We start from the raw sequence: 57,671 nt of genomic DNA on the forward strand, positions 1-57,671 counted from the left end.
AGCCAATAGGACCAATGGTTCCCGCCGCAACCGCAACAATACAACAAGCATCAATCAGTGCGCCTGTATGTCCTTTTAGTGCGCGCTCGCCAAGCACAGGATAAAGCAAGATACGTGGTTTCAGTGGCAAGCCTTTGTCATAATGAAGATGCATCACGACAATCGAAGTCAAGCTACCAACAATCGCCCAAGCTAAGAAACCCCAGTGCATGAAAGATTGTGACAATGCGTTCACCGCCCCTTGTTGAGCGCTCTCTTGTGCGCCATACAAAGGTGGTGGGCTTACATAGTGTGCGATAGGCTCTGCCGCTGCCCAGAACACGCCGCCACCCGCAAGCAGTGTACAGAAGATGATCGCCATCCAACGGAAGCCATCCATTTCAGGCTTATCTGTTCCACCAAGAACTACCTTGCCTGTTCGCCCTGCCGCCAAGCCAAGACCAATAAGAAAAGTAAGCAAAAGAAGCAGCTGCCAGTACGGACCAAAGACTTTCACTGACCATGCAAAGCCGCTATTTACTAGGCTAGATAAGAGTTCGCCATCATAAAGTGCTAAAGCAACAAACAGTGCGATGAACCCGCCGCTGTACCATAGAGCTGGGTTACTCAGTCCCAGTTTGTCGTTATTTACGTCCTTAGTATTATTCGCTGTATTCGAATCTGACTTCTGTTTGTCCTTCTTCGACGATGCATTCATGCTCGCGGCTTCCAGACCATTCGGTTTCACGCTATTGGTTAAATCAGACATACTCTGACTCCAGAGGTTTCTTTGCAGCTGTCATAACAATGATGACTGCAAGCGGTGTATTTAACACCTGCCCTGTTATTGTTGTCTTGGGCAGGCTAGTCCATGTTTAGGTCTATCTGGTATAAGGTTTCCTTTTGCTTCGTCCTACCCTTTAGCAAGTGGCTCTAGGCCGTCTTGTAAAAAGTTAAACCAGTTTTCACCTAGTATTTTTCCAGCCTCTGCTTCACTGAAGCCGTGGCTTATCAAACCGTTATAAATATTTTCCATGCCAGCACTTCCACAGAACCATGGCAGTGCATCTGGCCATCCTGAGTTGCTCGCAGAGCCTTCTCCATAATCCATCGCTTTAGACCAGCGACCATTACGCATCCACTCCAATACCGATTGAGGTTGGTTCAGGCACAGATCGCTGCCAATGCCTAGGTGCTCAACGCCGACCATATCTGCTGTTTTTGCAACCATTTGGCAAAAGTCTTCAAGGGTACATTGGCTACCGTTTGGTAGATGGAATGGGTACAAACTGAAGCCAATCAAACCACCACGTGCGGTTAGCGCTTTGATCACCTCATTAGATTTGTTTCGCAATGCATCGTGTGCAAAGGTAGGGTTAGCATGGCTAATACAGATTGGACGTGAAGAGAGGTCAATCGCTTCAAGTGTTGAGCGTTCTGCACTGTGCGACATGTCGATGATCATGCCGACCCGGTTCATCTCTTCTATCGCTTGCTTACCAAAGCGAGTAACACCCGTATCGTGCTGCTCATAACAACCTGTCGCTAATAGGCTTTGGTTGTTGTAAGTCAGCTGCATGATCAAAAGCCCTTGCTGACGCATCACTTCGATCAAACCAATCTCATCATCAATTGGAGAGCAGTTTTGTGCGCCCATGAAGATGCCCACTTTGCCTAGCTGTTTGGCTTTTTCGACATCTGCCATTGAGTGGATTGGCATAATAAGGTCGGCGTTTTGCTCAAACCTTAGGTTCCATTCAGCAAAGCGAGTCAGAGTTTCACGAGCATTTTCGTGATAAACAATCGTTGCGTGTACTGCCGTAATGCCGCTGGCTTTCAATGTTTGAAAATATTCGCGATCCCAATTGCAGTACTGTAATCCATCGATAACTATTCGTTGCTGGTACATAACCACTCCTGTTGAATAACTCAAAATCGAACGTTTAATTCAGCCCGAGCCACACTCGGGCTTGATCCTTGTTCAGTGACAAAGGCGTTAGTAAGGACGCTGATACGCAGTTTTAACCACGGTATAGAACTCTTTCGCGTATTGGCCTTGTTCACGAGGACCAAAGCTAGACTCTTTACGTCCACCAAATGGCACGTGGTAATCCGTACCCGCAGTTGGAAGGTTCACCATTACACACCCGGTTTGTGCTTGTTCTTTGAACATTGCGCTAGTGCGTAAGCTTTGAGTGATGATGCCGCCAGTTAAGCCAAAGCGTGTGTCATTGGTCGTCGCGATCGCTTCTTCTAAATCAGCCACGCGAATGACACTAGCCATTGGAGCAAACACCTCTTCTTGGTTCACTTCCCAGCTATTTTGAGTGTTCAAGAAAAGCGTTGGTGACATGTAGTAGCCTTCATGTTCTAGATTCAGGCGCTCACCACCAAACGCAAGCTCTGCACCACTTTGACGAGCTTTCTCAATCCAATCGAAGTTCGCTTCCAGTTGCTTACCGTCAACCACTGGCCCCATGAAGATGCCATCTTGCAGTGCATGCCCTACTTTGAGTTCGCTCATGCGTTTAATTAGCGCTTCAACGTATTGATCGTGGATGCTATCCATTACTACCAAACGAGACGAAGCCGTACACTTCTGACCAGCGCCAGAGAACGAACCAGCAATTGTTGCTTCAACCGCGGTTTGGATATCGGCATCATCAGCAATAACCAACGCATTCTTTGAGCCCATTTCTAACTGGCAACGTACGAAGTTTGGCGCTGTCGCCGCAGCAACTTTACGACCCGTATCAACTGAACCCGTGAAGCTCACGCCATTGACATCTTTGGAATGAATCAGTGCGTCGCCCACGGTTGAGCCGCTACCTAGAACAAGGTTGAATGTACCCGCAGGGATACCTTGACGATGAATGATTTCCGTTAACGCAACAGCACTTGCCGGTGTTAAGTTCGCAGGCTTCCAAATAACGCTATTACCAAACGCCAATGCTGGCGCGATTTTCCAAGCCGCAGTCGCAGTTGGGAAATTCCAAGGAGAGATAATGGCGATAACGCCTACAGCTTCACGAGTCACTTCAACGGAGACTCCTGGACGAACGGAAGCAGCGTTATCACCAATTTGACGAAGTACTTCAGCCGCGAAGTACTGGAAGAATTGACCGGCACGATAGATTTCACCACGGCCTTCAGCAAAAGGTTTACCCTCTTCACGAGAGAGTAGCGTCCCTAGCTCATCACAACGTGCAATCAGCTCGTCACCAATCGCCTGAAGAACCGCTTGCTTGCGCTCAATAGGCGTTTTTTCCCACTCAGGTTGAGCGTGTTTTGCAGCAGAGATAGCCTGCTGTACTTGCTCTGAGCTTGCTTGCGCGAAATCACCTAGGTTTTCTGAAATATCAGAAGGGTTAATGTTAGCAACCGTACTGACGCCCGCCTGCCATTCACCACCAATATAGAGTGCATTTTCCGCTTGAACATTGTTTAGTTGAGTCATCATTCTATCCTTGTCACGTCTCAGCGACTGTTGAGTCTGGTCGCCCTGTATTGATTCGAAATTAAGTTTTGTTCAGTTTACTTGTTCAGCAATCGCGCTTTACGCTTGTTGCGAAGCCGACGCATACACCACAAATTCCACCAGCATCTCTTCTCTTGCGAGCCCTGCTACAACCATTGCTGCGCGGTTTGGATAAGGCGCCTCAAAGTACTCTGCATAAACAGCGTTAACGGTTTTGAGGTATTCGCGGTCAGTCACGTAGATGAGTACCTGCAGAACTGAGTCCAATGACTCACCTGCGCACTCCAATGTGTGTTTTAGATTGTTAAAAGTTTGTCGCGTTTGAGCTTCAATCCCACCTTCAACCACCGCTCCGGTGTCATCAATTGGGATTTGAGCGGTATACAGAGTACCGTTGCTAACAATTGCCCACTCTAATGGCGCTTTAGAGGCGAATAGTTCCGTTTTTACTGGCTGCTTTTTAGTCTGTGCGTTCACGTTTCAATCCAACTTTGTAACAACTTTGTTTCAAGATGGTTAAATATTGCACCTTGACGCCTGATAAATCTAACGGTAAATTTCGTGCATTTGATAAATAAAACTTATCACCATGCGCAAAGTAAGGTGAAATAAGGGATTGAGAGGAATTCAAACGGATGAGTATCAAACTGCAGCAGCTAAAACATTTCGTTTTTGTGGTAGAGGAAGGCGGTTTTAGAGCCGCAGCGAACCGCGCTAACCGGTCTCAAGCAGCACTATCGACTTCAATTAAAGAGTTGGAAAAGATACTTGGTCAGCCGTTGTTTGAAACAGGAAACAAATCAACCCTGACGCCATTTGGAGAAATTTGCTTACCCAAAATCGTTCAATTCTTAAACGTCTATAAAGCACTGGATAATGACTTGAGAGCCGCAGCAGCCGGCCAGCAAGGAAGAGTTAGAATTGCCAGTGTTCCCTCTGTCGCAGCGAAGTTGATCCCGAGTGTTCTGGGTGCCTTTTGTGAGCAGTACCCGAATGTAGAAGTGAGTTTGATTGATGATAACGCGGCAGGTGTAGAAGCAAGGCTGTTATCGGGAGAAGTGGATGTTGCACTAGGCAATAGTTCAAGTCTCGATGAAGATACTATTGACTTCACCCCTTTGATCTCTGATCCCATTGGTGTGGTGTGCTTGAAAGACAACCCCATCGCTAACCAGCCAGAAGGGATAGAGTGGCAAACCTTGCTGCAGCAACCCTTTATAAGAAATGGAACATGCACGCTGCTCGACCCGACTCCTGCTCGAACACTCAGTGAACAAGCACTCTATTCTGTTGAGAACATCACCTCTCTATTCTCTGTATTGGAGCTTGGTATCGGAGTGACAACGCTACCGAAGCTGGCTTTTCCGACTAACGAAACCCGTTTGACCTGGATTCCGTTAATTGACCCGCCGTTAAAGCGTCAAATTGGTATATTCAGGCTCTCAGATAGGACTATCTCACCGCAAGCACAAGCCTTTCATGACCTGTGCGTGCAGTATTTGAAGATTAACCAATAACGGTTCATTGGTTAAGTTGGTTTTTCACTTAAGAAGGTTTACTGGTTAATCACGCTTCAGCCAATCGCCCGAAATCGAGATAGAGTGCTGATCGAAATCTATGGTGCAATCCGAGCCTAATGGTAGCGTGAACATTGGGTGAGTATGGCAGCAATCAAAGCCTGATAAGATCGGCACTTCTTGACCATTTAACACTTCAAGTAGAACATCCAGTGGTGCTCTACCTGTTCCTCTGTCATTAAATAACTCGTGTTTACCAAGAACAATCGCAGACACTCGATCAAAGATGCCACACGCTTTAAGTAGTGAGAAAGAGCGCTCTACCGTTTCAATCCCTAACATGCAATCTTCTACCAACAAGATATCGCCTTGTTTTATTTCAGGCATGTATTCACTGCCCCAAATCGCACCCATGGTATTTAGGTTGCCGCCAATAATACGACCTTTCACCACACCAGAACCCAAATATTGCCATTCGTTCTGATAAACCGGTTTGGCTTTGTCTTGAGTTTCCCACTCTGCACGAAAGTCTGTCCACACGGCAGGCATTTGGTAAGTATGTTGTTGAAGGTCTTGGCATAAGATCTCATGGAAAGACGCGAAGGTTTCCTCAACCAGTGGCGCAAATTCACCGAATGATGCAACCAGCGCAGGACCGTAAAATGTTGGAATGCCTGTTTTGGCGTGAATACCAAGTAGCAAAGCCGTGACATCAGAATAACCGATGATCACCTTTGGGTCGTTTTTCAACGCATCGTAATCTATATAAGGGAGCAGTGCGTTACTGTTGTTGCCACCAATCGTTGACATAATGCAGCGTATGCTTGGATCTCGAATCAGCGCATTTAACTCATTAGCTCGATCTTGAATTGACCCAGAACGGTAGCCATCCGATTTACCCGTCAACTGCCCCGCCACTAACTCAAACCCCTTACTTTCAAGAAACTGTTTTGCTCTTTCAAAACGTTTCGGGGCAAACACCGTCGCCGGAGATGAAGGAGAGAAAAAAGCGATCTTATCGCCTCGCTTAAGGGGTTTTGGTAGCAACATAACGATTTCCTTATTCTTTTTATTTAATAGCCAAACACTAAGCTATTGAAATATAGATAAGATTTCAATATATAAACGAAATTCAGTTTAACGAGTGAAATGTAAACTCAAGGAAACAGATAGAGAGCAGAACGTAAAAACGTCTGAATTGGAGATTAATCACAAGAACAAGGTACCTATAGATTAAGCGCTACGCCTGAAACAGAAGAACTGACATTGACTCATCTTACTTATCTCTTGCTACTTGCCGTTTTCAGCCTCATGTTCAGCCACAAAACGTTTGATGAATTGTCGAATCTCGCGTGCAGCAGAGGTATCCATATCGTCACACAGTGAAATAAAGTTATCTTTTAACTCACTGTTAATTCTAATGATCAACTGGCTATCTTTTGCGTTCGCTTTGTTCTTTTTAGTGGCCATCACTGCACACCTTAGATACTCGATTTGATTATTTCGATTCTAAGACACACAACAGCAGAGAGCCAATGTGAATCGTATATTCACTGTATATACATGATCCGGCTCTACAATTCATTACAACTTGAAAGTCATAAATAACAACGTAGCAGCGCTAAGTCACAGAAATTACTTACTTATCCGTACATGTAGCGCGACATAAAGAAGTTGACGTTTTCAATAACCGCGTCGTACTCATCCTCTGTTTTCTCTACATCCCAGAACAGTAGTTTGTCGTAAGTCGGCATCGGTGAAACCCTTTGAATTGCATTTAAGCTCACCGTGATTAAAAGATCGTAGTGTCCAGCACTAAAATCACCCTCTAACTTTTCAAGATTACCAAAAGTCTGCAAGCTAGCCCTCTCTCCAACTGCAGACGTGGGGATGGAGTAACAGACGATATCAAAGTGCCCATAGCATTTGATATCGAGCTGCTGCGCTGCAAACAGTGCAAGGTCATTGCTGGTATCTCCTAACACAAAGATCCGTTTGCGTTTTAGAGGTGCGGTTGTGCGACCAGATAAGGCAGAGCGTTTTACTCTGCCATCCAGTTTATCGCTGCGTCCAATCGTATTACCCAAAGCGGCCACTGATATAGTCTCTAGTCAAACGGTGTTGTGGATTATGAAACACTTCCTTGGTCTCGTTCACTTCAATCAAATCACCCAAATGAAAATAAGCAGTTCGGTCAGACACGCGCAATGCTTGCTGCATAGAGTGCGTGACAATAACAATGCTGAACTGTTTTTTGAGATCATGTATCAAGGCTTCAATGACTTCAGTCGCAATTGGGTCGAGCGCTGAACAAGGCTCATCCATCAAAATGACTTCTGGGCTAATCGCAATTGTACGCGCAATACACAAACGCTGCTGCTGACCACCAGAGAGCCCCGTTGCTGGCTGATCTAGCCGGTCTTTGACCTCATCCCATAAACCCGCTTTGGTTAGCGACTCCTCTACCACTAAGTCCATGTCCGATTTCTTCTCGACCAAACCGTGTAAACGAGGGCCGTAGACGATGTTGTCGTAGATAGATTTAGGGAATGGATTGGGTCTTTGGAAAACCATGCCTACTTGAGAGCGCAACTCTACGATCTCTTGCTCTTTGCCATAGATATCTTGATTGTCTAAGGTAATGCTGCCATTAATCACACAACCATCAACCGTATCATTCATGCGATTTAGGCACCGAAGAAAGGTGGATTTACCACACCCAGACGGACCAATCATAGATAAGACTTCACGCTCACCGATGTCTAAGCTGACATTTTTGATCGCTTGCTTTTGACCATGATCGTAAAAGACATCCACATTGCGCGCTGACATACGCGCTTGGTCGATGAATGGTAGACCTACCGTCTCTCTCGATTCATCGATACGATGATGAACCGAATTTGCTGCTTGGACTTCAACTTGCAGTTGGCCAGATAAAGTTTGAATATTTTCAGTCATTTGAGAAGCACTCCTACCAACGGCGTTCTAAACGTTTACGCAGTAGTACCGCGCATGAATTCATAAAAGCTAAGAAGAAAAGTAAAACCATGATTGCGCCAGAGGTGTTCTCCGCAAAACCTTTCTCTGGGTTTTCAGCCCACAAATAGATTTGAACAGGCAAGGCACTCGCGGCATCGAATGGTCCGTGTGGAACATCAACAATGAAGGCCACCATACCAATCATAATCAGAGGTGCTGTCTCACCAAGCGCCTGTGCCATGCCTATGATCGTGCCCGTCAACATCCCCGGCATCGCCAAAGGCAAAACGTGGTGTGTCACCGATTGCATCTTAGACGCCCCTACTCCAAGCGCCGCATCCTTGATCGACGGCGGCACGGCTTTTATGGCTGCACGGCTAGAGATGATGATGGTAGGCAGTGTCATAAGTGACAATACTAAGCCCCCGACTATCGGCGCTGATCGAGGCAGTTCCGCAACATTTAAGAAAATCGCCAAACCAAGCAAACCGAATACGATCGATGGCACTGCTGCAAGGTTGTTGATGTTAATCTCGATCATATCGGTGATCTTGTTCTTAGGTGCGAACTCTTCTAAGTAAGTCGCTGCCGCTACCCCAATAGGAAAACTGATACAGAAACAGACAAGCAAGGTGTAAAACGACCCAACCATAGCACCCCAGATACCGGCCAATTCGGCATCACGGCTATCCCCGTTACTGAAGAAGTTTTCGTTAAACACCGTTCTCACTCTGCCTTGGTCATTAAGTTGCTCAAACCAAGCGATTTGATTGTCTTTAAACTTACGGGAATCTTCTGGAATCGATGAATCAACATTCCCCTTGTTGTATTGATTAAACAAGTCACCCGCTAATGCCCAGTAGGTGATTTCGCTGCCTACTAGTGAAGGATTTTCAACCACCAAGTCACGAAGATCGTATTCCGCACCTCTTGAAATGAAGGAGTACAACGCTTTGCGCTCTTTTCGACCATTGACTTCAATCTCTTCTCTAATCGCATTGCGCAGAGCTTTCATATAGTTAGCGCTAAACAGCTCCGTTTTATCGGGCGATTCATTGATGAGCCCTAGCGTGTCATGGTCTAAACTGACCTGCAGTTTTATCTCTGTGGTATAAAAAGCGGTGTATCCCTGAGAGGTAATCGACGCAATCAATATTACGAGGAACAAGATTGCAGAACTGATAGATACAATTCCGTACCAACGAAAGCGCCCTTCTTTGGATTTCCGTTTTGCTAAGCTCGCCTTTACCTTGGCTTTCTTAGTTTTTGATATTTGATTTAAAACACTAGTCATATTGCTCTCGATATTTCTTAACGATGCGTAGTGCGACAAAGTTCAGCACAAGCGTTACCACAAACAGAGACAGTCCCAATGCAAATGCCGCCAGTGTTTTCGGGCTATCGAACTCTTGGTCACCTACTAGTAACGTGACAATTTGGACGGTAATCGTGGTCACCGACTCAAGTGGGTTGGCAGTGAGGTTGGCAGACAAACCTGCAGCCATCACGACGATCATGGTTTCACCAATCGCGCGCGAAACAGCCAATAACAAACCACCCACAATGCCCGGAAGTGCTGCTGGGAGTACCACATTTTTAATGGTTTCAGACTCGGTCGCGCCTAAACTTAAAGAGCCGTCACGTAAGGATTGAGGTACAGCGGTGATTACGTCGTCAGACAAAGAAGAGACAAATGGAATGATCATAATGCCCATGATTAAGCCTGCAGCTAATGCGCTCTCAGACGATGCTGAAGTCAGGCCGACAGCGTGTGCAGTATCACGAATCATTGGTGCGACAACCAACGCAGCGAAGAAGCCATAAACAACCGTTGGAATACCCGCGAGTACCTCAAGAACTGGCTTAACTACGTTTCGTACTTTTGGTGAGGCGTACTCTGCAAGATAAATTGCGCTCATCAATCCGACTGGCGCTGCAATACACATTGCAATAGCAGAAATCATCAACGTGCCAACAAACAGCGGGATAAAACCAAACGCGCCACTCGCACCTTGCTGGTCTTCACGCAAAGCGACTTGTGGCGACCACTCTAAGCCGAAAATAAAATCCGTCACGGGTACAATATTGAAAAAACGAATCGCCTCGAAGAGTACTGAAAGTACAATCCCCAGCGTGGTCAAAATAGCGATGACCGAGCAGATAATTAAAAACACCTGCAGGATGTTTTCGACATAAACACGCGCTTTGACTTTTGGTCGTACTAACTTCAAGCCCACGGCTAAGCCAGCAAATGAAATAGCGATCAATGTAGCAAACCGAAGATTATTGCCCGACTCCGTTATATAGATGTAGTAACGAGAGGCTTCGATTAGCCAACTTTTGTCGGTATCCGTAATCCCGTCTGCCACGTGCTTTATCTGGCTAAACAGTAGCGATGGTTCAGTCCCTCCAGCAAGAACACTGCTTGGTAGGTTGGACATCACCATCGACTCAACGATAGAGGGATAAAAGACGCTCCAAACTGCAAAAATGATCAACGCAGGGATGGCTGATAGCATGGCTGCCAATGTTGCGTAGTAAGAGGGTCTAGAGTGAAGGTATCTTAATCCACCGTTGGAATGAGCCAGTTGCTTAGAACGACTTCTGGTCGCCACATAAGCGAACATTGGGATACCAAACAACAAGATCACAAGCAAAGAATTCATAGGGCCTCTGAAAATGAAAACGGGGTAACCTATTGGCTAGGCACCCCGTGAATTCGACAAGAATTATAGGTTTGGTGTTAGCTCTGTGCCTGCTGCGCGAACCAATTTCCAATCTCTTGCAGATAGAGGAATGAGACCGCGGTCAGCTAGATAGCCTTCATCACCAATAGCTTGTTCAGAAGTAAATGCCGCAACGTACTCTTTTAGACCTGGGATTGTATCTTTGTGAGCTTCTTTCACGTAGAAGTACAGTGAACGAGAGACTGGGTATTCACCAGAGCCAATCGCATCAAATGTTGGCTCTACGCCATTTACGATTGAAGGTTGAACCTTGTCAGCGTTCTCTTCTAGGAAAGAGTAACCAAATACGCCCAGTGCATTCGGGTTAGAAGCCAATTTCTGAACGATTAGGTTGTCGTTCTCGCCCGCTTCAATGTAAGCACCATCTTCACGCACTGAGTGGCATACCGCTTTGTATTTCTTTTTGTCTGTCTTTTTAAGCGCTTTAATTTGTGGGAAAGTTTTACAACCGCCCTCTAGAGCAAGCTCTGCAAAAGCATCACGTGTGCCTGATGTTGGTGGAGGACCAAGCACTTCAATCTTGATGTTTGGAAGTGTTGGGTTCACTTCTTTCCAGGTTTTGTATGGGTTTTCTACAAGATTACCATTTGCGTCCGGCACCATCTTCGCCACGCCCTTGTAAACGTCTTGCAGAGACAATTCAAATTGCTCAGCTTTTTTTGAATTTGCTAGAACGATACCGTCAAAGCCAATTTTAATTTCAACGATATCTTTAACACCATTTTTGGCACACAATTCAACTTCCGAAGCTTTAATTTTACGAGAAGCATTTGTGATATCTGGTGTATTTTCACCGATACCCGCACAAAATAGTTTTAAGCCGCCGCCTGAACCTGTTGATTCAATTTTAGGAACGGAAAAAGAAGATGTACGGCCAAATCGCTCTGCAACAACAGTCGCGAATGGAAATACAGTTGATGAACCAACAATACTAATGTAGTCGCGTGAAGCAGCATTAGCAACGCCACCTGTAGCCATAGTTAGAGCAACTGTTGTTGTAGCAATAAGCGCTTTAATTTTCACATCAACCTCCAAGTTGATAAATGAATTAATGGAGTTAAACACCTGTAATCATTAAGATGCTGAATAATCAGTTCGATTTATGTTTTGAACTCCAACAATTCAAACAGAGGCGTGTGACGATTTTATTGCACAATAATTAATCATAAGTTACACATCTATAATCCATGTCTTATATTCACACAGGAAAATACCCTTCAAAAACACAAAACCATAAGTAATTGATATCTAAGAAAATTGAACAAAAAATATTGCCAATCAGGTTCTAGTCTCACAATAAGAATTTTCATGACTGTACGCGTCCAATTAACGCTAATCAAAATAGTACGCCTTTTTACATCAAAAGAAGCAAAAGCTCGAACATCAAAACATAGCTAGAATAGAAATATTTAGTTCAACCCTACCCATTCATTAAAGTTTCATATATATCAACTAACCTCCTGAAATCAAAAGAGAGTAAGTAATAACCATACGTCTGGTTATATTCGCTCTAACTTCAAACACAAGTTAAATGGAAATAACTGTTGAGGTCTCAATGCACCTATCCATTATTCAACGAATCATCATTGGCTTTGGTATCGTTATTACGTTCGTGGTCGCCATCAGTGTTTTTGCCTATTTCAATCAAAGTAAAATGGCACAACAATTAGAGCTAACATCGGTAAAGATGACTAACCTGCTCGCAGGTTCGAATTTATTGGGTCAAAACTTACAAAATCTCAACCGAGCCGTTCTCGTTCACGCCAATACAGATTCGGTTGCCAATCGAAATAAGCTTGAACAAGAATTTCATGAAGAAAAGCAACGCTATTTAAACAACTATCAAGAGCTGTTTAACGACTTCAATCATTTCCCTGCACTGCAAACGCATATCGCGGAATTAGACACCATTGCTCAGCGTATTTTCATCAATGCCGAGCAACAGATAAAAACGAAGAACCATCGCATGAGTGCGCGTCATAAGACGTCTCAAGAACTCAATCAATTTGATGAGAAATGGAAATTCTTCGAGCAGGACATCAGCGACCTCGCAGCTGTAGCGAAAGCTAACCGACAACGCACCAATAACCGCAACCTCAACTACCTAGTCGCACAAGGAACAGGTGCCGACCGTTATCTACAGAAGATCTACGCCATGGAAGATGTTGAAGACGCAGAGGCTGTAAAGAAAGAGCTCATTGCTCATATTGAAAGGTTTAAAGATAAAGCAAAGCGAGTTCCGATCTCGATGCCAGAAAGTAAAGAGAGCATCAGTTTTTATTTAAACCAACTTATTCGGGCGATTGAACAACCACAAGGAGTGCTTCAGCAGCACCTGACATACATCAAGCTGACCGCCACCAGCGACCGACTTCTACGCCAGTTGGCTGTCGACATGGACAGTGCCATAAGCAGCTTTGAACTTATGGGAAATGACATAGGAATATTGGTAAGCAAAACCGCAGATGAAGCACAGCAAGATTCAAACCGTGCACTTGTTCTTAACGCCTCACTTGCGGTGATTTCTACCCTTATTGCACTCGCGATTTCATCAACGATTGTATTCTCAATTAAGCGCCCACTTCGAAAAATTGTAGAGGCACTCGACAAGCTCACATCTGGCGACCTTACCTATCGTATTGAAACAGGATTTCAATCTGAGTTAGGTGCCATCGCTATGAATATCAATGCGTTAGCAACTCAATTAAGTGACGTCATCACGCAAGTTCAACAATCTGCAGACACATTGAGCGATGTGGCTAACGAAAGCCATATTTTGAGCAACAAGACCAATATTGACGTTGCCAAGCAACAAAAACAGACCGACACGATTCGTCAATCTGTTACAGAGATGAAGCTCGCCATCGATAGCGTTTCTAGCTCAGCAAAAGAGACCAGTGACGAAGTCGATAAGATCACTGTGTTGGCACACAGCAACATGGATAGTATGCAGCAAAATCTAACCTTCGTTAATCAACTGCAAAGCTCGTTAGTCGAAGCGACAAACGTTATCCACCAGCTCTCTAATGAATCTCGTCAAATTGGTGATATCTTGACTGTCATTCAATCGATATCAGAGCAAACCAATCTATTGGCACTCAATGCCGCGATTGAAGCAGCTCGAGCAGGTGAACAAGGACGCGGCTTTGCAGTGGTCGCCGATGAAGTTCGCTCGCTCGCAACCCGAACTCAAAGCTCTGCCAATGACATTGATGGCATGATTAGCAATCTACAATCCCAAGCTGAACGCGCAGTCACTCTGGTTGAAAATAACCTAGAAAAAGCCGCCGCCTCCGTTAATCAAACTAATCTAAGCAATCAATCACTGGATTCTATGGTTAAGAAGCTATCAAGTATTAACGACATGAGTCGTCATATTGCCGAAGAATCGATTAAGCAAAGCACGGTGGCACAAGAAGTGATGAGCAATATCGCCTATGTATCAAAAAAGGCCGTCAGTATTGCCGAGGAAGTGAATGAGTCAGCGCGCAACAGTGAATCTCTCAACGCCTTATCAAGCCGCCAAAGCGAGTTAATTTCTCAATTTGTGATTCGCTAACCTGAATATCAAACGCACCCTACCAACGCATTGTTAACCGTTCAGCATAAAGCGGGCTGTCCCAAAACAGTCCGCTTTAAGCTGCTCTTTTCTACTCTAAAACTTGTCAAAAAACGCAGCTACAGCTTCACATATCTGTCACCTTACGCCTGTAGATTACCCAGCGAAATTTAACTAACCTTCTGATAGAAAAAGATATGTCACAGGCAAAGCACCCTTTGGACCATAAAATCATCACACTACTTCAACAACGCGGAATGATCAAAAGTGAAGCGAAAACTCGCCTAAAAAAACAGGTTTATAAGTTACAGGCTTCGGAAGTGAATCAGATCAACAACTATTCCAACCACTTTGGCTTGAATGCTAAACAGAAGCTGATTGATGAGATATTGGATATCAGACGTGAGGCGATGATTTCAAGCCTCACATCTGAAAAAGGGAGGATCTAACTTAGGTAGCTTTACCCAAAACTTAATTAGAAGAAGTCGATCGAGTTACGACCACTCTTCTCATCACGTTGCGGCTTTGGCTTCTCGTTTTGAGCTTTAGGCTTATTAGCAGACTTGTTCTTCTGCTTGCGAGGTTCAGCAGAAGCACTCAAATTTTGGCTTTGATTAGCACTCTTATTTTTCTGCTTAGAAGAACGTTTAGACTTATTCTGTTGCTTAGGCTCTTCTTTTTTCTTTGGTTTCTCAACCACTTCTTGAACAGGCTGGTCACAACAAACCACGTAGTACTCTTGGTTAAACTCGAAGAAATCACCATCGTACATCTTGCGGCGCTTACGAGTTTCCAGCTCACCATTTACAGCGACATAGCCTTCTGAGATCACGTGCTTCGCCTCACCGCCGCCGCCAACTAGGTTAGCGATCTTAAAGACTTTATATAGCTCGATAGGTTGTGATGACACATCAACGCCAATCGCTTCAATCTCAATCTCTTCGCCTTCTTCGCCATACTGATCCACTTCATCGTAATCAGCGTCTTCGTAGTATTCTTGGTCCATGATGAACTTACCTAACACATGTTCTTTATCGTATGCAGCGCAGTGTAATGGCAAACCAACAAAATAACCATCTTCTATTTACCCATCAACGCGAGGGAAAGAGAGCGCAAAGCAAGCACCATCAAGGTAACTCTCTCCCACAGTGACATGAGCCTGATGACGTTCACACACCTGTTTTACTATGGCGAGGCCAAGTCCGTGCCCTGTCTTACCTTTGTTCCTTGCAGCGTTAGCGCTGTAGAAAGGATCAAACAAAAACGGCCAGTGCTCAGACTCGACACCTTTGCCATCATCATGCACTTCAACTACCACTTCCCCATCGTTGTACCAGAGTTCGATAACAATCTTCGAATCAGCGAACTTGAATGCGTTACGGACGATATTGTCTACAGCACGATTAAACAGCTTGAGATCAACGTGCAATGAAACGGATTCTTTAAGAGGGACTTTGACTAAATCTAGCGTAGTCTCTTTTTCCCATATCGCGCATCGCTCATCCAGCCAGTTATTCATATCGACAGGTTGTAACTGTAGTTCAGAGCCTCCACGCTCCAATCGCGAGTAGTAAAGCAGCTCATCGACCATGTCTTCCATCTCTTCGGTATCAGCAAGAATGCGCGCGATTGCCTTCGACTGCTTATCAGTAGGGTCTAAGTCACTCAATAGCTCCGCTTGCCACTGAATACGAAATATCGGTGTTCTCAGCTCATGGGCAACGGCATTAGTCAGAGATTTATTACTGTTGATTAGATCGCGAATCTTATCTGCCATCACATTAAAACTGCGGTTAAGCGTACCGAGCTTAATGCTATTTTTCTCGGAAGCGCGCTGCATCAATTCACCGTTAGAAAACGCAACGGTAACCAACTCTAAATTTTTTAAGCGGCGCTTGATTCGCCAAACGAGAAACAGACCACTCAATGCAAAGCCAGTGATAGCAAATACCCAAATAAATCGGTTTTCCGTCTTTATCTGTTTCCTTAAGAAAGACTCTTTATTGTCCGATAACTCGTACACCCTTTGGCTACCAGGTAACCGCATCCAAAGGAAATCTTCTTCATGGTAATACACGTTTACATCGGGGTTACTAAACGCTTTCTGAACCATTTTAGGGGCAGCTTCAAACTCGACGATACGCAGGTTCTGACGCGTTTTATCTGCATAGTTTGCCAAAATGGTTTCGGTTTCTATGACTCCCTTTTCGGTCGCAATCGTGCTAATCAGCTCTTGGTACGCTTCTGCTTGATGATCACGTAGGATGTATTCATAGTCGGTGCCTAACTTATAGACGACAAAAGCATACGAATAGATACTGATGAGGAAGATTAGCGTCAGCCCCACCAAGTATTCGAAATAGATTCTTCTCATTAAGAAAAGTCGCCTTTACCAGCGTTCAGGAACAAATAGATAGCCTTTACCACGTACTGTGATGATCTTTTTAGGTGGCATAGTGATGTCGTTAAGTTTCTTGCGAAGAATCACGATTTTATTATCGATAAAGCGATCGACACCATCGTATTCAATCCCTCGAATCTCCTGAGTCAGATAGTTGCGCGATAAGACCTGCTCCGGCGAAGAGGCCAATAACCACAGCAGCTCAAATTCACTCTCGGCAATAGGAATGTCTTGGCCAGCATGAACACATGATTTGGTCGCTTTGTTGAGGGAAAGCTTGCCAAAGTTCAGCTCATTACCATTACCCGTGGTATTTGGCTGTAGATCTTGAGTGCGACGAAGCAGCATACGCACCCTTGCCAACAAGACACGCTGTCGCACAGGCTTGCTAATAAAGTCATCTGCACCCGTTTCTAACGCCGCTACATGGTCAAAATCGTCGTCACTGGCCGTTAAGATCAGAATTTTGCCATTGAATTGGCTTCGTATTTCGCGACAAATCGTCAGTCCATCAACCTCTGGCAACATTAAATCCAAGAGTACAATGTCAGGTTGGATAGTTAAAATTTGCTCGCAGGCAGTAGCCCCATCAGATATGGTGACCACATCAAATGATTGGCTCTCGAAATACTCTTGCAGCATTTCTCTTAGGACTGGATCGTCTTCCACGATCACTAATTTAGGGTTGGTCATAAATCCTTCTTACCGTGTTTCTTGCTACCCTTGTGAACCGCTTCCTTGAGTTTGAATTCAGCACATTCGTCTTACATAGCTGTGATTTTCTAAAATTAATTTGGTTTCATAAAAATGATAGATATATCTATATAACATATAAATAACAGATAATGCAGCTAAAAATTCAATGTAACGCATTAATTTGATGAATAAAAAAGCCGGTTATACTAGAAAGAATAACCGGCTCCAATTAACGACTTAGTTTATTGCTTCCTAGTTACTTTGTGTAACGAGGAAACTGTTCGAAAGCACGGCGATATGTCACATACTCGTTCGAACTCCAAAGTCTTAATTCTTCTGGGTCGTAGCCGTACACTTCTTTGTGAGATGCATTGAGAGAGTTTGTGTTGTTATCAGCAATTTGATCACCAAAGACCTGCGCTACATCAAACATCTTGTCTAACTCATCATCTTCAAACTTGCCAATCGCGCTGTTTTGAACCGTTTCTAGACGATCTTTAGAGTTACACTTACGCTTCATGTGATCTTCATTAGACTCACCATCCACTTTAAAACGCAGACACTTGTTGCCATCTTCTTCATACTCCTCGAACATATCGTTGTACATTCTGAAACTAGCAAAGCCAATCGGCGTGTCTCGAAGCTCAATCAATGCGTCCTTGTCGCCTATCGCAATAATATGAGCTTCATTACGGTCACGTGTGTTTTTGAATACAGATAGTGCATTTCGAACTCGATATGGCAAGCCGTTTAGCTTCTCAACACGGGCTTTTTGCTCTTCTTGGTACAAAGCACGTGACGCAACAGCATTCCCTAACGTGTTACGTGAGTTCAGCGAATAGTTCACCCCTTTCCAAGTAAAATTAATGCCATCAGGGTCAGCGGTTGAACTGTTCGCTAGATTAATCGCGATTGAATCACTTAGACCACCAACAGAGTCACCAAGGCCATATTCATTAGCACGGTTATACTTAGATAAATTCGCTAACAGCGTACCAAAATAAGGAACCACAGTGTCTTGTGTCGCGCCTTCAGTCCAGTATTCAAAGGCATCTTGACCACCCAATACGAAGTAGCGTTTCATTGGCCATAAGTATGAAGGCACCGCTTCAATCGTTTGAGTTAGGCTCGGTTGGTAACGAAGTACAGTTTCAACGTAGTCACCATTACCGTCAACGAAGATCGCTTGACGTGCTCCAGGTCGACCCGCTAGATCAGATAGGTGCGTGTATAACGTGCGGATCTTATCTGACAGATCAATCAGCGCTAAACTCGAGTTTTCTGTTGCAATATATGGAGAGTCGCGACGAACCAACATTTGCGCAGCAAGTAATTTATCTGGCCACACACCCAGCAGATCAACTGAGTTAGACGCAGTTTGGTACGGGTTATTAGCTTTCAGACTTGACCAAATATGACCATCACGCGTCTCAGAGCGCATCACGATCTCGTTAGCTTGGTTCTTCAGTAGCTGAACAAGTTCCTCATCGAAACAGCTCGTTGGAACATCACGATTCAGTGACATACCTGTTTGGTACGTTAGCCAAAGATCAGACAGTTTTGCAAAGCGATAACGATTCGGCACACCCTCAACACCACTTAGCTCTTCCAACTCACACACTTTGTCCGGTGCTGTTAGTACATCTAAGAAGAAGTCAGCGGCTAGATTTGCTGCATTGTACGTGTCACAAATAGGACGTAAACCTGCCGACATATTGTCTAGAGGTACGACATTACCGCTTAAATCTACGCAGTTGTTCCCTGCAATCTCTTCAAACACACTACCTTTGTTATTGGTCGTGTCTGCACCAATGTAACGTGCGAAAACAAAATCAATTTCGCCGACATTTTCTATGATGTCTCGAATTTTCTGGAATTCATACATACGCTGCCAGAAGTATTCGTACTGATGGTACTGAGAGAACCAATCACGACCATTTCGACGGTTCGCCGTTTCGTAACTGTCGTAATAACGCTGAATACGGAACTCTGTAATCTCGGTCAGCGATGTACCTTCGTCAAAACGATCACACGTTAAACTTGTCGTCGTGTGTTCATCAGTACAGAAACGGTAGCTCGCTAACTCAGGGATACCTTCAGTACCTGCGTTAGCACGTAAGTGAGCAATAACACCGGTAGGATATGCATTGTAATCCTCGGTCATCTTACGGTCATACTCTGCCAATGAGTATGTCTTGCGAACCTGAGCACCCGTTTTATCACGCACTGAATCACCAACAAATTCGTTAGTTTCGATCTCACGAGCGTAAGCAAATTTAAGTGCTGCCTTGTCGTACTTACCAAAGACCAACAACTCATCAAAAATTGATGCACCGTAGTCCATAATCGAGCTGTATGCAGCAGGTTTTCCTTGGTGGCCAAGTTTGTTTTTACCTAACTCTTCGGTCGTGTAAAAATGCGTCTTATCGACAGAGCCCATGAAGTTATGGCGTAAACCTAGGTTATGACCTAGCTCATGAATCAAAGTCGACTTAAACATATGCTCAGAGATCGCTTCACTAGCGAATTTCTGCTGCTCTAAGCTCAACTCATTCCATTTTTTCATGGTGTTTTGTTCAGCATCAGCAAAATAACCACCATCAGCGTAATCGATACCAGCGATCAACCCTTTTGCATTGGTACTTAGCCACATCGCGTCTTCACTGTAGACGTTCTGCTCGGAGAAACGCTTTAGCATATCTTGGCGCTTATAAAATGCTTTCAACGCGGCATCTTGATTGGTTACATCGAATTGATGGCTTAGATCAGCCTTCGGTAGCTCGTTAATGAACTTGCCCTGACCCACAAATTCCATTTCACCTTCGGTAATTTGTGGAACGAATTGGTCTGGGCCTCGGTCAGCCGCGATCATGTCGTTAAACACATCTACGTCAGTGCGCGTAGCAATCACAGGTGCTGCGTCACCATCAACTTCGCCAGTATCTGTTGAACTGTCTTCTTTTGGTACATACTTAGCGATCTCTTGACGGTTATAGCGCATCGCCAAGTCATCCCAATAACGACGAGTGGTAGTACGAATAACGCCTAAGTACTGGTTCACATGAGCATGAATAATCTCGCCCGTTAGCGGGTTCGTTGCCGATGGGCCATAACCCAACAAGCCATTATCTACTGGCTCATCAATCAGATTGAAAACGTTGTAACGTAAGTCACCAGATTGAATACCCGCTTTTTCATCGGTATTCACAATCTTGATTGGCGGCACGCCAGTACCTTCAAGTGACGCGTTGACCTCTTTCATCGTATCGATAGTCAGTTGACGATAAACTTCATTACCCTCCTTAAAATAGCTATCGCTCAGGTAATAATCTATCGACTCCAGATTCGGGTTAAAACGATTGATGTAAGCGAAGCGCGAGCCTTGAACATCACTTTCGCCTGTGTGAGTTTTCACCGCTTTGCTGTCATTAAAAAAGCCGTAGTATGCACTGTCTTGGCCCTGATAATAGACTGGTTCGTAGTTTGAGCTCGCTAGCTTATCTAATTTGACTAAAGAGTAGAAAAAGCGGGTCTTGAATGACAACTGTTCTAAGCCGCCAAACTCATACTGATCATCGGGATCAGCTATAAACGTCCGCTCTAACTCAACATTAATCACACCTTCTTCAGGGTTGTATTCGTATGAGATAACACGAGCGTCGGCACTCTCTGTTACATTGCTCGCCGTGTACCAAGTAGTAAGCGCGTCTTCTGCTAGCGACTCCATATTTTCATATTTAGGAACAAAGTGTGTCGCTGCTGTCCAGTCGACATTCTCATCTTGGTTGATCTCTTCTTTGTTGGTACATTCGCCGTAACCATTTTCAGCACAACGATACTGCCTGAATTCACCCGGAATTTTCAGTACCGGTTTACGGTTAATTTCATTGTCCCAACGACTAGGATCCAGAGAATTCACTTTATCGCTATCTAGCGCTTCAACATAAATACCATTGGTTTCGTCAAAACGTAGTTTGACTAATTTTGGGTCGCCTTGGAAGAAACCACGTTGCGTTAATGCATAACGGGGAGCTTCACCTGTCGAAGGCATGTACATCCACAATGATTCGGTATCTAGAGATTGTACGGTCATCTCTTTTGCGGACCTTTCAACTGTGTCATAGGCACGATCCTCGGCCCCACACCCACTGAGTACAGCTGCGATGCTTGCTGCAATTATTGCTTTTCTAAACATAATATCCCTGTATTTATAGTTATATCGTTTGTTATATAACGATGTCTTTTTATTAATTAACTTTCTCGCTAAAACTGATAATTAACCACTGCGTAATAGGTCATCTTTTTTAAATCGATGAGATCGTTAAGCGGGTTTTGCCCTTTATCTGGGTTGTAATAACCCACACTGTTTGTCATACCAACTGACATCGAAATACTCTCTGTCATTTGGTAGCCAATTTCTTCTCCATGTAAAATGGTTGGATCCAGTGAGTTACCGTGATAATTCCAGGACTGCCTTGGCATTAAGAAAATATTGAAATAAAAGTCGTCTGCAAATGCATAATCCACGGAAAATTGGTTGCTCAATCGGTACTCAATCAGTTGATGCCCGCCAGCGGTTTTATATTCATGAAAGTTCTTTCTTAGCAGTACCGTATTGCTCAGCGTTAGACCTTCTAACCACTCATCAAATGCCGCACTCCAACGAAGTTTCACGCGTGTTCCAAACTGCAGGTCGTTTCTTTTAGAAGACTCCGAAGTTGGGAATATTGCCCTAATTTCACCACTTACCGAGGACCCTTCTGTCGGATTAAACAATCCGTTTCGAGCCCACGACAGCGAGGTGTCATTCCAGAACTGGCCGCGAGTACCATAAACATCACCATCTTGTTGGTGATATCCAGATACCACGAGTTGCAATCGAGACTTTTCAGTAACGGCATAGCGCAGAACACCCGTTGCTGAAGCTGAACGATTAGCTAAGTAAGCACTGTCTTCATAACCATTACGTGAATAGTCGGCACTCACATAACCTGACCATGCACTCTTTTCATCGCTCTCGACCCACTCATCCTGCAAATTATTTGCGAGCGCAAGCGAGGGCGTTGCCAACAATAGAATTGGCAATACTTTTGTTTTATTCATACTGTCCTTCTGCTATTTAAATCCGTCTCTCTTTTTAATAGTTATTCGCCGCCTGAGTTGTTTTACTTTTTATTCTTTGCGAAGGGTGCGTAATAGGAATCGCGGATAATAACTCCTTGGTATATTCATTCTTTGGTGATGAATACACCTCTTTTGCGGTTCCCATTTCGACAATTTTCCCTTTTTTCATCACCGCTACGTGGTCTGAAATATGTTTAACCACCGATAAATCGTGTGAGATAAATATGATGGATAGATTCATCTCTTTTTGTATCTTGAGCAGTAAATTCAATATCTGAGCTTGTACTGATACATCCAGCGCCGATACTGACTCATCACAGATAAGCAGTTTTGGTTTCAATGCAATGGCTCTAGCAATACCAATGCGCTGCCTTTGCCCACCAGAAAACTCATGGGGATAGCGATTTACCGCCGTGTGCGGTAAGCCTATCTTGTCCAGTAATTCCAATACCCACTGTTTTCGCTCTGCTGGTGTACCAATACCGTGAATTTTATAAGGCTCTTCAAGGATTCCGCCTACTGTATGTCTCTGATTCAATGACTCTAATGGGTCTTGAAAGACAATCTGCATTTCACGGCGAAGCGGTCTCATCTGCTTTGTGCTCAAAGGCGTGATCTCTTTGCCCTCGAAGAAGATCTTTCCTTCCGTCGGTTCATACAACTTGAGAATGGTACGTCCAAGTGTGCTCTTGCCGCAGCCAGACTCGCCCACTAGGCCTAAGGTTTGACCTTGTTCTAAGCTGAACGAAACACCATCGACTGCTTTAATCACATAGCCTTTTTTGAAAACACCCTTCCCCGTAAGGTAATACTGTTTTAGCCCTTCGATTCTTAGTATCTCTGCCATTACGATGCCCCTTGGTATTCAGGAAAAAGTGACAGATCAATAGGGTCAATCTGTATTGCTTGCTTGGGTTCTGAATCTAAGCCAGGAATCAGGCCAAGCAACCTCTTGGTGTAAGGATGTTTTGGGTAATCGAAAAGCTCAAACACATCCGCTTTCTCTACAATTCGCCCGTCATACATCACCGCAACGTCATCACAGATTTCAGCAACGACACCCAAATCATGGGTAATGAAGATCATCGCCATACCCGTCTCTTCTTGAAGCTCTTTCATCAACTTAAGAATCGAAGCTTGAACGGTCACATCTAGAGCCGTCGTAGGCTCATCACAAATCAATACGTCCGGCTTACAAGCCAACGCCATTGCGATCATCACACGCTGTCGCATACCACCAGACAGGTTGTGTGGATACTCTTGAAACCTAAGCTCAGGCATCGGAATTCTTACTTTTTCCAACAGACCAATCGCATAGTCGACTTTTTCAGCCTTGCTCATCTGGTCGTGGTGTAGATCAAGCACCTCAACGAGCTGATTTCCGACTGTCTGAACTGGGTTCAGTGCGGTCATCGGGTCTTGGAAAATGATCGAGATTCGATTACCGCGCATCTGATAAAGGTCCTTTTCAGCCATCTTTGTCAGATCCGTATCACGATACAAAATCTCTCCTGCGGTCACTTGCCCATATGGTTTAGGCAACAACCCCATGATCGACATTGATGTCACGCTCTTACCGCTACCAGACTCGCCGACTAGACCTAAGGTTCTCCCTGCTTTAACGTCAAATGAGACACCTTTTAAGATCTTGATTGCGCCTTCATCGGTGCTAAATTCCACCTCTAGATCACGAACTTTTAGTACTGTTTGTTGCTTCATTTAATATCGCGTCCTATAGCCTGTAACGATCGTCAATCACAGTGACAGGCTCGAACGTTTCGCCCTCTTTGTAAGCCAACTGAGTTTGTTGTTTTAATTCGGTATCAATCCAGAAGTTACTGGTGCCTAAAATGTTGAACATCGCACCGGTTTTCTTGGTCATTGGGTTATTCGGATACTTAACCCAGCGCCAGTGCGCATCTCGCGTGTAAGGCACCATGTAGCCCGGAACAATCACGTAGGCGTTTGAGATTGATTTTTGTATCTCTTTAGAGAGTTGATGCTTTTTCTCTGCATCAAACTCAGATTTGAATGCCTCAATCTTGCGGTCCAATTCTGGGGAGCTGTAATTCGTGTGATTGTTAGTCTGTACTCGGTTTGCGTTACTAGAGTGGAAGTACTCTTTATAGGCCGGCAGTTCACCGCCACCCATATTCAAGAATGCCAGTTGATGCTTCTTCTCTAGGATGTATTTAAACGCGGCTGAACCATCCACCAAATTCAGATTAAGCTCTAAGCCCGCTAGCTTGGCTTGCTCTTTAAGATACGCAATTCGCGGTGTCCAGATGTTGTAGCCATAAGTGATCTTAAAGCTCAGGCGTTCACCTTTTTTGTTCACTCGAATACCGTCCGGACCAATATTGGTGAAGCCTGCGGCTTCGAAATAGCCGATGGCTAGCTCTGGTTCAAATGCTGGTGCTTTCGCATCTGGCAAGTCGTAATCACCATGACCAAAGCCCATCGCATGAGGCTTGCGTGAGTAGTCACCGCGAAGTACGTTTTTGATCATGCCGTCAAAGTCTGTCGCGAAGGTGATCCCTTTGCGCACGTTGATATCATTTAGTAGCGGCATTGAGGTATTCATCCACAAGCCACCCGCTCCTTGTGGTGTTTGGTTAAAGCCCCAAAACTTTTGAATGTAACCTTTGGTGAAGGGTTCTGAATCTGTCTTTTCATGCCACATTTGTGGAAGAACCATGGCAAAAGTATCTAACTTACCCTTCTCAAAGTGTTTACGCGCAATATCTGAATCGCGAATCACCTTGATACGTAGCTTGTCGACATTAAAACGGTTCTGGTAATACTTATTGCCATATCCCCACCAATCGTCACCGACGTGTTTGAAGGTAATACTGCGACCTTTGTTGATCTTTGAGATGTAATAAGGCGACGTCGTTGGCTCAGCTTTGAAGTTGTATTTACGAACAAAGTTGTCGTCCATACCATCGCCATTTTGGTCGTTGATATTGGCAAAGTAATGTTGCGGCCGCGGCTGTAAACCGTGACTTGGAGTGTTGAGTAACACCATCAGCTCATCATTACTCTTTGGCTCAGAGACAGTGATAGAGATGGTGTAGTCATCGAACTTTTTGACACTTTCAATGCTATTTCTGAAGAAGTCGTTGTACCAAGGATCAATAATGTCCTTAGAACGGTAATACGTCAGCATGAACAAGTAGTCATCAGCCGTTACCGCTTCACCATCAGACCATTTCGCTTTGGGATTCAACTTGAAGTAAGCCGTTTTGTAGTCATCCGAGAACGCCCATTCATCAGCAAGCTGAGGGATCCACTTACCTGTGTTCGGGTGTCGCTGAGCAAGTTTCGGCGTGCCGTCCATGATGTAAAAGCGAATGCCAGAGTTAGCGTCAGGCCCGACAGAACGTAGAGTTTGCGGGAAACTCAACATATAACTACGTAAGGTACCGCCACGTTTAGCTTCTTCCGATGCAAAAACAGGGTCTTGCCAGTTACTTTGCCATTGCAGTTCAGTAGGCAGTGAAGCTGCTTGAGCCAAACCACTGAACAACAGTGAAATAAGTGCAAATCTATACATGATTACTTCCTTGTTTCTATCTATATAGAGTGTATTTTTTCGGGTCAAAGGCGGTACGAATGGCTTCACCAATGAAGGTCACCATCACCAACACAGAAACGATCGCCGTAACCACAGACACCACGATCCAAGGTGAATCCAAGTTCGATTTCCCTTGCTGTAGCAGCTCTCCCCAGCTAGGCGTGGGCGGAACAAGACCAAGGCCAAGATAATCCAATGCAGTCAGCGCGGTAATGTTCGCGGCAATAGTGAAAGGTGCTAACGTCACTATCATCACCATGGTATTGGGCAAGATATGGTGGAAAATAATTCTTGCAGTGGAAGCACCTAAAGCTTTGGCAGCCAACACGTACTCTCGTGCAGACTCCTTATAAGTCATGGTTCTCATGTACCAAGTGATCCCCATCCAACTGAATGCCACGTTGATAAGCACAAACAACATAAAGGTGGGCTGTGCTATTGAGACCAAAATCATAATTACGTAGAGGAATGGCACCATCGACCAAGTTTCAATCAGCCTTTGCACCACTAAGTCGAATTTGCCACCGAAGAACCCCATGGCACAACCTACCGTCACGCCGATGACATAAGCGATGCTCATGGTGAGTAAGGCAAAGCCCATCGCCGTTCGAAAGCCGTAAACCAAACGCGCGAGAATGTCTCGACCAATAACGTCGGTACCTAGGTAATGTTGCGATGCAAAGTCCGGAGCATTAGGTGGAAAGTTGCCTGAGAAGTCCTGCTCAAACGCATTCCAAGGAACCAAAGGCATTAACACAAAATCGCCATTGTTCTCATATTCAAAGTCCTGTTGCAGATCTCGGTAGTTAGTTTCTGCCGCATAATCCAAGCCAAAAGTGCTGCCTGAATACACATCCGAAAAAATCGGGAAGAAGTACTCGCCTTGGTAGCGCACCACAAGCGCCTTGCTATTGATGAGAACTTCCGCACACAGAGACAAAATCAGTAACGTAGATAACAACATAAGTGACCAGTAGCCACGCTTGATCTCTTTAAAGCGCTTGATCTGTTTTCTAGTCAACGGGTTGATAGTGAACATATTTAATCGAGACATGATTACGCTCCAAACTTCACTCGAGGGTCGACAAGCGCAACGCACACATCAGATAAAATATTGCCTAGCAACAGAACCAGTGCATTAATCGCCACAATGCCCATTACCACTGGATAGTCCCTTTCCACAATCGATTCGTAACCAAGCAAACCGATACCATTGATGTCGAAGATCACTTCAATCAAGAAAGAACCGGTCATAAAAAACAGTAAGGAGTTACCAAAGTGGCTAGCTATTGGAATCAAGCTGTTACGTAGAGCATGTTTACGAATGGCTTGTCTAAATGGCAGACCTTTCGCAATTGCAGTTCGAATGTAATCCGATGAAAGGTTCTCCATAAGGTTGTTTTTCATCGTCATCGTTAAGGTGGCGAAATCACCAATCAAGTAGCAGATAAGTGGCAGAACCGCGTGCCAAAGAATATCGGTTACCTGCTCAGAAAGTGTGGTGAAGTCGTCAAAATCATCATCGACAAAACCACCCATAGGAAACCATTCCAAGTGATAGCTAAATAGAGTGATAAGTAATACACCCACCACGTAACCCGGTAGCGCGTATCCAACGAAAATCATAATCGACGAAGCAGAGTCGAAAACACTGCCGTGCTTTAACGCTTTGTAATAGCCAAGTGGGATCGAAATGAAGTAACTAATGAAGAACGTGATACCGCCGTACATTGCGGACACTGGCAATCTTTCAAAGATCATCTCAGTCACTGGCTCGTAGTAACGTGTCGATTCACCCAGGTCGAATTGAACCAAACGCGAGAGCCAATCAAGATAGGCCTTTGTTACAGGTTTGTCCAAACCGTAAAACTTGTTTAGGTCAGCCAACTGTTCTTCTGAAAGTGCGGAGTTTTGGCCCACTACTGCGCTAGCCGAAGCGCCATCACCTTGTGGCTGCATATTTGCTAACATGCGCTCTACCGGACCACCCGGCACAAAGCGGGTTATCGCGAAAATGAGTATTGTGATCCCTAGAAACGTCGGTACTACTAACGCGAAACGCTTCAATAAATATGCAACCATTTTATTTAGCCAAACTCCATTTATAACAACTGAGCATCAATATAATTAATGATAAAAAGTAGTCAAATGGTTACATTCGTGTACATAAGGTTACAAACAGAACAATAAAAATCGGCAAAAAATAAATAAGAATCAAACACTTATAATAGAACAAAAACTCAAACCAAACGTTTGCATTTTATTTTGCTACAAACAAAGAATTTGAGAATTGCGCTGTTATCTACAAAAGTAGCTTATGTATTGATCAACTTAATTTGTTAATGGATGGATTAAGTAATTGAAAGAAATAGAAATGGATAGACGAAAAAGCCCGATATCTGACGAAATCGGGCTAGACAAACAACTGCGATAAGTAAGTTATAATTACGAGCCTACATTAGACAATGAGACCAACTGCTGAGTGTATTCATGTCGCGGGTTAGAAAAAAGCTGTTCTGTTTTACCCTTTTCAATCACCTCTCCTGCCTTCATTACAATCGTGTAGTGGCACAGCGATTTAACGACGTTCAAATCGTGACTGATAAACAGATAGGTCAGTTGATACTTCTCTTGTAACGATTTCAACAGTTCAAGCACTTGCGCCTGAACCGTTCTATCCAATGAAGAAGTCGGTTCATCTAATAAAATGAACTCGGGTTTGAGCACCAAAGCGCGTGCTATCGCAATACGCTGCCTCTGCCCACCAGAGAACTCATTCGGGTAACGATGGCGCGTTTCAGGGTCTAAATCGACCTCCTCCATCACCTCACAAATCCGCTGGTCGAGTTCTGTTTCATCAAGCTCTTGGTGAACTCGTAAACCCTCACCAATCACTTGTGCAACGGACATTCTTGGGTTGAGTGCTGAGAACGGGTCTTGGAATACCACCTGCATTTTACTGCGATATGGCAACATCTCTTGGCGGTTCAGTCCTTGGATTTGGTTACCATCGTATTGAATTGAGCCTTCACTCTCAACCAACTTCAAGATCGCCATACCCGTCGTCGATTTGCCTGAGCCACTCTCTCCGACCAAGCCAATCGAGTGTCCTTGCTTAAGATCAAATTGCATGTCAGTGACCGCTTTGACGTGTGAAATAGTTCGCTTAAACAGACCGCCAGTGATTGGGAACCATACTTTTAGTTGTTCGACATTAAGTAGCGAGCTTGCATTTTCTGCCACAGGCACAGGTAAACCTTTCGGATCAGAATCAATCAGCTTTTTCGTGTACGGATGCTTAGGGGCAGTAAACAACGAAGCACACTCACCCTCTTCAACCAACTCACCATCTTTCATTACCGCAACTCGATCAGCAATCTTACGCACGATGCTCAAATCATGGGTAATAAACAGCATCGCCATACCTAGCTCTTGTTGAAGCTCTATAAGCAGATCTAATATCTGCGCTTGTACAGACACATCCAGTGCGGTCGTCGGTTCATCAGCGATTAACAGCTCTGGCTCATTAATCAAAGCCATGGCAATCATCACTCGTTGGCGCTCGCCGCCTGAGAGTTCGTGCGGATACGCGTTTATCTTCTGTTCTGGGTTACGGATGCCGACCTTAGAAAGCCATTCAACCGCTAGTGCCTGCGCTTTATTGGTTCGCATGCCCCTATGAATTGCTAAGGTTTCCACCAGCTGTTTACCCACTTTGTGTAGAGGGTTCAGCGATACCATGGGCTCTTGGAAGATCATACCAATGCGACCACCTCGGATACCCCTCAACTCTCGTTCAGAGCAACTCAGAATATCGGTACCAGAGAAGTTAATTCGCCCAGTTAAGTAGTGCGAAGAACCTTTTGGCAGCAGCTTCAGCACCGTGTTCGCAGTGACCGACTTCCCAGAGCCGCTCTCGCCTACTAAGGCTAACGTTTCCCCTTTACTAATCGACAAAGAGACGTTGTGCGTGACCTGTTCAATGGCATTTTTACGACCAAAACCCACAGAGAGGTTTTCAATAGTTAGAACGGTATTATTCATTATTACCTCTGCTGATGTGGGTCAAAGGCGTCGCGAACCGCTTCACCAACAAACACTAACAGTGTCAGCATCAGCGACAGCACGACAAACGCAGAAATACCAAGCCACGGCGCTTGAAGGTTAGCTTTACCTTGAGCAAGCAATTCACCCAAGGAAGGCGAACCAGCAGGTAGGCCGAAGCCAAGGAAATCTAAAGACGTCAGCGTAGTCACCGATCCAGATAGAATGAAAGGCATCATGGTTAAAGAAGCAACCATCGCATTGGGTAGCATATGACGTAGCATAATACGTTTATCCTCAACACCCATCGCTTGAGCAGCTCTGACATAATCAAAATTACGACAACGCAAGAACTCCGCTCGTACAATACCAACTAGGCTCATCCAGCTAAATAGCACCATAATGCCCAGCAGCCACCAGAAATTCGGCTCTATGAAACTAGAAAGGATAATCAGTAAGAACAGGGTTGGCATTCCCGACCATACTTCAATAAAGCGCTGACCAAACAGATCGACCCAGCCCCCGTAATAACCTTGGGTTGCCCCCACGGCAACGCCAATGGCACTCGATACTATGGTAAGTACAAATCCAAACAGCACTGAGATTCGAAAACCGTAAATTATCCGAGCTAATACATCACGCCCTTTGTCATCAGTACCTAACCAGTTCACTGAATCAGGCTTTGATGGTACTGCGCCTGAAATTTCAAAGTTAATGGTATCGTAACTGAAACGGATAAGCGGCCAGATCATATAGCCGTTCTCTTCAATCAGTTCGATGACATAAGGGTCTTTATAGTCGGCCTCTGTTTCGAACTCCCCACCAAACTCAGTTTCTGCGTATTCAGCGGCAACCGGAAAGAACCATTGGTTATCGTAAGAGACCAACAGTGGCTTGTCGTTCGCAATGATCTCAGCAAACAGACTCAGCACAAATAGAATGGAGAAAATCCACAGAGAGATAAAACCGCGCTTGTTGGCTTTAAACCTTAACCATCTTGCTTCTGCTAAAGGGTTTTTAAACTTCATTTAGAATTCACCATTAACGCGCTTCAAAATCGATTCGAGGATCCACCCAGGTGTAGGTAAGATCCGAGATAATACTGAGCACAAGCCCCAGTAACGTCATAATGTAGAGCGAGCTAAACACCACAGGGTAGTCTCGTTGAATTGTCGACTCAAAGCCCAACAACCCTATCCCTTCCAGAGAGAACATCACCTCAATCAACATTGAGCCAGTAAAGAAAATACTGATAAAGGCGCTTGGGAAACCCGCAATAATGATCAGCATCGCGTTACGGAAAACGTGTCGGTACAAAATGCTATTTTCATCGAGTCCTTTCGCGCGAGCCGTGACAACATACTGCTTGTTTATTTCGTCAAGGAATGAGTTCTTGGTCAGCATACTCAACGTCGCAAAGCCACCAATCACCATCGCAAAGATTGGCAGAGCCAAATGCCAGAAATAGTCGATGATCTGCTGATACCAATTGAGCTGGTCAAAGTTGCTGGAGACCAATCCACGCAGTGGGAACCAGCTAAAGTAGTTACCACTTGCAAACAGGATGATTAAGATGATTGCGAATAAGAAGCCAGGGACTGCGTAGCCGACTATCACCACTGCACTCGACCAAATATCAAATCTCGAACCGTGATGAATCGCCTTCATGATACCGAGCGGAATCGAGATGACGTAGATGATCAAAGTACTCCAAAGCCCCAGAGAGATTGAGACAGGCAGACGTTCGACAATCAAATCGATCACGTTACCTCCTTTAAATAGGCTTTCACCAAAATTAAAGGTGGCGTAGTTCTTCAACATATCGAAATAGCGGACATGAATCGGCTTGTCGAATCCGAACTGCTTTTTAATCTCTTCAACAACTTCTGGGTCTAGGCCGCGTGAGCCTTTATAACCGCTCGATGAAGCTTGCTCAGAATCACTTAGGTCGACCTCTTGGCCACCACCAGAAAAACGCTCCATGATGCCTGAGTTGTGACCTTCCAGTTGCGCTACTGCTTGCTCTACAGGTCCGCCCGGCGCAATCTGGATAATGAAAAAGTTAATTGTGATGATCGCCCACAGCGTGGGGATCACCAACAACAAACGTCTAAATATATACGCTGCCATGAGAGCCCCTAACGACGTTTTTCAGGCAGTAGTTTCGCTTTGTCTTGCGAGATCCACCACGTATCAACACCAAGGTCATATTTTGGCAAGGTATCAGGGCGCTCAAACTTATCCCACATTGCGACACGGTATTTACCCAAATGCCACTGAGGAATGGTGTAGAAGTTCCATTGCAATACACGGTCTAAAGCACGGCCTAACGTAAGCAACTTTTCAGGGTCTTGCTGACTCTTAGAGATCTGCTCGGTTAGAGAGTCGATAACAGGATCGATCACACCCGCAGTATTGTAAGTAGAATCAATGTAGTTTGAGTTCCACGCAATCATCAGGTTCGGACTTGGGTAAGCATTCGCTGAATATGCGGAAGAAACCATATCGAAATCACGATCACGCAAGCGCTTGATATATTGAGTAGTATCAACGGTTCGGATCTTCATATCGATACCCATTCGCTTCAGATTCTTTTGCAATGGAATCGAGATACGCTCAGTTGTCGGGCTGTAGATCAGCAATTCGAAAGAGAGCGTCTGCCCTGTTTTCTCGTTGGTCATCACTTTGTTTTTCAGCACCCAACCGGCTTCCTTTAGAAGTTTAAATGCCGTTCTCATTTGTGTACGAATACGGCCACTGCCATCGGTAACAGGCGGCTGGAACTCCTCAGTGAAGACACGTGGCGGAATTTGATCTTTAAATTCGGAAAGTACCGCCACTTCTGCATCAGATGGTAAGCCTGTTGCTTCGTACTCGGTGTTCTGGAAATAACTACGCGTTCGATCGTACTGGTTGTAGAACATGTTCTTGTTCATCCACTCAAAATCCATCGCATAGGTTAATGCTTCACGAACCTTGGGGTCTTTAAACACCTCTGATTGAGTGTTAAACACAAAGCCTTGAGCGGATTCTGGGCGTTCGTGAGCGATCTCCTCTTTCACGATGTAACCCTTATCGAAGTTACTGCCAGTGTAGGAGTTTGCCCAAAACTTGGCCGAGTTCTCCATACGAAAATCAAATTCACCCGCTTTGAAAGCCTCTAACATAACTGTGTCATCACGGTAGTAATCATACTGGACACGTTCGAAGTTGTTGCGCCCGACATTGACTGGTAAATCAGCTGCCCAGTAATTCTCATCTAATCCATAGGTGACACTTTGACCCGACTTGTAGTTGATTACTTTATAAGGTCCACTACCCACCGGAGGCTCACTTAACGGCTCAGAGAGTTTTTTATCTTGCCAGTAGTGCTTTGGCAGTACGCGTGTGCTCTGGGCAAAACTAAACAGTTTCTCGCGATTTGGTGTCGCCATTTCGATGCGAACCACTAAGTCAGATACCGCAGTTACCGACTTAATGTCTTTGTAGTACACACGATACTGAGGTACGCCCTCTTCTGAGAACTTTTCAAACGTAAAAGCTACGTCGTGCGCGGTGATAGGCTTACCATCCTGGAAACGTGCTTTCGGGTTGATGTCTATCTCTAGCCATGAAAAATCACTGGCGTAACGTACTTTAGAAGCAATCAGCGGGTAATAGGCGTCAATTTCATCGGCTGGCGAAAACATCAGGGTATCGTAGAGTTCACCGCTATAGCTTGCCGACACACCACGAGAACCAAAACGATTAAAGCTATCAAATGTGCCTATCGCACCATAGGTGATTTTTCCCTGCTTAGGGGCATTAGGATTGACATAATCAAAGTGCTTGAAGTCAGCTGGATACTTCGCTTCACCAAACCCAACCAACTGAGTTGTTTCGATGACTTGAACGCCATCTTCAGAAGCAAATGAAGAAATAGGTAAGAGCGCCATGAGAGGCAGTGCTAGTGTGCGTGAGTAGTGGGTTAAGCGAAAAAATGTTGACCGTTTAATTGGATTAACTCGGCAATCTGTTCCCATTTGACTCTCCCTTCAAATGATTTGATGAATGGTGTGATTAAATACGCCATAAATTGGACACACGATAATAAAAATAAGTATAGAGAAAAATCTAACGCCATGTAATAACTAATAAAACACTTAGCACATCGAATCACGCTTTTCTTAAGTAAAGTCTCAATGCAACGCATCAATCGAAATACGCCGGACTAAGCCGCACGCATCCCATAATGGATGGTTAAAACTGGAACGACGGAGCTACGCTCTTTACTTAAAGCTAGATAACCCTACTGTGAGTTAGTCAACCGCCCTTCTAACAAGTTCAAACTCTCTCCCTCCCTTTCAAACAACTGATTACAAATCATCCATGCTTCGCGATTGAGTCGACTATCGGCACCAATGATGAGATGACGTATACTAAAGCTAGCGCCCACGCTTTATTTCAGCGTCTGACTTTTAGGAATCTGCTTTTGAATACACCAAGTCGCCTAACTATTACGACATTCAATCTTTTCAATTACCTTGAGCCACCCAACGCTTACTACGACTTCGAAAATATCTACAGCTTCGAAGAATGGACAAAAAAACAAGGGTGGATCAAAAGCGCCATCGAAAAAGCCGACAGCGACATCATTGGATTCCAAGAAGTGTTCAGCCCTGCGTCACTCGAAGCCTTAGTCAACGAAATGGGCTACCCTTTCTTTTCTGTGGTGGGTAACCCCAATGTTGAGAGTGATTACCTATTTCGAGATCCCGTGGTTGCGATTGCCTCTCGCTATCCGATCAAACAAACCCAATCAGTGACAATGTCACCTCAATTACTTGAGCAGTTTCAAAAGCCTTTATTACGAGAGTTTAGTTTCAACCGTTTACCGGTACATGCCACGATTGAATTGCCTCACCTCGGACTAACAGATTGTTACGTGGTACATTTTAAATCCCAACGCCCTATTGAAGCAGAAAAACCAGAAAAAGATGCGCAGCGCTCAGCTGCATCACCGATGCATAGTGATACGTTAACTCAGTTTCATCAGCAAGAACTGGGATGGTGGCTGTCGAGTGTACAAAGAGGAATGGAAGTTCAGGTATTGCATGAATACATAACCCGTCAACGTCATCAAACAGAGCGCCCAGTGGTTTTAATGGGCGACTTCAATAAGCCACTCACCAGTGATGAGTTTAAAGGTCTGCTCAATGACTCACTCAATAGAAATGAAGAGAGTCGGAACTGGTTAAAGTACTTTAGATTACGCGACAGCTGGGATCTCTATCATCAGCTTCATCAAGAAGATTTGTTGGTTCAACGTGTGCCTACCCACTATTACGGTGCATCAGGTTCTGTGCTCGATTACATCTTGCTTTCCAATGAGTTCGACTGCCAAAACTCTTCTAGCTTAATGGAGATCACCGACTATCAAGTGCAAGACCAACACCTGATTAATCCAAGCTTCGAAGTCGACCAATTCAGTACTGATCATGGCGTTGTAAGTGTTACCGCCCATATACGAACGTTTTGATAGGTCGAACTACACCTTTAAATGAAAAAGCCGCGATAGATATCGCGGCTAGCCTGTTCCCCAACGAGGCTTAACACCACACAGCGATTAGAAGTGGTAGCTCACCGCTGCGTAAAAAGAATTAATGGTCACAGTATCCGTTTTTTGGCTTGTGCCATTGTTATAACTTTGCACGATATCAAACGTATCTGATTCGTAAGCCACTCTAAACGACAAGTTGTCTAACTGGCGTGGCATGTACTCAATACCTAACCCAAACCTCAGGGCCTCACCTTTATCATCAAAGTTAGGGATATTGCTATCTAGGTCGATATAAGTCAGTCCGATCAGACCAAACGGGCGAATTCCATTGTCAAACGTATAACCAATGTTACCGGCAATCGATAAAGCGGTTGGCTCCATCATCGTCACGTTAGTACCCTTGCCTTTAATTTCACCATAGTTCGCATACTGAAATTCAATAGATGAAATTCGGTTGAACTTAAATCCTGCTATGCCGCGCAGTGTTAAGTCTTCCGCATCTAGGGCATCAGCTGCTTTTGTATCTGACGATATTTCGGTATCCCCTAAGCCACCACCGACATACCAACCTCTATCCATCGCCGCCATAGCGTTAAAAGAAAGACCTGACATTAACATTGCGCCAAGAACTCGTTTTTTGTTCATTACTTAATAACCTTGCTTATCACTGCATATTTGGGGTTGCCTCTATGGCAAACACGAATCTATTTCGGGTAATTCCGAATTGGCGAAGAGATTAATGGCAGATAGCTAGGAAAAATAAACAAAATCATCACGACTTTATAATGATAAAAAACAAACAACATAAAGCCATGATTTTTAATGAAATATAATAAAACACACCAATCACACACGCGCCTAAATAAAAATAAAACCAAATCATCACCACTTACATCCGTTTACATTCGGTTTATCTTCGCAGGTCATAATTAGCGATAAGAAAAAAGATTGGTTTCACATCCACCTTAATCAAATTGAAGCGCAAACATAATGAAACACATACAGATCATCTCTAACTTAGTCATCAACACTAAGAACAAGACCATCGCCAACCAAGATGGAAAACAAGTGACCCTGCGCCCTCTCGCTCATGAAGTACTTCAAGTGCTGATTGAGAACGACGGGCTTGCTGTGTCTAGAGATGAACTATTCGCACAATGTTGGACAGGTTGCATCGTCTCTGATCAGGCTTTGACGAATGTTATTTCAAACATTAGACAAACACTGTTACGCCTTAGAGCTGACGGCGTTGAAGTATTAACGGTGAATAAAGTTGGATACCGCTTCTGCATTACTGAGCCTCAACACCCAGCTTTGCTAGAAAAGTTCAGTGCAGAGAATAAAGATACAAAGCCAGATAACGAAGACGCATCACTACTGAATAAAAGCGACATCGTCACAAATGATCGACCAAGCCACGATTCAATCACGACAAGCAAAAGCGTTCGCTTACCAGCTCAAGAGCCAAGTAATTTCGCTCAGTTTTTGCAAGGTTTAATGCGTTATATTCATGTAGGTTCGAGAATGAATGGCCACAATTACAACTTAAACCATTCTCGCGGGCCTGGAGTTTTGCAGATGCTGGGGTTATTGATCGCATTCAGCCTACTGGCTGTTACGACCTATTGTTCGATGATTCACGCTAAGGGGAAAGGCGATATAGAACAGCAACACTTTGAAAAGCTGACCAATAACAATAAAACGCTTTACGTGAATGACGAATCAGAATATCTATTGGCGTTACAGATCTTAACCAATGCGATTTACGCAAATGAGCTGTTGCAGACAGAGTGTCCTATCTCTTTATTAATTCAGTTTAATGAGTCAACGACAAGAACTAACCACTACAGTTTAAAGGCGCAAATTTTTGACCGCGAAGATCTGGATGATTTGAAGTATAGCCACTCGTCCTTGAGTCAAAATCAGCTCATCCCTGCCATTAACACCATGATTAAGAACAGTATGTCGCTGTGCGCTTATTAAGCTCTTTTAAGATAAGCTCGCTTCATAATGGAAAGTCACGCTGTCATCATCACCAAATGAGACAGCCGCTTTTCCGTCGGTAGTTAAGAATAGCTCCGGTAGATAATAGTAATCACTGTTGTGTTCACTATACACGCAGCTCAACCTTGCTTGCAGAAGATAGCCACTGTTGTATTTCCTATCTTGATCAGAGTAGTGTTCTGTCACTTTACTGTAGTAAGTACAATCGCCCTTTTGAGTCGCCTGCCAAGTGTCCATTTGATAAGCCTCTACGCTGATTTCCAGATTGTTCTCATTGTTAGCCAATTGAACTTTTAACGACGAGGCAGACACACCAAGCGACAGTAAGCTCGATGTGCTAATCACAGTCAGGCGCAACATCCAGTTGTTTATAATCCTGTTGTTCATACGCTCACGCTACTCCTTTAGAAATTAACGCTTGCCCCAAAGTACGCACTAGCGACACTGTATGATTCAGTCACTCCACGTTCGGTAATATCAAACTCGTCTTTTTCATAAGCAAGTCTAAAAGTAATTTGTCGTAATGCAGGATGAGTGTATTCAAGCCCAGCCCCTAGTCTCATTAGAACTTCTTGCTCATCATTAGCTACCGCAGCACTACCGTTTCTAGCAGGTGCTTGTGCATTTATATCAACCATCCCCAAACCGACAGTCACGAAAGGTCGCAATCCAAAATCAAAGTGATAACCAACATTCGCCGCTAACGAATACGTTTCGATCTCAACAGTCGACAGCTTCCCTTTCGTAGGCGAAGAGTAAACGGTATCTCCATAACTCGTGTACTGCCCTTCAAAACCTATGTGCTGATTAAGTCTTACGCCACCATAGAGTTTGTATGCTTGACCTTCTGTGTTTGACTCCACTGGGTAAGGTACTTTCTCGGCCTCTACACCATCATCTAAATCTGTCTCGCCGACACCAACACCCAGATAAAATCGTGAATCTGAAGCGTGCACGTTAAGTGATAGCAAACCTGCCGCTATCAAGAGTTGAGTTCTCATTTGAGTTCCAATAGTTGTTTAAGTGAGCGCTGAAACCTAACAACAAACAGTTCTAAAAAATAAACGTCTAGCAAACCGTTTTATAACCAAACCCAGATTCAGGTTAAAATGCCAAGCAATCCTATGAAGTTAAAGGATTTATATTCTTTTAGGTTTCACCCACCTATTTCTCGCAAAGAGCGAATCAAAATACTCAGACGTGATAATTTGCGTCGTCGCCCAATATCAAACAACCCTACAGCATACTGATACAACTATCACTTACGTGATCCAATTCAATGTTTACCGCCCCATCGAAACGTTTCGATGATCATCATCACACTCTTCTAGAATGATCCGTGCATTTAACAATTCAAACACTATTATTCCTATCGAAACGTTTCGATGCCATTTTCTTAACCCTGTTCCAGCATCGAAAAATTGCCCAATAGGTAGTGTTATGAAAAAAAGTACTCTCATTAATTCCGATCTTTCTTACCTTGTGGCGACTCTAGGCCACACTGACGAAATCACTATCTGTGATGCGGGCCTACCGATTCCTGATCACGTACGTCGCATTGACTTAGCGTTAACCCACGGTGTTCCAAGCTTTGAGCAAACGGTAAAAACCATGCTCGATGAATCTCAAATTGAAGGTGTGGTTATCGCAGAAGAGTTTGCTCAAGTGAGCCCTGAACATCACGCGGTGCTCATCGATCAAATCAAAACGGAAGAAGCACGCTGTGGCAAAACCATCGCTATCAACTATGTAAGCCATGAAGAGTTCAAACAGCGCACCAATGAAAGTCGCGCTGTGATACGCACCGGTGAATGCACCCCTTATGCAAATGTCATCTTCCAAGCTGGTGTGACTTTTTAAGCAAATTAAATAACCTGGCCCCGAGTAAAGGAAACCACATGACTCAAGCCATTTTAGAACTTAACTCAATTGAGAAAGCTTTCCCTGGCGTAAAAGCCTTGGATAAAGCGAGCCTCAACGTTTACCCAGGACGCGTAATGGCGCTGATGGGCGAAAACGGCGCAGGCAAGTCAACCCTAATGAAAGTGCTGACTGGTATCTATCATCTTGATGCTGGCACCATCCACTATCAAGGTCAGCCTGCGGCTTTTAAAGGCCCACGCGATTCACAACAAGCAGGTATCAGTATCATTCACCAAGAGCTGAATCTGATTCCTGAACTGACCATCGCCGAGAACATCTTCTTAGGTCGTGAAATCACAGGGGCTATGGGACGTATTCTATGGAATGAAATGTACCAAGAAGCCGACAAACTGCTAAAACGCCTAAACGTAAAGCACAGTTCTAAAACACCACTTGGTGAGCTGAGCTTAGGTGAGCAACAGATGGTAGAGATTGCGAAAGCCCTATCGTTTGAATCTAAGGTCATCATCATGGATGAACCAACAGACGCACTCACAGACACAGAAACCGAGTCTCTGTTTAAGGTAATCAACGAGCTACGCGATGAAGGCTGCGGCATTGTTTACATCTCTCACCGCTTGAAAGAGATCTTTGAAATTTGTGACGACATCACCGTACTTCGTGACGGCAAGTTCATTGGTCAGTGCGAAGTAAAAGACACTGACGAAGATGGCCTAATCGAAATGATGGTTGGTCGTAAGCTCGACGAGCAGTACCCTCGTATCGAACCAAGCCATGGTGAAACCTGCTTAGAAGTGATTGGCCTTACTGGCTCGGGTGTGCATGACGTTAGCTTTACCCTAAAACGCGGCGAAATCCTTGGCGTATCAGGGTTAATGGGTGCTGGCCGTACTGAATTGATGAAGGTGATCTACGGTGCCCTACCGAGTGAGCGCGGCGTCATTAACCTAGACAACAAGACCATTAACCCAGCCAGTCCAAGAGATGGCCTTGCGAATGGCATCGCTTATATCTCTGAAGACCGTAAAGGTGACGGCTTAGTGCTTGGGCTTTCGGTGAAAGAGAACATGTCACTTTGTTCATTAGACATACTGACCAAAGGCGCACAAATCCAACACAAAGACGAAGTAATCGCCGTCGATGACTTCATCAAGCTATTCAACATCAAGACCCCTACTCGCGAGCAGATCATCGGCAACCTTTCTGGCGGTAACCAACAGAAAGTGGCTATTGCTAAAGGGTTGATGACCAAGCCAAAAGTACTGATTCTCGACGAGCCAACACGTGGCGTCGATGTCGGCGCGAAAAAAGAGATTTACCAACTCATTAATAAGTTTAAAGCCGACGGCATGAGCATCATTTTGGTGTCCTCTGAAATGCCAGAAGTATTAGGAATGAGTGACCGCATCATGGTGATGCATGAAGGCCGCATCAGCGGTGAATTTGACGCTAAAGAAGCAAACCAAGAATTATTACTGGCGTGTGCGGTCGGTAAAAAGATCAACGAGGACGCAGCATGAGTACCAAAACCATGAGCAAAACAACTGAAACTGAAGCACCGAAGAAAAAGCCGTTAATCAGCAAAGAGTGGCTGATTGACCAAAAGTCTTTGATCGCTTTGATCTTCCTGATTGTTATCGTCTCTTTCTTAAACCCGAACTTTTTTACTGTCGATAACATTTTAAACATCCTTCGCCAAACCTCGGTTAACGCAATCATCGCAGTAGGTATGACGCTGGTTATCTTAACCGCAGGTATCGACTTGAGCGTTGGCTCCGTATTAGCGCTTTGTGGTGCATTCGCTGCCAGCATGATCGGCATGGAAATCCCTGTGATGGTCGCTGTGCCAACCGCTTTATTAGCTGGTGCTGCGCTGGGTGCTATCAGTGGTGTGATCATCGCAAAAGGTAAGGTTCAAGCCTTCATCGCAACGCTAGTGACCATGACGCTACTTCGCGGCGTAACCATGGTTTACACCGACGGTCGTCCTATCTCAACAGGCTTTACAGACACAGCAGATGCGTTCGCTTGGTTCGGTACAGGCTACGCAATGGGTGTACCGGTTCCAGTTTGGATCATGGTCGTAGTATTCGCATCAGTTTGGTACCTACTTAACCACACACGCTTTGGCCGTTACGTATACGCGCTTGGTGGTAACGAATCAGCAACTCGCCTATCAGGCATCGACGTAGACAAAGTAAAAATTGGCGTTTACGCAATCTGTGGTCTGTTAGCAGCGGTAGCGGGCATCATCGTAGCTTCTCGTTTGTCATCGGCTCAACCAACCGCAGGTATGGGTTATGAACTAGACGCTATCGCAGCCGTGGTTCTTGGCGGCACAAGCTTAGCTGGCGGTCGTGGTCGCATCATGGGCACATTGATTGGTGCACTGATTATCGGCTTCCTAAACAACGCCCTAAACCTACTAGACGTATCTTCTTACTACCAGATGATTGCAAAAGCAGTGGTTATTCTTCTGGCAGTATTGGTCGACAACAAAAACAAATAAGACTCTAGTTTGAGTCAATGCAACACCTTGCTTTTTCTACAGAAAAGCATCAATAAATAACAAACATTAAATCTATAAATAATGTAACAACGAGCTAGGGCTCACCTCCTAGCTCACCCTACACAAAGGACTTACACCATGAAAAAATTAGCGACTCTTATTTCTGCTGCTCTGCTTTCTACAACTGTCTCTGTGTCTGCACAGGCGCAAGATACAATGGCAATCGTTCTGTCTACATTGAACAACCCATTCTTTGTAACCATGAAAGATGGCGCAGAAGCGAAAGCTGAAGAGCTAGGCTACAAGCTTATCGTTCTTGATTCTCAAAACGACCCAAGCAAAGAGCTGTCGAACATTGAAGATCTAACCATTCGTGGTGTTAAGGCAATCCTGATCAACCCAACAGATTCAGATGCCGTGTCTAACGCAATTCGCATGGCTAACCGTTCAAACATCCCAGTACTTACCCTAGACCGTGGTGCAAGCCGTGGTGACGTAGTAAGCCACATCGCTTCTGATAACGTAATCGGCGGTGAAATGGCAGGTCACTTCATCATGGAAAAAGTGGGCGAAAAAGCGAAAGTAATCCAACTTGAAGGTATCGCTGGTACTTCTGCCGCTCGTGAACGTGGTGAAGGCTTCATGAACGCAGTAAACGGCAGCGGCCTTGAGCTTCTTGCAAGCCAACCTGCTGACTTCGACCGTACTAAAGGTCTGAACGTAATGGAGAACCTACTTGCAGCTAACCCAGACGTTGAAGCCGTATTCGCTCAGAACGATGAAATGGCTCTAGGTGCACTACGTGCAGTTCAAGCATCTGGTAAAGACGTCATGATCGTTGGCTTCGACGGCACAGACGACGGCATCGCGGCAGTTAACCGTGGCCTACTTGGCGCAACGGTTGCACAACAACCAGACCTAATCGGCTCTTTAGGTATCGAGATTGCTGACAAAGTACTGAAAGGCGAGAAAGTAGACGAGTACGTACCAGTACCTCTAAAAATTGTTTCTAAGTAATCGATATTAATCGTTATTAAAGTAAGCAATACAAAGCAGGGAGCCTCCCCTACTCCCTGCTTTATTTTCAACAAGATAGTGCATTGCTCTTTCTCATTGCGCGATACCTCTATAGCCAATTAGCAATGATGAGAAACAGCCATGCATTTTCAAATACGATATATCATAAGGCTCGTATCATGACTCAACTGATTGTTTTAGGTAGCGTAAATGCTGACCATGTACTGCAAGTTCCCTCTTTCCCTCGCCCGGGTGAAACTTTAATTGGCGGTAACTATCAGGTCATTCCTGGTGGTAAAGGCGCAAACCAAGCAGTAGCTGCAGCACGTCTAAACGCAGACATTGGCTTTATTGCCTGCGTAGGCGATGACCCATTTGGCATCAATATTCGTCAAGACTTTGCCAACGATGGCATTAACATTGACGGCGTAATTGTTGCCGAAGATACCCCTACGGGCATCGCAATGATTCAAGTCTCTGCCACTGGCGAAAACAGCATCTGTTTGTCAGCAGAAGCGAACGACAAACTCGATTGCATGCAAATAGAGCCGCATTTAGATAAGATCCGTGGTGCGAAATACCTTCTGACTCAACTTGAAACCCCAATTGAAGGCATCGAGTACGCAGCAAAAGTCGCCAAAGAGTCTGGCACTAAAGTGATTCTAAACCCAGCCCCTGCTCGCCCATTATCAGATACGTTATTAGCGTGTGTCGATGTAATTACACCAAACGAGACCGAAGCAGAAGTGCTGACTGGCGTAACCGTGACTGACAACGCGACAGCACATCAAGCAGCATTAGTACTGCACGATAAAGGCATTGAGACTGTTATGATCACGCTGGGTGCCAAAGGAGTGTGGGTTAGCCACAAAGGTCAAGGTAGTGAAGAAAGCACAGGCGAATTAATTGCAGGTTTCCGCGTTGAAGCGACAGACACGACTGCCGCTGGCGATACCTTTAACGGCGCACTCGTCACTGGGTTACTGGAAGATATGCCATTGGAGCAAGCAATCAAGTTTGCACACGCTGCTGCTGCTATTTCTGTGACTCGATTTGGCGCACAAACATCAATACCATCACGCCAAGAGACAGACGCCTTTCTTGCTGAACAGTTAGGGTAATTGCAAACTTCAGAACGATACGTACATCGACTGGTGCGTAATAAATTCTAAATAATTTGTTACGCACAACTCTCTGTTTTAAGGCAGAATATCGCCCAGAGTGGAACGAACAGCACCACAAGGAATAATTATGGCAACAATGAAAGACATCGCTAAACTTGCCAAGGTTTCGACCTCTACCGTTAGTCATGTAATCAATAAATCTCGATTTGTAAGCGACGAAATCGCAGAGCGCGTTAACAAGGCAGCTAAAGAGCTCAACTATGCGCCTTCAGCCCTTGCGCGTAGTCTTAAAATGAAGCAAACCAAAACGGTAGGCATGCTGGTGACCACCTCGACTAACCCATTTTTTGGTGAAGTCGTGAAGGGTGTTGAACGACGTTGCTATGAGAAAGGCTACAATCTGATACTTTGTAATACAGAGGGCGACAGTGAGCGCATGAAATCATCCATCGACACTCTATTACAGAAGCGTGTCGACGGTTTAATGTTGATGTGCTCAACTTTAGAAGGGGAACATCTGGACGTATTCGAACGCTACCCAGAATTGCCTGTCGTTGTTATGGATTGGGGTCCAATGTTGTTCGCAAGCGACAAGATTCAAGATAACTCCCATCAAGGGGGTTACATGGCGACACAACATCTTATTGATAACGGCCATACTGAAATTGGCTGTATTACAGGCCCTCTACACCGCAACCAAGCATCTTCGCGCTATGAAGGCTTTAAACAAGCGATGAGTGAAGCAAACATAGAAGTCCGTGCTGATTGGATCGTTGAATCTAACTTCGAGTGTGACGGCGGTTTTGATGCGTTTCAAACCCTAAAAAGCCGAGGAAGGCTGCCAAGCGCCCTGTTCGTGTGTAACGATATGATGGCAATGGGTGTGATTCACGCAGCGACACAAGACGGGTTGCGAGTGCCTCAAGATCTTTCATTGATCGGCTACGATGATATTCACCTGTCGAAATACATGACCCCTGCACTAACAACCATCCACCAGCCAAAGCATCGACTAGGTAAAGCCGCGGTTGATACCCTATTAAGCCGTTTAGAGTCGCCAGAAGTTTACCCTCAAGTTGTAGAGCTAGAGCCAACGCTGGTAGAACGAAGCAGCGTTATGGCTTTATAAATTGCAGTTAAAGTAACTGCCTGAGTGTTTATTCGCCCTAAAAATGATGACAAGCCTCGCTTTTAACAGCGAGGCTTTTTAACAGGTAGCAGCGACTAAAGCTACTTTTCAATATAACGCGCCAAATAAGTAAAAAGCGCTAGTTTGAATTAGCGCTCTCGTATTTAAATGTAGATCCGATTGTACATCGCTTGAACATCGTCAACTGTTGCATCGGATATGTTACTCGGAAGTTTCTCAAGGAAATTATCTGAAGTTTCAAGCTGCTCAACAAGATTTAGGACTTCGCCCAACTCTCCCTTCCTATGCTTGAGTTGTTCACGAATTCGTGGCTCTAGATTAATAGAGTCGATGATTCGTTGACTTCCATTGCGTGTAATGTCATCCAAAATGGTAATCAGACCGATAAAAAATCCACAATGGTTAACTTCCCGATTCTTAGATTTTCGACACAAGAACTCAAACATTTTCGCACGGTTTATCGCTTTATCGTACAAGTAGTCATTACTACATAGCTCAGACGAAATGATGGTAGAGACCAAAACCTGTATCTTATACAAACCTAAATAGTTAATAGCATGTTTAATATTAACGATAGGTTTTGATAATTTGATACTAATATCATTGGCAGTTTTAATGATACTAATATAAGTGCTTACGTCTTTTTTAATCTCATTTTCCAACTGGTGCTTGTTAATGTTTTTGCAATTAACCTTCTCTAATATTTTAATTAGGGTTGATTGCCTTGGCGTTAAATTATTTGACTCTTGTAATTGTGGCATTTCAAGATAATAGCCTTGAAAAAGGTCCATCCCTATTTCAATACACTGATTAAATTCATCTTCTGTTTCTACTTTTTCTGCAAGAAACAAGCACGGGTGGTCACATACACTCATTACCGTTTGAATGTAATCGAAGTCGCACTTAGTAAGGTCAAATTTAATGATGTCAGCAAGAGCAAGATATTGCCGCCAAGGGTTGTCTGGCGAGAAGTCATCAAAAGCGATTCGATATCCTAAAGCCTTAGCCGCCCTAACTTCTTGTAAGAGAGCTTTCGATGGTATCGTCGTTTCTAAAACTTCAAGACACACCCTCTCTTTTGGAAGAATGCGGTACGTCCTCTTCAACATATCTTGTTCGCAGAAGTTGAAAAACCAGTACTTTTGATTATCGATACGAGTAATCGGACTGAGTGTTAGACTCCCTGTTATTATTGAATCAGTTGCATTGTCAGGAATAGATGTTAATGGCTCATTCCCTTTCTTTCTAAATAAAACCTCATAGCCAAAAACTGATTTGTCATTCTTAAAAATTGCTTGTTTAGCGAAGAAATATGTATTCATTTTTATATTTTATAGATGTTGTGTTCTAACGTTGAAAACCATCACTGATTGTTACGGCTCCAATCCTTTGCATAGTGAATAGTTGTATAACGAACCAAATGCTAACATGAATGATTACAATTTGTTACAACACATGCGTATAATTTATAAAAATATCGATATTTATTAAACCAAATCATCAATCTCTCATCTAAATCGAAGATTTACTGTCTAACTGAGCGATCGCTTGTCCACTTTTATCCAAAAATTTCAGGTTCAATGCTGGCCATGCGCACTACTCTAAAGGAGTATTTTGCAATTCTCGATAACTGGTCACACCAATATGCACCTTAACACCTAACATTTTCACTGTTCTCTTCTACAATAATTCAATATGGCAAACAGTTTGAGGCATGTATCTAAATGGTTGCAGATTGGTTTGACAACATATCCATCCAAAAGAAATTGCTCGTGAGTTTCTCCATCCCCATCATTTTTATGTTGTTGGTTTCCCTTTCGGTTTATAAAAATACCCAATCGATGGTGAAAGATAACCATTGGGTTGTTCATACCCACAAAGCCATTGCTCGTGCTCAAGAGCTATTAAGTCTGGTCGTCGATATGGAGACTGGGCAACGTGGCTATCTACTGACCGGTAATACTGATTTTCTTGAGCCGTACCACCTCGCATCTTCCCTATGGAAAGACAAAGTCACAACACTAGCCAAACAGGTCGATGACAACCCAGATCAAGTGGAGCGCTTATATCGCATCAATGCTTTATTGGATAGATGGTTATCAGAGTCGGGAGAAAAAGAGATAGCCCAACGCCAGCTCGTTGATTTGGGTGAGGCGCCTTTACTCAGTGTAATAACACTTGCTCAGCAAAAGACCGGTAAAGCGATTATTGATGAGATAAGAAAAGAGATAGCTCAGTTTATTGAAATTGAAAATGAGCTAATTGATATTCGCGTTATTGAGTCAGACAACAGTGCAAATCAAACCGCATTCGTACTCTTAGGCGGAGAGCTTTTTAGCGTTGCGATTTCACTATTAGTTGTAATTTGGTGCTCTAAACGCATCAGAAAACGCCTTGAACTCTTACTAGAGGCAACCTATCAAGTCTCCGAAGGACAATTGGACAAAGGTGCTAACACTCTCAAACTGAGCCGCAGTCTCCATGCCAAGGATGAGGTTGGCCAACTCACACACAGTTTTCAGAAAATGACCGATAACTTACTCCAAAGCGATCAGAAGATGCGCTCTTCCAACGAAGCTCTGATCAAAGAACGTAAGAAGGCAGAGGCTGCCGTCAAAGCCAAAAGTGAATTCCTTTCGACCATGAGCCACGAAATTCGCACCCCGATGAATGGCGTTTTAGGCATATCACAAATCATTGCTTCACAAACCAAAGAGCCCTCAACCAAAGAGAATATCGATATCATTCTCGACTCTGGGCAGCACCTAATGACTGTTCTCAACGATATTTTGGATTTCTCGAAAGTTGAAGAGAACAAGCTTGAGCTAGAAATTGAGCCATTTCACTTCAACCAAGTACTTCAACCGGTTTGTAGCGCACTTCAGCCATTAGCCAATGAGAAAGGCATTCAACTGCTTACCGAGAATAATATTGGCGAGCATATAGAGCTCTTGGGTGACCGAGCGCGCTTACGTCAAATCTTGTTCAACTTAGGAGGCAATGCCGCCAAGTTCACAAATCAAGGCTACGTACTTATTCAAACTGGTTTGAACCCAGCAAGCTCTGCACTTGAATTGACTGTAACGGATACTGGCATTGGTATTCCTCACGACAAACACCAACACATTTTCAACTCCTTTGAACAAGCTGATACATCAACAACACGAAAGTTTGGTGGAACTGGGCTTGGTTTAGCCATAGTCAAAAACCTCGTCAATTTAATGGGTGGTGAGATAGCACTGAACAGTGCGCCAGGTTTAGGGACTCGTTTTAAAATCACCCTGCCGATGACATGGCGCGAGAGTGAAACGTCGCTAGAAATAGAGACACACTCCCCACTCAATCCTACCAATACACATCCGTTAAATATTTTGTTGGTTGAAGACAACCGAGTAAATGCCATTGTCGCTAAAGGTTTTTGCGAAAATTATGGCCACCATGTATCACTTGCAGAAAGTGGTGTGGTTGCAATAGAGCGACTCAAGGCTGAGCGTTTTGACCTTATATTGATGGACAACCACATGCCAGAAATGAACGGGATAGAAGCTACTCGTTATATTAGACAAACATTAGGACTCAACATACTTATCTTCGCCTATACTGCCGATGTGTTTCGTGAGGCACATGATAAGTTCATCGAAGCCGGTGCAGATCACGTGTTGACCAAGCCGCTTCAACAAGAAAGTTTCTTGGATGCCCTGCACCACTTCGCATCTCGACTTCCTAATCACACAAACAGTGTTAACGACGCTGTGGGGAGCAGCGCCGAAAACCATGACAATGTCATTACGCTACACCGTGAACCAATAGAGAAGTTGCGACTCACAGAGGAAGAGATCAGCCAATCTGAAATCATTCAAATACTGCAAGATGATCGCGAAGGGCTAGCGACACTGATTGATTCAACCATTGTTGAGTTCGAAGAATCTGTTGATCACCTAATCGGGTTTTACATGGCCAAAGAGGTCGAGTCGTTGCAAAAAACGCTCCACTCAATCAAAGGAGTGGCACTCAATTTAGGGCTAAACACACTCACCCAACAGTCGATGGATTTAGAAACTCAAACTAAGAATCGTAAGCTACCCGAGATTGAGCCACTGCAAAAACTCATTAACCGACTGCTAGTGAATATTCACCAAGCACAAAGAATTAAAGCGGCATATCAAAGCCCAACTACGAGCCAGATAAACCGCCTTAAACAATGATGTTTCAAATACTCACACTTAACGCTATCGAGAGCAATCAAGCTTCACGAAAATCGACTGTCCTTGGTTTAGAAACATCCACGACCTTTGTTCCTGCTAATCTGTCATGCAGACAACGCCTCTGTTTGCCAAAAATAAACAGAATGTTTACGGTGCCGGCAAGCAGGCCTAATAAGGAAACTAACTTGAACCACCCCATGCTCGGGAACACTTCGATTAGCATAGTAGGAACAAATACCATGAGGGTAAAAGGAACCCACCTCATAAAGAAGATCTTCGATAGGCTCAAAAGTTGATTGTCCATCGAAACAATGGCTATCTCGAACACATTCTTACCAATGGTCTGACCGTATTTGTTTAGTAAGTACCCATGACAAAGAAGGTATAAAACGGCTGAAAAAACTAATGAGGAAATCGGCCCAAATGCAGCGTTAGAAAGCACTAAGTTTCGCGTTGGCTCAAAGTAAAAGAGTACGACCATGATCGCTGCAGCAATTAATCCATCAAGAAACCAAGCCCAAAATCGCGACCACCTAGATGCGATTTTCACTTCACTACCGTCAATTTGCCCTAACATGGCTAACTCCCTGAAAAATGCCAAGTATTAATGTTCATATTCAATACTCTGTGTATATAAATGCTCGTGAGTCCTAATGATTTAGGCTTGAAACTTAGATTACCCATAGCTTAAGCAATAATATGCAATCGATAACATTTATAAATTTTCAGGGTTTATATAATTTTCTTAAAAATAATTCAACTCAATATAGTAACAATATGATATATAAACACTTTTACCCAACAACCCTCGGTTTAATACGAATTCTAAATGAACTGAATAAACAACAACGCAATGATAAAACCAAAGGTAAAGCTAGGTGGGTGAAATGGTCTTTTCTTCGAAATGACGTACTCTCGAGTGAGCTCTTCTTGGTAAGTTTTGACCGCCAGGGCCTTGATGTAATTATTTTGCATAACATTCTCTCCTTGTTGTTTTACAGAGAGAATAAGATCTCAAGTTAACTTGAGGTCAATAGATATTATCAAAATAAAGCCGATAATTTCAGAAACAATGTAGTGATTTGATTACTCGATAATCTCGACCGTTTGTTACGGTACTTCGCGGTCTTCAGGGTAATTCGGATAAAGTTGTTCTATATCCCTTCGCAGTTGGTTCCAGCTGCATCAACAGATGTCCATCGCTTGTTATCTTTATCCAACGACCCAACAAGAAAACTATTCGACTTCATTTTCAAATCAGGCGTCTGCATTAGAGAAAAGTGGTAAATATCAAGCAAGTCTACGCTTTCACTGCGTTTGAGAGCGACTTACCTAGAAACAAAAAGCGCCAGTTTAAAAATAAACTGACGCCATCATTTCTAAATTGCCCTGTTATCGAAGATGTCATAACCAGCTTCTTCGATGACAGAACCTTAAAAATCCCATCCTGTACTTGTACTACGCGGCCCTGAGGGCCATTACTATTCCTTGGGGTTAAAACGATATGTTTTGCTATTCCAATTAGACCAAATACCAATATCGTAGCCATAGGATAGAGTCACATTCATCACATCTTTATCGATAGATTCCGGATAACTAAAAACCACTTCCTGAGCGATTGCTTGAGCAATAGATTCATTGAGAACATCGTCTTCCACCAGAGTTACACTCACATCAACGTACGTTGTAGTTCTAGAACCTGTTTCTGAAGAACTGAAATGACTTGTCCCAGACGCAACGTAAGATGATGAAACAACATCAAAGTCATCCAAAATCTCTTGTGTAACAGTTAGGCGATCCACTGTCTCCTCTTCGGAGAAAAATGCAGGAACCACTGTCAATAAAGATGCTAACGTTACAATAATGATTAAGTGTCCTTTCCACACTTTAGTCGGGGCGGCGGTGGGCGTACTATTTAGATTAACGACAAATGATCCAACTATGACGTCATGCAAACTCTGACGCGTCACTTTGTTGAAGATATAGAGGTAGACTGTCCCAAAGAACACAGCGATTACGAAAAAAGAGACAATCGTATCAGCAAAAGGCAGCATCACCTCACTGCTGGCCGTTACACTCCCAAGGTAGTAAGGAATTGATAAAATGCAGTATCTCGCTAATGATCTTGGAAAGCTCAGTGTTTTGTTATTCGCATCAACAACCTTTATATTGGTAGCATTCTTACCTAAGGTTTGCCCCCCAACTAACGAACTGTTGAAAACACTAAAGTAAGAGATGGATACCAGCGCACCAACAACCCAAGCGAGATCGCCGAGCTGAATAAACTGCTGTTCAAAAAAACTACTTAGTACGAACCCTACACCACCGAGAATTAGCGAATCGATAATAAGTGCGAAAATTCGTATTCCAAAGCTACAAACCCAAGGCTTTCCGTCGATTATCCTGCCTTCTTGACTCATTTCCATTTTGTATAACTCAAGCCTGTTTTATAATTTCACAAGTTGTGATTACAACAACACCTCCTAGAAAGCGTCAATCTAAGTCTTTAAAATTAGTGAATTAAAGCGAATTTATACTCTGTTTGATACTATTTATTACTATATATGTTGATGGTTGTTCGTGTTTTTATCCTTAGCCCGTAACCTCCCACGCATAATATGTTGTGAGCCAGCGGCACCTCCGAGATACAACTCTTCGGTCTTTTCAAAACCACCCTTCTGGTAACAGGCAATGGCACCTGGATTCTTTAGATTTACAGTTAAATAGATAAATTCGAACGAACCATAATACTCCTTCAGATAAGGGAACAATGCCTTAACTGCTGCAGTTCCGAGCCCCTTACCTTGTTGTCTTTTATCTAACGCGAACGCTCGCAAGCCTATAGCTGTTGTCGGGCAAAACTCATAATTGTCAGAGTATGCAATATCAAGCTTGAAGAAACCGACAACGTCATCATCGAGCTTAATCACATGCAGGTGGGTAGTCTCAGTAACGTCTTGTAAGAACTCTTCGGCAGTACCTGCAAATTTAACTTGTTCATCTGCCAGTTGCACCGACTTTACTGCGTCCATTAGCGGTTGCGTCAATCGCTCGATTGTTACCATATCTATTCAATTCCTTTATCTATAAGCTTTGATGTTCTCATTCAACATTACTTCCATTACAACATTGTCGTCATTGCTTGCCTTCGCTCAAATCCAAGCTTTATGAACTCGTAAACACAAATTATGAAAACTAACTCAAAACCGGACGGAAGAAGCTGCGTTCATAGCTGATGATACAATCCACTTTCTCAGCGAAAGCAAAAGCTTCAATACACTCAGGATCCTTCAAAGACTTGATTCGATAATCTTCATAAGCCGTCAAGCTTTCAAAAGTGAACAATGCCAACGCGATATTGTTTGCTCCCTCAGAAGGCAAGAAATAACCATTGTGCTGTCCACCAAATTTTGCCACCAACGGTATCCACATCTTGGCGTACTCTTCGAACTCTTTTACTTTCTTGGGATCTATCACATAGCGAACATAACAAGTGATCATACGCAGTCATTCCTTTTGTTGCGTTTATTGAATCAGCCAGAGTACCTCAAGCGTAAAAGGAACTCTAATCAGAGTTAAAAGGTGCTAGCTCAATGTCAGCTACATCACTGCCAAACTTATACACTAAGTGTCTGAGGTCTTAGGAATTAGGAATTAGGAATTAGGAATTAGAGTAAAGTCCTAACTAATGAAACACTTTACTCCAGAGTGGATGTCACGCTTGGCCTACTTCATAGGTTTCTAAGAATATTCCTAGCTGCATTTTTACCTTGTAGGGTAAAGCCAACCTTATATCCTTGCGCATCTTTAATCTCTAATAGATCTGAATCAAAGCCAAAGTCTCTAATAATCTTTCCATTAGAAATACCAACTATTTCTTTATCGATTACTTTGTATACTAATTTATACTCGTAGGTCACGTAATCCCACTCAGCCATATAGGCTCCATTTTCGGTAATAAAGAACACTCCCGATGTTTTATATTCACCATTTTCATACATCGATGTAAATTCCTTATAACTGACCTCTTCAGAGCCATCTTTTACAGTATCCAACGCTAAGACATCAAATGCAGGCGTGTACAGAGGCCCTTCAATTCGTTGCATTGGACCTAAAGAGCCACAACCTGCTAAAGCACTTGATAATAGTAAGATTGACACCAAATTATTTTTTTTCACTGACGTTACCTAATAGTTTTATTACGACAAAAGACCGTTCATTTACAATGAAATGCACATATACACAATGCATATACTCTCATAAAAACCATTTACATTCATGATGAGAACTTTATTTTCGAAATTCTTTTCTTTGATAGCGAAAACATAGAAGCCACAAAAGTCTTCTAGACTAAGTTTGACAATTCGCCTCCTCAAAACACACTCTCAACCGACATGCTTTGTTACACACCACATCAAATACAGCGAAAGAAAACCGAATCGCTATAGGTCTGGTAATAGGAACATTTATCGCATTGCACTATTGAGTGTACAAAAGGAAAATCATGGAAAAGAAACTTCAAACGAAACTCGCGACAAGCTTACTACTGCTAAGAATTGGCATCTTTATCGTCTTCTTATTCTGGGGATTGGATAAGCTCCTTGTTCCGGAGCACGCAGTGAAAGTGCTATCTGGCTTTTATGGGATAGATTTATCTATCAATGCCATGATGGCTTTGGGAGTGGCGCAACTTGTCTTTCTGGGTGCGTTTCTCGCTGGTATGTGGAAGAAGTACACCTACGGTGCCATTTTGATTCTTCACGCAGGCTCGACCTTCTCATCATTCGGTAAGTACATGGACCCGTTCAACAACCTACTGTTCTTCGCTTCATGGCCTATGCTCGCTTCCTGTTTCGCGCTATTTTTGCTTCGAGATTACGACACGTTTAGCATCCATAAATAGTCAAAAGGGCGTCATTACGACGCCCTGTTTCATTCATTTTTAAACGCTTCGCTACTGCAAACAACGGGACTTTAAATCACCTATCGTTGCTTCATGAAAGCCACGGCCAATCCTGATGACACGAAGGTCACGCCCGCGCCAATATTAAGTCCTGACACCAACTTGGGTTTGTTTCTGAACCAGTCAGACAGCTGAGACGAGAACACACCCATCAAGCTAAAGCCCAATGCCGTCAATGCCGCAAACCACACCCCATAACCGATCATCTGCGTGGTTACAGACCCTAAGCTTGGGTTTACAAATTGCGGAACGAATGCCAACACGAACATACCCGGTTTAGGGTTAAGAGCCGCAGAGAGGAATCCGGTCGAAAATATCACTTTAAGTGACTGCTTCTTAGCGGGTTCCAACGAGAACAAATTACGTGAGCGAAGCACTTTCACGCCCAGCCAGATAAGGTAGGCCGCACCCACCAACTTAACTGCATAGAACGCGACTTCAGAGGTTTGAATAAGCAGTGTTAAGCCGAATGTAGCCGCAATAACGTGAAATAGAATACCCGCCCCTGACGACAATCCAGACACAATCGCGGCAAATCGACCTTGGCTCAAGCCTCGTCCAATGGCGAGCAAATTGTCTGGCCCCGGTGAAATCACCAGTAGTAAACACGCTAATGTATAGGTGACAAATACCTCTAAGGGAAACATAAAACCTCCTTGTTATATGATTTCAATTGCTTCAACCTGGTTAAAAATAAAGCAACCTCAATTGCTAAGCTAAACTATTACGCAAGAAAGAACAAACCCAACACTGGATTAAAGTGCCAAGTGTTGGGCTTCAATTTTATGCATGTTGATGACCAGAACGCTCGTCTAGGACTTCCTTGAACGCAAATATGCTATTTAACGCGAGATTTCATAAATGATTTAGTGGTCGTTCAAAAGGTGAAGGGAGAAACTCTAGGCACCAGACTTACCAAACCCCGTAGTTGAATGGGTTAATATAATCTTTGTGGAAACTTAGTCCGTTTCTTTATCAATGAAGAAACCTGGTCTTTTTTTCGACTCAACATAAGTTCTACCTACATATTCACCGATCACACCCAAACTCATTAATTGAACCCCACCGATAAAATAAATTGAAGTAATTAACGAAGCCCATCCATCAATGGCATCACCTGTGAGCTTCACATAGATAGCGTTAATCCCCGCTAAAAATGAAACACACGAAATTCCAAGACCTAAAAATGTAATAACTCTTAATGGAACGATGGAATGGGAGGTAATTGCATCCAAAGCAAGTGAGATCATTCGCTTTAGTGGATACTTACTTGTACCGTAACTACGTTCACTTCTAGCGTACTCAACGATGCTAGAACTAAAACCAATCTGTCGAACTAAGCCACGCAAGTATAGATTTGACTCTCGATGCTCCAGTAGAGCTTTTGTGACTTTACTTGTCATCATCCGAAAATCAGCATGATTCTCAACATGATGTATTCTTAAGAACGACAGTAACTTGTAAAAAATCTGGGCTGATGTTTTCTTAAAGAAGCTGTCAGATTCCCTAGAGTTTCTAACTCCAAAAACCACATCATGTCCCATTTTCACATTAGAAAGCATTTTACTAATCACATGAATATCATCTTGCAAATCAGCGTCTAGAGTTACTGATACGTCACTATTTACGTGTGAAAGTCCTGCAAACAACGCTTTTTGATGTCCAACATTACTCGCTAACTTAATTCCCTTTATTAAAGAGTCGCCTCGGCTTGATTTAGAGATCAAATCCCACGTTTGGTCAGTACTACCATCATCTACAAATAAAATATAACTTGATGGAGCGACTTCTTGAGAATCAATAAGCTCTATTAATAACTCTTTTACGTTTGACAGGCAGTGTATAAAGATATCTTCTTCATTATAACAAGGGATCACTATAGCAAGCTTGGGAGTACTCAAAATTATCACCTCAATTTTTAACAATGATCATCAATCCACTAATGATTAACAATATACCCAACGTATCTAGCTTGCTAACATTCTCTCCTAACATAAAATATCCGAAGAAGTAAGTAATTATAAAAGTAAGAGCTGTAAATGGGAAAACCTTGATTAAGTCTTCTCGAGATAAAACATATATCCATAATCCCGCACCCATAATATAGAAAAGGAAACCGAACAAAAGCCATAAGTTCACAAAAAACTTAGCGTGCTGCATATTCATTGCGCCAAGCTTAAGGAATAGCTGGCCAAAAGACGCAAATAATACACTAGCCAATACAATGTAAAGATTTACGCCAGACATTATATCTTCTCCTAAATCTATACATATAAACAAAAACCTTTTTCTTACAAAGCGCTAAGAAAGTCACAGCTTTAATGGGAAGAAGCCCAACAATATATTTGATAGTTCGTTCAAATAAACCACTATAATCTCTAATATCAGATTCCAATGAAATTTTACTGAAAGATAATTTATCCGAGTACTTTGATTTTTGTTTGATGAAAAAGAAAATATTATTTTTATACCAACCTTTGACCTCTCTGTGCTTAGCCAGCTTAGGTCTGATTGGATCATACATGTCAAAGCCACGCTCACTAAACTTTAGCTTCCAGTAACTATATGGTTTCTCATTGACATGATTTTCTCCGCCTTGGCCAATAGGAGCAGCAGAAAACATAACAACATCAGCATGAGCACATATGTTATTGATTAGAATATCTGCTCGATCTTCTGGTATATGTTCCGCAACCTCTAGACACTGACAAAGTGAAAATTTTCGTTTCAAGTCGAACGAATTCGAAATGTCAGCCGAGATAAATTCCTCACTATCGATCAACAATTTGTCAGGGTTTACATAGCTGCCGTCCAAGCCCATAACTTGAATGTCATTATCTCTTTTCCATACGCTTAACCACGCCCCTTGCCCACAGCCGACATCAAGTATACTGCTTACGTCAATCACCTCTAACACGTAAGGCACTACAATGCTCGCCGACTCAACAGAACCGACGTTTATGTAATCGTAAAAAACATCATCATAGCGATACATTTATAGTTTCCTTGCCAAAAGATACCAACAGCCAGATGTCTCCTTCATAACAAACCGGCCATTACCTCGCTGTGTTGAACCATTGAGTTCATTAATGGAGCAATCCCTAATCAAAATATAGTCATAATATGAATAATCTTCCCAATTAACATTAGGATAGTCATACCTTGAAATAAATGA

General features: G+C 43.7%; 52 protein-coding genes and 1 pseudogene (2 of these 53 cut by a window edge). 13 read left to right on the top strand and 40 right to left on the bottom strand.

The genetic code is table 11. The features are described 5' to 3' along the window. The 4 genes and pseudogenes from OCV50_RS20350 to OCV50_RS20365 all read right to left on the bottom strand — a co-directional run. A pseudogene (locus OCV50_RS20350) lies at window positions 1–625 on the bottom strand (BCCT family transporter); its annotated part reaches 881 nt to the left of the window's first position; the annotation flags it as partial. Window positions 626–892: 267 nt separating this feature from the next. Beyond that, window positions 893–1,888: a dipeptidase gene (locus OCV50_RS20355; protein ID WP_261904449.1), complete on the bottom strand. Its 996-nt coding sequence runs from the start codon at window positions 1,886–1,888 to the stop codon at window positions 893–895. A gap of 87 nt (window positions 1,889–1,975) precedes the next feature. After that, on the bottom strand, window positions 1,976–3,436 hold the full coding sequence (locus OCV50_RS20360) for an aldehyde dehydrogenase family protein (RefSeq protein WP_239840158.1): 1,461 nt from the start codon (window positions 3,434–3,436) through the stop codon (window positions 1,976–1,978). Window positions 3,437–3,535: 99 nt separating this feature from the next. After that, window positions 3,536–3,934: a RidA family protein gene (locus OCV50_RS20365; protein ID WP_261904450.1), complete on the bottom strand. Its 399-nt coding sequence runs from the start codon at window positions 3,932–3,934 to the stop codon at window positions 3,536–3,538. A 158-nt stretch (window positions 3,935–4,092) separates the two neighbouring features. On the opposite strand from OCV50_RS20365, the gene OCV50_RS20370 reads away from it, so the two are divergent. Next, complete coding sequence (locus OCV50_RS20370) at window positions 4,093–4,974, top strand: LysR family transcriptional regulator (RefSeq protein WP_239840160.1); 882 nt, start codon at window positions 4,093–4,095, stop codon at window positions 4,972–4,974. A gap of 45 nt (window positions 4,975–5,019) precedes the next feature. Here OCV50_RS20370 and OCV50_RS20375 read toward each other — a convergent pair whose 3' ends face one another. The 7 genes from OCV50_RS20375 to OCV50_RS20405 all read right to left on the bottom strand — a co-directional run bounded on the left by OCV50_RS20375 (window position 5,020) and on the right by OCV50_RS20405 (window position 11,723). Next, window positions 5,020–6,024: a S66 family peptidase gene (locus OCV50_RS20375; protein ID WP_261904451.1), complete on the bottom strand. Its 1,005-nt coding sequence runs from the start codon at window positions 6,022–6,024 to the stop codon at window positions 5,020–5,022. Between the two features lie 240 nt (window positions 6,025–6,264). Beyond that, window positions 6,265–6,444, bottom strand: coding sequence for a hypothetical protein (locus OCV50_RS20380; protein WP_239840162.1), 180 nt, complete (start codon window positions 6,442–6,444; stop codon window positions 6,265–6,267). 173 nt (window positions 6,445–6,617) lie between these two features. After that, window positions 6,618–7,070, bottom strand: a complete 453-nt coding sequence (locus tag OCV50_RS20385) for a hypothetical protein (RefSeq protein WP_261904452.1) — start codon at window positions 7,068–7,070, stop codon at window positions 6,618–6,620. Further along, entirely contained in the window at window positions 7,054–7,821 is a 768-nt protein-coding gene (gene pstB / locus OCV50_RS20390) for a phosphate ABC transporter ATP-binding protein PstB (protein ID WP_390905177.1), read from the bottom strand. Before pstB ends, OCV50_RS20385 begins: the two co-directional genes overlap by 17 nt. Window positions 7,822–7,945: 124 nt before the next feature. Further along, window positions 7,946–9,247, bottom strand: a complete 1,302-nt coding sequence (gene pstA, locus OCV50_RS20395; RefSeq protein WP_261904453.1) for a phosphate ABC transporter permease PstA — start codon at window positions 9,245–9,247, stop codon at window positions 7,946–7,948. Next, on the bottom strand, window positions 9,240–10,619 hold the full coding sequence (gene pstC, locus OCV50_RS20400) for a phosphate ABC transporter permease subunit PstC (protein ID WP_239840165.1): 1,380 nt from the start codon (window positions 10,617–10,619) through the stop codon (window positions 9,240–9,242). Before pstC ends, pstA begins: the two co-directional genes overlap by 8 nt. Window positions 10,620–10,682: 63 nt before the next feature. Then, on the bottom strand, window positions 10,683–11,723 hold the full coding sequence (locus OCV50_RS20405; protein WP_261904454.1) for a PstS family phosphate ABC transporter substrate-binding protein: 1,041 nt from the start codon (window positions 11,721–11,723) through the stop codon (window positions 10,683–10,685). Between the two features lie 532 nt (window positions 11,724–12,255). Here OCV50_RS20405 and OCV50_RS20410 point away from each other — a divergent pair. Together OCV50_RS20410 and OCV50_RS20415 are read left to right on the top strand one after the other, a co-directional pair. Further along, the gene (locus tag OCV50_RS20410) at window positions 12,256–14,259 is read left to right on the top strand and encodes a methyl-accepting chemotaxis protein (protein ID WP_261904455.1); all 2,004 of its coding nucleotides are present in this window, start codon (window positions 12,256–12,258) and stop codon (window positions 14,257–14,259) included. A 197-nt stretch (window positions 14,260–14,456) separates the two neighbouring features. Next, window positions 14,457–14,708, top strand: a complete 252-nt coding sequence (locus OCV50_RS20415; RefSeq protein ID WP_261904456.1) for a hypothetical protein — start codon at window positions 14,457–14,459, stop codon at window positions 14,706–14,708. A 26-nt stretch (window positions 14,709–14,734) separates the two neighbouring features. On the opposite strand, the gene OCV50_RS20420 is transcribed toward OCV50_RS20415, so the two are convergent. From OCV50_RS20420 to OCV50_RS20485, 14 genes are all read right to left on the bottom strand, one after another. Continuing rightward, window positions 14,735–15,265: an RNA-binding S4 domain-containing protein gene (locus tag OCV50_RS20420; protein WP_239840169.1), complete on the bottom strand. Its 531-nt coding sequence runs from the start codon at window positions 15,263–15,265 to the stop codon at window positions 14,735–14,737. A 78-nt stretch (window positions 15,266–15,343) separates the two neighbouring features. Beyond that, entirely contained in the window at window positions 15,344–16,633 is a 1,290-nt protein-coding gene (locus OCV50_RS20425) for an ATP-binding protein (protein ID WP_261904457.1), read from the bottom strand. 15 nt (window positions 16,634–16,648) lie between these two features. Continuing rightward, a complete protein-coding gene (locus OCV50_RS20430) occupies window positions 16,649–17,353 on the bottom strand; it encodes a response regulator transcription factor (RefSeq protein ID WP_239840171.1) in 705 nt (234 codons plus the stop codon). A gap of 259 nt (window positions 17,354–17,612) precedes the next feature. After that, window positions 17,613–21,551 carry a zinc-dependent metalloprotease gene (locus OCV50_RS20435; protein ID WP_261904458.1) on the bottom strand — a complete coding sequence of 1,313 codons (3,939 nt, stop codon included), beginning with the start codon at window positions 21,549–21,551 and terminating at the stop codon, window positions 17,613–17,615. Window positions 21,552–21,619: 68 nt separating this feature from the next. Further along, window positions 21,620–22,459: a hypothetical protein gene (locus OCV50_RS20440; protein ID WP_261904459.1), complete on the bottom strand. Its 840-nt coding sequence runs from the start codon at window positions 22,457–22,459 to the stop codon at window positions 21,620–21,622. Between the two features lie 34 nt (window positions 22,460–22,493). Next, complete coding sequence (locus OCV50_RS20445) at window positions 22,494–23,327, bottom strand: ABC transporter ATP-binding protein (RefSeq protein WP_261904460.1); 834 nt, start codon at window positions 23,325–23,327, stop codon at window positions 22,494–22,496. After that, on the bottom strand, window positions 23,327–24,199 hold the full coding sequence (locus tag OCV50_RS20450; RefSeq protein WP_239840175.1) for an ABC transporter ATP-binding protein: 873 nt from the start codon (window positions 24,197–24,199) through the stop codon (window positions 23,327–23,329). The genes OCV50_RS20445 and OCV50_RS20450 overlap by 1 nt, the downstream gene beginning before the upstream one ends. A gap of 13 nt (window positions 24,200–24,212) precedes the next feature. Next, window positions 24,213–26,036 carry an extracellular solute-binding protein gene (locus tag OCV50_RS20455; protein WP_261904461.1) on the bottom strand — a complete coding sequence of 608 codons (1,824 nt, stop codon included), beginning with the start codon at window positions 26,034–26,036 and terminating at the stop codon, window positions 24,213–24,215. Window positions 26,037–26,052: 16 nt separating this feature from the next. After that, the gene (locus OCV50_RS20460) at window positions 26,053–27,096 is read right to left on the bottom strand and encodes an ABC transporter permease (protein ID WP_239840472.1); all 1,044 of its coding nucleotides are present in this window, start codon (window positions 27,094–27,096) and stop codon (window positions 26,053–26,055) included. Window positions 27,097–27,113: 17 nt separating this feature from the next. Continuing rightward, entirely contained in the window at window positions 27,114–28,139 is a 1,026-nt protein-coding gene (locus OCV50_RS20465; RefSeq protein WP_261904462.1) for an ABC transporter permease subunit, read from the bottom strand. A 363-nt stretch (window positions 28,140–28,502) separates the two neighbouring features. Continuing rightward, window positions 28,503–30,101, bottom strand: a complete 1,599-nt coding sequence (gene yejF, locus OCV50_RS20470; protein WP_261904463.1) for a microcin C ABC transporter ATP-binding protein YejF — start codon at window positions 30,099–30,101, stop codon at window positions 28,503–28,505. 2 nt (window positions 30,102–30,103) lie between these two features. Continuing rightward, the gene (locus tag OCV50_RS20475) at window positions 30,104–31,129 is read right to left on the bottom strand and encodes an ABC transporter permease (protein WP_239840178.1); all 1,026 of its coding nucleotides are present in this window, start codon (window positions 31,127–31,129) and stop codon (window positions 30,104–30,106) included. A 13-nt stretch (window positions 31,130–31,142) separates the two neighbouring features. Then, window positions 31,143–32,231 (bottom strand): microcin C ABC transporter permease YejB, encoded by a 1,089-nt coding sequence (locus tag OCV50_RS20480; RefSeq protein ID WP_255232645.1) that lies wholly within the window; start codon window positions 32,229–32,231, stop codon window positions 31,143–31,145. An 8-nt stretch (window positions 32,232–32,239) separates the two neighbouring features. After that, window positions 32,240–34,123, bottom strand: coding sequence for an extracellular solute-binding protein (locus tag OCV50_RS20485; RefSeq protein ID WP_261904464.1), 1,884 nt, complete (start codon window positions 34,121–34,123; stop codon window positions 32,240–32,242). A gap of 449 nt (window positions 34,124–34,572) precedes the next feature. Between OCV50_RS20485 and OCV50_RS20490 the strand changes: the two genes are divergently transcribed. Continuing rightward, on the top strand, window positions 34,573–35,619 hold the full coding sequence (locus OCV50_RS20490) for an endonuclease/exonuclease/phosphatase family protein (protein WP_261904465.1): 1,047 nt from the start codon (window positions 34,573–34,575) through the stop codon (window positions 35,617–35,619). Between the two features lie 87 nt (window positions 35,620–35,706). On the opposite strand, the gene OCV50_RS20495 is transcribed toward OCV50_RS20490, so the two are convergent. Continuing rightward, window positions 35,707–36,285 carry a porin family protein gene (locus OCV50_RS20495; RefSeq protein WP_261904466.1) on the bottom strand — a complete coding sequence of 193 codons (579 nt, stop codon included), beginning with the start codon at window positions 36,283–36,285 and terminating at the stop codon, window positions 35,707–35,709. Window positions 36,286–36,630: 345 nt separating this feature from the next. Between OCV50_RS20495 and OCV50_RS20500 the strand changes: the two genes are divergently transcribed. Further along, complete coding sequence (locus OCV50_RS20500) at window positions 36,631–37,623, top strand: winged helix-turn-helix domain-containing protein (RefSeq protein WP_261904467.1); 993 nt, start codon at window positions 36,631–36,633, stop codon at window positions 37,621–37,623. A 6-nt stretch (window positions 37,624–37,629) separates the two neighbouring features. Here OCV50_RS20500 and OCV50_RS20505 read toward each other — a convergent pair whose 3' ends face one another. Together OCV50_RS20505 and OCV50_RS20510 are read right to left on the bottom strand one after the other, a co-directional pair. After that, window positions 37,630–38,031, bottom strand: a complete 402-nt coding sequence (locus OCV50_RS20505; RefSeq protein WP_261904468.1) for a hypothetical protein — start codon at window positions 38,029–38,031, stop codon at window positions 37,630–37,632. A 17-nt stretch (window positions 38,032–38,048) separates the two neighbouring features. Beyond that, complete coding sequence (locus OCV50_RS20510; RefSeq protein ID WP_261904469.1) at window positions 38,049–38,645, bottom strand: porin family protein; 597 nt, start codon at window positions 38,643–38,645, stop codon at window positions 38,049–38,051. Between the two features lie 439 nt (window positions 38,646–39,084). Between OCV50_RS20510 and rbsD the strand changes: the two genes are divergently transcribed. The 6 genes from rbsD (at window position 39,085) to OCV50_RS20540 (ending at window position 45,307) form a co-directional block, all read left to right on the top strand. Continuing rightward, window positions 39,085–39,504, top strand: a complete 420-nt coding sequence (gene rbsD, locus OCV50_RS20515; protein ID WP_261904470.1) for a D-ribose pyranase — start codon at window positions 39,085–39,087, stop codon at window positions 39,502–39,504. A 38-nt stretch (window positions 39,505–39,542) separates the two neighbouring features. Continuing rightward, window positions 39,543–41,048 (top strand): ribose ABC transporter ATP-binding protein RbsA, encoded by a 1,506-nt coding sequence (rbsA, locus tag OCV50_RS20520; RefSeq protein ID WP_239840186.1) that lies wholly within the window; start codon window positions 39,543–39,545, stop codon window positions 41,046–41,048. Then, a complete protein-coding gene (rbsC, locus tag OCV50_RS20525; protein ID WP_239918485.1) occupies window positions 41,045–42,037 on the top strand; it encodes a ribose ABC transporter permease in 993 nt (330 codons plus the stop codon). Before rbsA ends, rbsC begins: the two co-directional genes overlap by 4 nt. A gap of 138 nt (window positions 42,038–42,175) precedes the next feature. Further along, the gene (gene rbsB, locus OCV50_RS20530) at window positions 42,176–43,054 is read left to right on the top strand and encodes a ribose ABC transporter substrate-binding protein RbsB (RefSeq protein WP_239840188.1); all 879 of its coding nucleotides are present in this window, start codon (window positions 42,176–42,178) and stop codon (window positions 43,052–43,054) included. Window positions 43,055–43,233: 179 nt separating this feature from the next. After that, window positions 43,234–44,175 carry a ribokinase gene (gene rbsK, locus OCV50_RS20535; RefSeq protein WP_261904471.1) on the top strand — a complete coding sequence of 314 codons (942 nt, stop codon included), beginning with the start codon at window positions 43,234–43,236 and terminating at the stop codon, window positions 44,173–44,175. Window positions 44,176–44,305: 130 nt separating this feature from the next. Then, window positions 44,306–45,307 carry a substrate-binding domain-containing protein gene (locus tag OCV50_RS20540; RefSeq protein ID WP_239840190.1) on the top strand — a complete coding sequence of 334 codons (1,002 nt, stop codon included), beginning with the start codon at window positions 44,306–44,308 and terminating at the stop codon, window positions 45,305–45,307. Window positions 45,308–45,471: 164 nt separating this feature from the next. Here the strand turns inward: OCV50_RS20540 and OCV50_RS20545 are convergent, their stop codons facing one another. Next, window positions 45,472–46,650, bottom strand: coding sequence for an EAL and HDOD domain-containing protein (locus tag OCV50_RS20545; protein WP_261904472.1), 1,179 nt, complete (start codon window positions 46,648–46,650; stop codon window positions 45,472–45,474). Between the two features lie 402 nt (window positions 46,651–47,052). On the opposite strand from OCV50_RS20545, the gene OCV50_RS20550 reads away from it, so the two are divergent. Next, complete coding sequence (locus OCV50_RS20550; protein ID WP_261904473.1) at window positions 47,053–49,533, top strand: CHASE3 domain-containing protein; 2,481 nt, start codon at window positions 47,053–47,055, stop codon at window positions 49,531–49,533. 37 nt (window positions 49,534–49,570) lie between these two features. On the opposite strand, the gene OCV50_RS20555 is transcribed toward OCV50_RS20550, so the two are convergent. The 6 genes from OCV50_RS20555 to OCV50_RS20580 form a co-directional block, all read right to left on the bottom strand. Further along, a complete protein-coding gene (locus OCV50_RS20555; RefSeq protein ID WP_239840193.1) occupies window positions 49,571–50,110 on the bottom strand; it encodes an RDD family protein in 540 nt (179 codons plus the stop codon). Window positions 50,111–50,358: 248 nt separating this feature from the next. Further along, window positions 50,359–50,508 (bottom strand): hypothetical protein, encoded by a 150-nt coding sequence (locus OCV50_RS20560; RefSeq protein ID WP_261904474.1) that lies wholly within the window; start codon window positions 50,506–50,508, stop codon window positions 50,359–50,361. A gap of 506 nt (window positions 50,509–51,014) precedes the next feature. Beyond that, window positions 51,015–51,959: an RDD family protein gene (locus tag OCV50_RS20565; RefSeq protein ID WP_261904475.1), complete on the bottom strand. Its 945-nt coding sequence runs from the start codon at window positions 51,957–51,959 to the stop codon at window positions 51,015–51,017. Window positions 51,960–52,091: 132 nt separating this feature from the next. Then, a complete protein-coding gene (locus OCV50_RS20570; RefSeq protein WP_261904476.1) occupies window positions 52,092–52,598 on the bottom strand; it encodes a GNAT family N-acetyltransferase in 507 nt (168 codons plus the stop codon). 130 nt (window positions 52,599–52,728) lie between these two features. Next, complete coding sequence (locus OCV50_RS20575; protein WP_261904477.1) at window positions 52,729–53,034, bottom strand: NIPSNAP family protein; 306 nt, start codon at window positions 53,032–53,034, stop codon at window positions 52,729–52,731. Window positions 53,035–53,264: 230 nt separating this feature from the next. Beyond that, complete coding sequence (locus tag OCV50_RS20580) at window positions 53,265–53,711, bottom strand: hypothetical protein (RefSeq protein WP_261904478.1); 447 nt, start codon at window positions 53,709–53,711, stop codon at window positions 53,265–53,267. Window positions 53,712–54,037: 326 nt separating this feature from the next. Between OCV50_RS20580 and OCV50_RS20585 the strand changes: the two genes are divergently transcribed. Continuing rightward, window positions 54,038–54,436: a hypothetical protein gene (locus tag OCV50_RS20585; RefSeq protein ID WP_261904479.1), complete on the top strand. Its 399-nt coding sequence runs from the start codon at window positions 54,038–54,040 to the stop codon at window positions 54,434–54,436. Between the two features lie 80 nt (window positions 54,437–54,516). Here OCV50_RS20585 and OCV50_RS20590 read toward each other — a convergent pair whose 3' ends face one another. The 5 genes from OCV50_RS20590 to OCV50_RS20610 form a co-directional block, all read right to left on the bottom strand. Further along, window positions 54,517–55,143, bottom strand: a complete 627-nt coding sequence (locus tag OCV50_RS20590) for a LysE family translocator (RefSeq protein ID WP_261904480.1) — start codon at window positions 55,141–55,143, stop codon at window positions 54,517–54,519. 312 nt (window positions 55,144–55,455) lie between these two features. Beyond that, entirely contained in the window at window positions 55,456–56,397 is a 942-nt protein-coding gene (locus OCV50_RS20595) for a glycosyltransferase family 2 protein (protein WP_261904481.1), read from the bottom strand. 10 nt (window positions 56,398–56,407) lie between these two features. Beyond that, a complete protein-coding gene (locus OCV50_RS20600) occupies window positions 56,408–56,743 on the bottom strand; it encodes an EamA family transporter (protein WP_261904482.1) in 336 nt (111 codons plus the stop codon). After that, window positions 56,709–57,491 (bottom strand): methyltransferase domain-containing protein, encoded by a 783-nt coding sequence (locus OCV50_RS20605; protein WP_261904483.1) that lies wholly within the window; start codon window positions 57,489–57,491, stop codon window positions 56,709–56,711. Before OCV50_RS20605 ends, OCV50_RS20600 begins: the two co-directional genes overlap by 35 nt. Beyond that, window positions 57,492–57,671: the final stretch of a hypothetical protein gene (locus OCV50_RS20610; RefSeq protein WP_261904484.1), read on the bottom strand. Its footprint extends 1,308 nt past the window's final position; only the last 180 of its 1,488 coding nucleotides appear in the window; its start codon lies beyond the right edge, outside the window; its stop codon occupies window positions 57,492–57,494.

This window comes from Vibrio fortis, from assembly GCF_024347475.1.
GTDB lineage: Bacteria > Pseudomonadota > Gammaproteobacteria > Enterobacterales > Vibrionaceae > Vibrio > Vibrio fortis.

Coding starts and splice junctions, on each gene's coding strand:
- OCV50_RS20500 (WP_261904467.1), top strand. CDS start 36,631: ATGAAACACATACAGATCATCTCTAACTTAGTCATCAACACTAAGAAC.
- OCV50_RS20465 (WP_261904462.1), bottom strand. CDS start 28,139: ATGGTTGCATATTTATTGAAGCGTTTCGCGTTAGTAGTACCGACGTTT.
- OCV50_RS20590 (WP_261904480.1), bottom strand. CDS start 55,143: ATGTTTCCCTTAGAGGTATTTGTCACCTATACATTAGCGTGTTTACTA.
- OCV50_RS20445 (WP_261904460.1), bottom strand. CDS start 23,327: ATGGCAGAGATACTAAGAATCGAAGGGCTAAAACAGTATTACCTTACG.
- OCV50_RS20585 (WP_261904479.1), top strand. CDS start 54,038: ATGGAAAAGAAACTTCAAACGAAACTCGCGACAAGCTTACTACTGCTA.
- OCV50_RS20545 (WP_261904472.1), bottom strand. CDS start 46,650: ATGAATACATATTTCTTCGCTAAACAAGCAATTTTTAAGAATGACAAA.
- OCV50_RS20565 (WP_261904475.1), bottom strand. CDS start 51,959: ATGGAAATGAGTCAAGAAGGCAGGATAATCGACGGAAAGCCTTGGGTT.
- OCV50_RS20485 (WP_261904464.1), bottom strand. CDS start 34,123: ATGGGAACAGATTGCCGAGTTAATCCAATTAAACGGTCAACATTTTTT.
- OCV50_RS20425 (WP_261904457.1), bottom strand. CDS start 16,633: ATGAGAAGAATCTATTTCGAATACTTGGTGGGGCTGACGCTAATCTTC.
- OCV50_RS20375 (WP_261904451.1), bottom strand. CDS start 6,024: ATGTTGCTACCAAAACCCCTTAAGCGAGGCGATAAGATCGCTTTTTTC.
- OCV50_RS20495 (WP_261904466.1), bottom strand. CDS start 36,285: ATGAACAAAAAACGAGTTCTTGGCGCAATGTTAATGTCAGGTCTTTCT.
- OCV50_RS20420 (WP_239840169.1), bottom strand. CDS start 15,265: ATGGACCAAGAATACTACGAAGACGCTGATTACGATGAAGTGGATCAG.
- rbsD (WP_261904470.1), top strand. CDS start 39,085: ATGAAAAAAAGTACTCTCATTAATTCCGATCTTTCTTACCTTGTGGCG.
- OCV50_RS20480 (WP_255232645.1), bottom strand. CDS start 32,231: ATGGCAGCGTATATATTTAGACGTTTGTTGTTGGTGATCCCCACGCTG.
- OCV50_RS20360 (WP_239840158.1), bottom strand. CDS start 3,436: ATGACTCAACTAAACAATGTTCAAGCGGAAAATGCACTCTATATTGGT.
- OCV50_RS20415 (WP_261904456.1), top strand. CDS start 14,457: ATGTCACAGGCAAAGCACCCTTTGGACCATAAAATCATCACACTACTT.
- OCV50_RS20505 (WP_261904468.1), bottom strand. CDS start 38,031: ATGAACAACAGGATTATAAACAACTGGATGTTGCGCCTGACTGTGATT.
- OCV50_RS20560 (WP_261904474.1), bottom strand. CDS start 50,508: ATGCAAAATAATTACATCAAGGCCCTGGCGGTCAAAACTTACCAAGAA.
- pstC (WP_239840165.1), bottom strand. CDS start 10,619: ATGAATTCTTTGCTTGTGATCTTGTTGTTTGGTATCCCAATGTTCGCT.
- OCV50_RS20605 (WP_261904483.1), bottom strand. CDS start 57,491: ATGTATCGCTATGATGATGTTTTTTACGATTACATAAACGTCGGTTCT.
- OCV50_RS20435 (WP_261904458.1), bottom strand. CDS start 21,551: ATGTTTAGAAAAGCAATAATTGCAGCAAGCATCGCAGCTGTACTCAGT.
- OCV50_RS20540 (WP_239840190.1), top strand. CDS start 44,306: ATGGCAACAATGAAAGACATCGCTAAACTTGCCAAGGTTTCGACCTCT.
- yejF (WP_261904463.1), bottom strand. CDS start 30,101: ATGAATAATACCGTTCTAACTATTGAAAACCTCTCTGTGGGTTTTGGT.
- OCV50_RS20440 (WP_261904459.1), bottom strand. CDS start 22,459: ATGAATAAAACAAAAGTATTGCCAATTCTATTGTTGGCAACGCCCTCG.
- OCV50_RS20370 (WP_239840160.1), top strand. CDS start 4,093: ATGAGTATCAAACTGCAGCAGCTAAAACATTTCGTTTTTGTGGTAGAG.
- rbsB (WP_239840188.1), top strand. CDS start 42,176: ATGAAAAAATTAGCGACTCTTATTTCTGCTGCTCTGCTTTCTACAACT.
- OCV50_RS20550 (WP_261904473.1), top strand. CDS start 47,053: ATGGTTGCAGATTGGTTTGACAACATATCCATCCAAAAGAAATTGCTC.
- OCV50_RS20570 (WP_261904476.1), bottom strand. CDS start 52,598: ATGGTAACAATCGAGCGATTGACGCAACCGCTAATGGACGCAGTAAAG.
- OCV50_RS20460 (WP_239840472.1), bottom strand. CDS start 27,096: ATGTTCACTATCAACCCGTTGACTAGAAAACAGATCAAGCGCTTTAAA.
- OCV50_RS20475 (WP_239840178.1), bottom strand. CDS start 31,129: ATGAAGTTTAAAAACCCTTTAGCAGAAGCAAGATGGTTAAGGTTTAAA.
- OCV50_RS20455 (WP_261904461.1), bottom strand. CDS start 26,036: ATGTATAGATTTGCACTTATTTCACTGTTGTTCAGTGGTTTGGCTCAA.
- OCV50_RS20450 (WP_239840175.1), bottom strand. CDS start 24,199: ATGAAGCAACAAACAGTACTAAAAGTTCGTGATCTAGAGGTGGAATTT.
- OCV50_RS20600 (WP_261904482.1), bottom strand. CDS start 56,743: ATGTCTGGCGTAAATCTTTACATTGTATTGGCTAGTGTATTATTTGCG.
- OCV50_RS20380 (WP_239840162.1), bottom strand. CDS start 6,444: ATGGCCACTAAAAAGAACAAAGCGAACGCAAAAGATAGCCAGTTGATC.
- OCV50_RS20410 (WP_261904455.1), top strand. CDS start 12,256: ATGCACCTATCCATTATTCAACGAATCATCATTGGCTTTGGTATCGTT.
- OCV50_RS20355 (WP_261904449.1), bottom strand. CDS start 1,888: ATGTACCAGCAACGAATAGTTATCGATGGATTACAGTACTGCAATTGG.
- OCV50_RS20510 (WP_261904469.1), bottom strand. CDS start 38,645: ATGAGAACTCAACTCTTGATAGCGGCAGGTTTGCTATCACTTAACGTG.
- OCV50_RS20575 (WP_261904477.1), bottom strand. CDS start 53,034: ATGATCACTTGTTATGTTCGCTATGTGATAGATCCCAAGAAAGTAAAA.
- rbsK (WP_261904471.1), top strand. CDS start 43,234: ATGACTCAACTGATTGTTTTAGGTAGCGTAAATGCTGACCATGTACTG.
- OCV50_RS20555 (WP_239840193.1), bottom strand. CDS start 50,110: ATGTTAGGGCAAATTGACGGTAGTGAAGTGAAAATCGCATCTAGGTGG.
- rbsC (WP_239918485.1), top strand. CDS start 41,045: ATGAGTACCAAAACCATGAGCAAAACAACTGAAACTGAAGCACCGAAG.
- rbsA (WP_239840186.1), top strand. CDS start 39,543: ATGACTCAAGCCATTTTAGAACTTAACTCAATTGAGAAAGCTTTCCCT.
- OCV50_RS20430 (WP_239840171.1), bottom strand. CDS start 17,353: ATGACCAACCCTAAATTAGTGATCGTGGAAGACGATCCAGTCCTAAGA.
- pstA (WP_261904453.1), bottom strand. CDS start 9,247: ATGACTAGTGTTTTAAATCAAATATCAAAAACTAAGAAAGCCAAGGTA.